This window comes from Candidatus Thermoplasmatota archaeon (assembly GCA_035540375.1).
Taxonomy (GTDB): domain Archaea; phylum Thermoplasmatota; class SW-10-69-26; order JACQPN01; family JAJPHT01; genus DATLGO01.
In genome coordinates this window covers 1-54,765 of record DATLGO010000008.1, presented here as the reverse complement: position 1 = coordinate 54,765, position 54,765 = coordinate 1, and the positions used below count along the sequence as shown (strand labels likewise).

Genomic DNA, 54,765 nt, shown 5'->3' with positions numbered 1-54,765 from the left:
GGGCTCGTGGAAGGCCTTCACTTCGGCGGGCGCGAGGAGCCAGGCGGCGCCGAGCCCCACCACGAGAAGGATTCCGACGACGATGCCGCCCGCGATGAGGAGGCCGCGCTTCACGAAGCCACCTCATTGGAACTACGCAGGCAGTCGTTGTACCGCTTCATCCACGCCATGCCCTCCGCACGGGGGCCGGGTTTGGGCCCGATTCCCGCCTTGCAAGCGTCCTTCACGGCCTTGAGTGCGGCCACGGTGACGAGCACCGAATCGCAAAACTCCGAACGAGTCACGCGGCAGATGTAATCGTCGAGCTTCTTGTTGGGGATTCGTCCATTGACGCCGCCGAGCGCGTTGACGACGTAGTCGGCGCCGCACAAGGGCACGACGAGGTAACCTTCGGTCTGGCTCGCCGCAAGCGTGCCGCTGCAGCCTGCGTACGTGATGTTGCGGCCGACCGTCGGCATGTAGACGCTGAGGCCGGACTTTGCCGGGGTCTTCAGGATCGCGTTGAACCCGGCCTGGGTCGCAAGATCCTGGCTCGTCAGGCTCGCGTGCCCGCCGGTGAGGATGAGCATCCCCGTATTGCTGGGGTCGAACGCGTTGGCGAGCGAGATTGCGGCCGCCTCGTTGATCGTGATGATGTGAGTGGCCGCGTTATCCCGGTATCGGCCGATGGTCTCCATCCTCGCGCCCCCGTCCCTGAGCGTTCCGAAGAATTCGAATCGATGGAGTGTTGGGGATGTGATGTCGGTGAAGCGGACGATCAGAGTCTCGCCGTCCTTGAAGGAATCACGGACCTGCTGAACCGCGAGAAGGTTGTCCACGAGTCGCTGGACCGTAACGAGATGGATGGATCCGGTGACCGTAGGCGCCGCGCCGGCCCCCGGTGTCACCGTCGGAGCGACGAGGGCGATGGTGGCGAGCAAAGGCGGCAAGGGCGAGGCGGCGTCTCATGACCACTCGAAGGGATAATCCGCTATTGAACCCTCCTCTCATTGCAACTCGGGTGGCAGACGCCATTCCGACGGGTGGCCCCGCGGTCCCTTTCGGCGGCGACGCCGGGGAGCGGTATCTCGGGCGGTGGCGGCGCGGTGATGCGCTCGGCCTCACGCGACGACGTCGTTGAACGTGTCGCGCGGGAGCGTGCTGAAGAGGAGCCCCGAGCCGGCCGCGGTTCCATTCCCCGGCGGGGCCGGTCATCCGGAAGGTGCCGCGCAGGACGAGGAACGCGTGCCGCGTCCGCTTGGGCGGGTCAACCGTGAAGGCGACGGGGGCCGCGTCGTTGGATTTGGCGCTGTCGTACCGGAGCTCGACAGGGCCCTCGGCGGTCGTGTGGCGACTGAACCTCGAGCGCCGATGCCGCGGAATGGATTGCCCCGACCGGGAGCGCGCGGCCCCGTTCGGCCTCCCCGATGCCTTTCGTCGAAGGTGGCTTAATCGATTGATTCCACGGGAGAAGCGTCGGCGCCAGGGTCGACCACGGCCGCGGAACACGCGGGAGCGGAGGGGGCCCTTTCCAAGAAGCATCCGTCGACGCGCGCGGGGGGCTGCGCGCGCGACGGCACGTTGATGCGGCCGTACAAGCCTCCCCCGCCCGTGGACGCGCTCGACATGCGTCTCTTGCGCGCGATGGGGACGACCCCCTTCGCCTACGGGGCGCGCTCGCTCGACGCCATCAAGCCCGCGCGGCTCGCCGAGCGTGTGGGAACGACGCGACAGACGGTCGAGGCGCGGCTCGCGCGCCTCTCGGAGCTGGGCGTCCTCCAGGGCTATCAGGTGTGGCCGAACCTTCGCCACCTCGGACTCACGTGGGAGATCCATCATTGGAAGGTTCCCGACCCCGCGCGGAAGGCTTCGGCGTACGGTTCGCTGCCGCTCGCCGACGGCATCGTGGCGGTGTTCTCCTTCCTCGGTCCGGACCTCTGCGTCGCGATCCAATCGAGGAATCCGGAGGACCGCGCCCGGACCCTCGCCCGCGTGACGGAGGCCGTCGGCGGCGGGCGTCCGGCCACGCTCTGGGCCCGCGAGATGCCACCGGTCCGGGAGCCCCTGACGACCCTCGATTGGCGCATCCTCGCGGCGCTGCGGCATGACGCGCGCCGACCTCTCGAGGGCGTCGCCCGCGAGGCGGGCGTGAGCGTGCGGACTGTGAAGCGTCGCGTGGCCCGCATGACGGCGGAGCGCGCCTTCGACGTCACGGCCAACGTCGCCCTCGAGCGATCACCCTATCCCATCCCCTTCGCCTTCCTGTTCCATTTCACGCCCGAGGGCGGGCGCGCGACCGCGGCCGCGCTCCTCGACCTCTTCGACGACCGGACGATCGCGGCCTGGGTCCCCTGGTCCGCCTCGCTCGGGCACTACGACATGAGCCTCTATGCCCGGACCCCCGGCGAAGTGGAGGAGATGCGTGACCGGGCCCTCAAGGTTCCCGGGGTCGCTGAGGTCGAGACCCTCCTTTACACCGGCGCGCGGGTGGAGAGCGACTGGCTCGACCGCGCGATGGCCGAGCGTCTCGGACGCTGACCTTGTCCAAGGGCGCAAACCCGGCTTGCGTCAAGGCCATGCCTCCGCGAGGGTCTCTGGGGATCATGACGGCCCACAATCCCACGATCGTCACGGTGCGTTTCCGGGTGACCTTCTCGCGGCGCGAACTTGAGGAATCCTTCATGCCGGATGCCCCTGCGATCGCGGAGCTTCCGGGCATGCGGTGGAAGATCTGGGCTTTCGAGGAGTCCATCCGCGAGTTCCAGAGCGTCTATCTCTTCGAGAATCCCGCGAGCGCCGACCGCTTCGCGCGTGGAGACATCATCGAGGGCCTCCGCAAGGATCCGAACCTGAGCGACGTGCAGGTCTCGACCCACGCGGTCCTCGAATCGCTGAGCCGGGTCACGCGGGCTCCCGTCGCGCGCTGACTTGAGTCACGGCACGGGGATCGCCTGCGCCGTCCGCTTCACGGTCTCCACGAAGGCATCCACGTCCTCGTCGGTCGTGCGGTGGTTCGTGAAGCTGCACCGGATGGCGTAGCGTCCCCGCACACGGGTCCCGGTGGGCACGGCGAAGCCCGACTCCTGGATGCGCAGGACGATCTCCTCGTTGAGCGCATCCAGGGCTTTCTCGCTGAGGCCGGCCGGGCGGACCCGGAAACAGACGATGTTGAGCGTCGCGGGCGCGAGGAGTTCGAGGCCGGGCGTCGCGTCCACGCGCGCCGCGAGGCGCCGCGCCTGCGCCACGTTGCGCGCGACGATGCGCCCCCACTTCTCCGTTCCGTGCGTGCGCAAGGCCACGTACGCCTTGAGGCCGCGGAAGCTCCGCGAAAGCTCGATGCCGAGGTCGCCGCACCACGGAACGTCGCCGTGTTGCGCCGCGGCGCCGCGCGGCTCGTGATGAAGGTAGGGAGGATGAACGGTGAACGACGCGAGGTGGCTCGCCGCGTCCTTCACGAAGATGACGCCGCAGTCGAACGGAAGCCATCCCCACTTGTGGAGATCGAAGGCGAGGTAGTCCGCGCGCGAGAGCCCCGCGAGGCGGGGCCTGAATTCGGGATCGAGCCACGCGAGCGCGCCGAAGGCGCCGTCCACGTGGAACCAGAGGGCCTCGTCGCGCGCGACGTCCGCGATCGCGTCCAGCGGGTCGATCGCGCCCGTGTTCGTCGTGCCCGCCGTACCGACGACGAGGAAAGGCGAGAGCCCCCGCGCGCGGTCCTCGCGGATCGCGGCCCGGAGCGCGCCCATATCCATGGCGAAGGTCTCGTCCGCGGGGATCCTGCGGACGTGGCGCGCGCCGATCCCCAGGATCTCGAGCGCGCGCTCGTTGGAGCTGTGCGCCTCCTCGGAGACGTACGCCGCAAGCGGAGCGTGTCCGGCGAGCCCCTCCGCGCGGACATCCCATCCAGCCTTCGCGTGGCGCGCGACCGCCATGCCGGTGAGGTTCGCGAGGGACCCGCCGCTCACGAAGAGGCCGCTCGCGTCCGCGGGCCAGCCGAGCATCTCGCGGAGCCACCGCAGCGCGACCTGCTCGACGCGGTGCGCGACGTGGTCCGCGCCGCCCATGTTGGGGTTCATCGTCGCGACGATCGCGTCGGCGAGCACGGCATCCGGGGTTCCGTTGCCCATGACCCATCCCCAGAACCGGGGGTGGGGGTTTCCGAGCGGGTAAGGCAGGATCAAGCGACGAACGTCGTCGAGGACCTCCTCGACGGGCGCGCCCGTCGCCGGAAGCGGCCGGGCGAGGTCCTTCGCCACGTCCGCGGGGACGGGACGCCAGACGGGCCGCTCGCGCACGTCGCGCTGGTAGGCGATGAGCTCGTCGAGCAGCGCGTGCGCCGCTCGGGAGAAGACCTCCCAATCCTCGGGGTCGAGCGTCTCCGTCGCGCGGTCCTTCCCGGGCATCGCGAGGCCATCGGTTCGGAACCCTAAGCCTTTGCCGGTCCGGGGGCGTCCTTCGCCTCGATTAACCGATAGGTTAATGGTGGCCCAGCGCATACTGAACCTTGTGGTTAAGCGTCCCGCGGATCTCGATGCGATCTTCGCCGCCCTCGCCCACCCCATCCGGCGCTCCATCATCGAGCGTCTCGCGGAAGGGGAGTGCGCGGTGGGGGACCTCGCCGAGCCGCACGACGTGAGCCTCCCCGCCATCTCCAAGCACCTCCGGGTGCTCGAGGAGGCGGGCCTGCTCGAGCAGACGCCCGACGGCCGCGTGCGCCGATGCGCGCTCCAGGCGGCGCCGCTCAGCGAGGCGTTCTCGTGGCTCGTCCGGTACCGACTCCTCTGGGAGGGCCGGTTCGACCGCCTCGCGGACGTCCTCGAGCGCAAGCGGAAGTGACCGACATGACGACGAAGAAGCAAGTCCTGAAGATGGAGCGCGTGTTCGACTGCACCCTCGACGAGATGTGGGCCGCGTGGACGGACCCGGAGCTGTTCAAGCGATGGATCACGCCGTTTCCCGGCATCGACGCGGAGATCCACGAGATGGACGTCCGCGTGGGCGGTCGGCTCCGATTCACGATGATCGACGCGACGGGCAAGCGCTACCCCGAGGAGGTCGGCGAGTACGAGGTCGTGCGGAAGCCCCACGAGATCGTCACGTTCTCGGCGAACGAGGGCCGCGGCGACGTGTTCGAGGGCGAGCCCCAGCGCATGAAGGGCCGCTTCGAAGCGGTCGGGCCCTCGAAGACGAAGGTCCACTTCGAGACCGATCTCCCCGGCGACTTCCCGATCGAGATGGCGAAGGGCGGCTTCGGGTCGTGCTTCAACAAGCTCGAAACGATGCTCCACACGAAGCGCGCGGGCAAGGCGTGATCCGCGACGCCTTCCCCGCTCGCAGGGGGAAGACGCCGGGGTCGGACCTCACGGCTCCTTGACCTCTTCGACCGGCTTCCCCGCGCCCGCCCACGCCTTGAAGCCGCCGTCGAGGTGCGCGACGTTCGTGTAGCCGAGGTCCTTGAGCGCGCGCACGCCGAGGGCTGAGCGACCACCCGCGGCGCAGTAGAGGACCGTGCGCTTGTTCGGCTGCAGCGCCGGGATGTGGTACGGCGCGGCGGGGTCGGCGTGGAACTCGAGCATGCCGCGCGTGGCGTGGATCGCGCCCGGGATCGCGCCGTTCTGCCTGCGCTCGGCGGGCTCGCGGAGGTCGACCACGACGGCGCCGCGCTCCATCTCCTTCGCGACCTGTTCGGGATCGAGGTTCTCGATCGCGGCCTTCGCGGCCTGGACCATCGCGGCGACCGTCTTCGTCGGGGTTGCGGGTTGCGTCAACGATTCATCCTGGGCCCGCGGGGGGCCCAGGACCGGAAGGACGCGGGAGGGCTTCTTTCTCGCTGGAAGCGACGATCCTTGACCTTGACGCCGGAAGCGGCCTGGATGTCAAAACGCGGGGGTCGTGTCCTTGATCATGGTCTCGATCAGGTCATCGACCCAGTCGGTCCGGGCCTCGATCTCGGACAGGACGAGCGCCTGCACGCGGTCCACGCCGGGCACGCGGTCGCAGCGCTGGCGCAGGTCCTCGACGTGGCGCACCGCGTTCGCGAAGACCATCGCGGACAGGTGGCCGTACTGCGGGGAGAGGGGAACCTGCGCGAAAAGGAAGTGGTCGTCCAGTTCGCGGCGTACGCGCGCGGCCGTCTCGCTGTCCGCCTCGGGCGTGAAGAAGACGAGGAGGGCGAACGGCACGAGACCGGGCTCCGCGCCGGGGTCGAGCTTCGGCTTCACGAAAAGGGACCCCTCCTCGACCATGCGGTCGTGGTGCCGTTTCGCCGTCCGATATCCGACGCCGAGCTCTTCGGAGACATCGACGAGCGAGCGCTTCGCGCGGCCGCGCAACGCGCGGATGATCCGCCAGTCGAGCGCGGTGAGCTTGCGCGCAACGGGCGGCATCATCCAGCCCATGAAGGGAACCGGTCGGGGGTCGCCCGCCGCTTCGGCGATGGCGCGCATCCGGCGATCGCGCTGCGCTGCCGATTGGTACGATAGGTCCACGCAAAACTCGGGTCCGAGGAAGTACGTCACCTCGAGGAGGCCCTCGACGTGGCCGACCGCGGCCCGGATGAGTTCACGGTGCGATTCGTCCGGCGGCCGCACGAGGTAGGCGGTCGCCTCGAGGCCGAAGTGCCGGAGGTTCGGGATGACGTCGTAGCCCGCGATGACGCCCGACGATTCCATCCGCGCGATGCGGTCGCGCACCGTCTCGGCGGTGACGCCGAGGATGCGCGCGAGGTGTGCCGGGCGCACGGCGTCGACCCCGATTTCGCGGGCGACGTAGGGCACGGGGCCCATCGCCCGGAGAATGCGGATGTCGAGGCCGTCCACGAGCCGCGAAGGGTGTCCGGGACAAAAGCCTTCACCCAGGCGGCAAGGCGCGCGGTTGAAACCTCGCCGGGGCGTCCCGGCACGCATGGGATCGAGCGGCGCGGGCGGCGGAGCCATCTACGGCCTGGGGTTCATCGGCGCGGTCGTGTATTACATCCAAACGGCGGAAAATCTCTGGGACGGGCTCGTGGGTTTCCTGAAAGCCATCGTCTGGCCCGGTATCCTCGTGTACGAGCTTCTCAAGATGGTCGGCGCTTGACCCGCGCGAGGCCGGCGGATCGCTGATCCCGCGCCGCGCGCCTTGCGCGCCCCGTGGCCCGCGGCGTCCATCGGCAGCACGCCCATCGTCGAGCACGCGAAGGGTCGCCCCGAAGGCGGCGCGCGGATCCTCTAGAAGGTCGAGGGCGCGAACCCGACGGGCAGCGTGAAGGACCGCTTGGCGCTTGCGTGCGTGGAGGGCGCCGTCGAGACGGTTGGATTGCGCCCGGCCACCCGGTCGTGGAACGCACGGGGGAAAGCACCGGCGCCTCGCCCGCATGGGTCTGCTTGGCGCAGGGCCACCCGCTCACCCATGTCACGAACGAGGCGGTCGCGCAGGAAGCTCGACCTCAAGGTGCGCCCGGCGCCGAGGTCGAGGTCATGAGGACGACCGACGGCAAGGTCCACCGCGGCTCGTGCTCCATGCGGGCGCGCGTGGAAGAGATCGTCGTCACGATCGCCGTGGACACGTCTCTCGAGTGCCTCGCGGGCGACCTCAACCGCTTCTGACGGAACGCAAGCTCCATCCCGCGGCACCGCGTGCGCCCCGCGTGGGCCTCTCCGCGCTCCGCAAGATCCTCGCTCCGCAGCCGTTCAACCCCGCGACGCTTGCGGGCCGCACGGTCGCCGTCGACGCTGACAACCTCGTCTGGAGCTTCGCGACCGCCCTCGCCGCGACCGGCAACTGGACGACCGGTCCCGACGGGCGGTCGAACGCGCACCTTCAAGGCCTCGTCGCGCGGCTGCGGCTCTACGCGCAATGGGGCGCGCGGAGCGTCTGGATCTTCGACGGCGCGCAGCCCGGCCTCAAGGAGGCGACGCTCGTCGCGCGCGCCGAGCGCATCGAGGCCGCGCGGGTCGCAGGCGATGCGCAGGCCGCAATCGAGGTCACGGCGGACGACCTCGCGGAGTGCCGCGCGTTGCTCGCCGCGCTCGGCATCCCGGCGATGGTCGCGCCCGGCGAATCGGACGCGCAGTGCGCACGCCTCGTTGCGGACGGGAAGGCCTGGGCTGCCGTCACGCAGGATTGGGACATCGCGCTTTTCGGCGCGCCGCGCGCGCTCCGCAACCTCTCGGGATCGAAGACGCGCGCGCCGGAGATCCTCGACCTCGCCGGTTCGCTTGCTGCCGCGGCCCTCACGAGGGAACAGCTCGTCGACGCGGCCATCCTCATCGGCACCGACTACAACGAGGGCCTCCAAGGCATCGGGCCCGTGAAGGCCGTGAAGCTCGTGAAGAAACATGGCTCGCTCGAGGCCGCGCTCCGCGCGCTCGGCGCGTCGATGCCCGAGGCTGCGGAGGTGCGAAGCATTTTCCTCGAACATCCCGTGGACGTCGGCTACGCGCCGCGCTTCTCGGCGCCGGATGCCGAGAAGGCGCGCGCGCTCCTGGCGGCCCGCGGCATCTCGGAGACGAAAGCCGCCGCCCTCGTCGAGGACCTGGCGCGGCTCCACCGGTGACGGCATTCACCCGCTCGGGCCGCGAGCCTCACGGACGGCCGCGACGAGCGGGTACACGCCCGAGGCCGCGAAGGTCACCGCGGGCGCGAGGATCGCCCCGTACTCGAGAGCCCACGCGACGCAAGCGACGAAGGCCCCGAGGCCGATCGCGAAACCGTAGGCGACCGCGGCGCGGCCGCGGAGCCGCCCCCAGAGCGCGGCGCACGCGATCCACGCTGCCGCAAGGACGAGGAGGATGATCGCGTGCGTCGTCATGATCGCGTGGCCCGTGGCCGGGAGGTGGGCCGTCGCGGCAAGGGTCCCGACGAGCGGGCCGACGCCGTAGAGGTGCATCCCCGCGAGCGCGAGGAGCGCGGATACCGTCCAGAGCGCGACGAGCCCCGTGACCGCGGTCCGCGGGTGTGCCCCGGGCACGTCGCGACGCCGCGCGCGCCCCGCGAGGAACGCGGCGAGGAGACCGAATCCGGCCGTGGATGCGAGCGCGCCGGGCTCCGCGTCGTCGTTCGTGACCGCGAAGCCGTCGTGGACCGCCGCGAGGCGGACCTGGGCCGTGACGGCGGATGCGCCGACGTTCTCGACGACGACCGTGCGCGGGGCCGAGAAGGTGCCCTTGCAGCAGGCGAGGAGGGCGTCGACGCGGAGGTCGTGGCCCGGCCCGGCCTCGGGTCCCTCGGCGCCTTCCACACGCACCGTGAGCGAGGCGCCCGCGGGCGCCTTGACGAGGCCGAGGACGCGATGATAGTGGTTCTCGAACGTCCATGCCGCCTTCTCGCCCGGCGCGAGCGTCACGGGCCCGTCCGCCAGCGCGAAATCGGGGTGGGCGCGCGCGGCGGGCGCGAGGACGACGGCGAGGGCGAGGGCCGCGAGGAGGCGCGTCGCGACCCGCGGCGGGTGCGATCGGCGTCCGAAAGCATCGCGGCCGTGTCCTCCCCATCCGCCCGGGCGAGGCATGGTCGCGGCACGTTGCCGGAACGCATGAATCCGACGGATCGGGCATTGTAATGACCGAAAGGTCAGGAGCGCCTCCGACGCTTCGTTCACATGAATGTCCTTGTCGCGGGCGCAACCGGCGCGATCGGTCGGCGACTCGTCCCGATCCTCCTGGAACGCGGCCACGACGTGAGCCTCCTTGCGCGCGACCCCGCGAAGGGCGAGGCGCTCCGGAAGGCCGGAGCGAGCGTCGTCGCGGCGGACGCGCTCGACCGCGACTCGGTGGTCCGGGCCTTCGAGGCCGCCCGACCGGAGGTCGTGGTGAACGAGCTCACGAGCCTCTCGGGCCTCGCCTCTGCGGACGGTCGCCGCGGCATCCGGGACGCCTACGCGGCGAACGACCGCATCCGCCGCGTCGGCTACGCGAACGTCCTCGAGGCGAGCCGGCGCGTCGGCGTCCGCCGCCTCGTTGCGCAAAGCAGCGCCTTCTGGTACGCGCCCGACGGGACCGACGCGCCGAAAAGCGAGGAGGCGCGCTGGTGGACGGACCTCCCGGATCCGGTCGGCGCGGCGGTGCGGACGATGGCCGAGGCCGAGCGCGCGCTCCTGGCCTCGGACCGCCTCGAGGGGGTCGCGCTCCGGTATGGCGTCCTGTTCGGGCCCGGTACGGCCGTCGCGCCCGACGGCGGCTTCGCCACCGCGCTCCGCCGCCGGATGCTCCCGATCGTCGGGTCTGGCGCCGCGTTGAGCCCGTTCGTGCACGTCGAAGACGCCGCGGAAGCGACGGCGCGATTCGTCGAGGCGGGCGCGCCCGGCGCCTACAACGTCGCCGGCGAGGCCGCGCGCGCGGACGCGTGGATGCCGGCGCTTGCGCGCGCGATCGGCGCGCCGCCGCCGCGGCGCATCCCCGAATGGGTCGCGGCCCTCGCCGTGGGCCGCGGTCTTGCCGCGTGGCTCGCGCGCGAGCAGGCCGCCGCAAGCGGCAAGGCCGAGGGCGCGGTCGGGTGGCGCGCGAAGCGGTCGTGGCGCGACGGCTTCGCATGACGTCATCTTGATGGGCCGCGCCCGTGATGCCCCATCATGCCCGTCGCGAAGCGGAAGGCGCCCGTGAAGCGCGCAACGAAGAAGCTGGCCGCGAAGCGCGCAGCGACCAAGGTCAAGCGGCCCACCGCGACGCCGAAGGCCGCGAAGCCCCCGTTCGGCCGCGCGGGCACCGCGGGGAAGGCGGAAGGCGACGCGCCGGTCGCCGCGTACATCGCCGCGCTCTCGCCGGAGCACCGCGCCATCGCGGAGGCCGTCGACGCGATCATCGCGCGGGAAATCCCCGGCGTGAAGCGGGCCGTGAAGTGGAGCATGCCGTTTTACGGCGTCGAAGGCCGCGGCTGGTTCGCGGCCTTCGCGTCGTTCACGAAGCACCGCGCGGTGCGCTTCTTCCAGGGCGCCGTGATGGAACCGGTTCCCCCGGAAGGCGGCGGCAAGCAAGGCCGCAGCGTGAACTACGCGACGCTCGCGGACCTCGACGAGGGTCAGCTCGCGGACTGGGTCCGGCAGGCGGCGAGGCTCCCCGGCTGGGGCTCGTGAACGCGCCTGCCGCGGGAAACGCCAGAACGATCTTGGTTCCCGCGCGCGAACGCGCGAGGCATGGCCGAACAACGCGAGACGCAGCGCGAGCCGCAGGAGATCCCGCACGCGGTGCAGCACATCGAGATCGCGACCAAGAATCCGGAGCTGCTCAAGGCCTTCCTCGCCGAGCAGTTCGACTGGACGTTCGAGACGACGCAGGGCGATTACCACATGTTCCGCACGCCGGGCGGGACGGGCGGCGGCGTCGTGAGGACGAGGGAGGAGCAGCCGGTCGGGGTGACGCCGTACATCAACGTGAAGGACATCGAAGGCGTGCAGGACGCCTGCCGGCGGGCGGGCGCGCGCATCGTGCTCCCGGTCACGGAGGTGCCGGACATGGGCCGGTTCTTCTGGTTCGAGGTCGAGGGCTCCCCGCCGCTTGCCTGCTGGGAGTCCTACTGACGCAAGAACGTTACACGCGTCACGCGGACGGAACGTAGCCCGGAAGCAGGAGGAGCGTGCCTTTCGAGGCGCGCTGACGGAGGTCCATCACGGGCTTGTAGCCGGGCGACGCGTGCCACGCGCGGGCCTGCGCGTCGCTCGGGAACTCCAGGATCACGGCGCGCGCGGGCGCGGGGCCGCCTTCGAGGAGCGCGGGGCCGGGGACGCGCGCGAGGAACCGCCCGCCGAACGGCGCGAGCGTGGGCTCCACCCGGGCGACGTAGGCCCGGTAGGCTTCCGGATCCGTGACGGCCTCGATGAGCGCGACGACGTAGGCGGGCACGCGGCCCCATCCGCCTCCGGGGCCATGGACCCTCCGGCGCGAAAAGATTGATGGCATCCCGGGTCTCCTCGTCCCCGTGCACGCCCGCCCGGGTCCCTGTTTCGTCGTCGCCGCCCTCGCCCTCGCCGGCTGCCTCGGCGCCCCCGACCTGCCGCTCGAAGCGGGCGCGGTCGACGCGGCGGGCGTCGCGCCCGTGTTCCCGACCCCCATCCGCGACGCGAAGGCCGTGACCGATCTCGCGGGTGGGCTCACGGTCGCGTGTGTGTCGTACTCGACGCGCGCCTGCTTCGACTATCCGATCAAGCTCGAGGGCCCCGGCGTCGTCGACGCGCGGCTCAGGTGGAGCGAGCCGGGCGCGCGCATGACCCTCCATCTTTTGGAGGGCGATCGGATCGTGACCGACGCGTTCATCGCGCGCGGAGCCCCGTCGACCAACCTGTCCCTCCGCTGGGGCCTCGACGCGCCGGGCGACTACACGCTGCGCGTCATGGCCTCCGTCGGCTATCGCCTCGAGGTGGACTTCGGGCCTCTCCCCCGTCCCGAAGGCCCCCCGAACGCGACGGCGCCCGCGGGCTTCGGGCCGCACGTCATCCTCGCGCTCACCGACACGGGCGTGAACCCCTACCACCGCGCCTTCTACCGCCCGCACCTCACGGCGCACCCGTGCACGTACATCCGCGACTTTTCGTGCGACATCCCCGCGCTCAACCTCACGGTCGGCGGCGACAACTGGAAGGAGGCCGTCGCGGCCGACGAGGCCGTCTGGAAGTCGATTGCGCGGGAGACCATCTACTGGATTCCGCAAACGGTGTTCGTCGCGGTCCGGTGTGACCGCGTGTACGAGTCGTCCTCCGCGTTCGGCTCGCTCTTCGGCGACGTGTGCCTCCTCGACGAGGGCGACGGCTGGTGGGCCGGCCACGGCACTGGCACGGTGAGCATCGCCGTCTGGGAAAATCCCGACGTCCTCGTCGCCTTCAACGAGGGCTACGACCCGACGGTCTTCGCGGCCTCGGGCATTCCCGTCGACGTCGTGAGCCACAGCTGGGGTTCGGGCACGCCCATGCCGTATCCGGCGGCGGCCCGGGAAACGCTCCCGTGCCGCGCGCAGCGCCACGCCCCCGTCTTCGTCAAGGCGGCCGGCAACGACGCGCGCGCCGTGCCGACCGATTGCCAGACGGGCGCCTCCCACGTCATCGCAGCCGGCGGCGGCTTCCCTTCGCCCCCGACGCATCACGTCCTCTCCGCGAACGTGGTGGACGTCGAGAGCTACATGATGCCTCCATGGGCCGCCCGCGATTCTGTCGCGAACGTCCACGCTCCGGGGTCCTGGGGAGGCACGAGCTTCGCGACGCCGACGATTGCCGGCGCACTGAGCAAGGTCATCCTCGAGGTCCGCCGCGCGAGCGGCTACGACGGCGGCCTGACCGCGGACGGCTACGTGGATCCCCGCCTGGGGATCAAGGCGGGCGACCTCCGCGACGCGATGAACCGCACCGCGACCTACACCCCGAAGGCCCGGCACGTCTGGATCGACCCCGCGAACCAGATCCCCGTCAACCCGGCCGCTCCGTGGCTCCAGTGGGGATGGGGCTTCTTCGACGGCGCCGTCGCCGAAGACGCGATCGCGCACCTGCTCAAGACGCGCGTCGCCCCTGAGAAGCCCGCGGCCGCGAAGCTCCACATGGAAACGATCCATGCGGCGCGCTCGACGCTCTACGGTTGACGGCCGTGTCAACGCGGCCCTCTCCCTTTTTATGGTGGGAGCGTCGCGGCGGCTGCACTAGGTGTGCAGACTTCCGCGACGCGCATTCCCGTGACCGTCTCGTTCGTGTGTCCCGCTTGCGCGGGCGCGAACGCCACGAATCTCATCGCCCTCAGCCGGGCCGGCGGGATCGCCTGCGCCGTGTGCCGCAAGTGGCTTCGTGCGATGGACGTCGCGCGCGCCATGCACGCGCCCCGCGCCGCGCGGACGGTCGAGGACGGTCCGCCGCGCGTCCACGCGTCGCCGGCACGGCGCACCACGAACGCGCTTCCGCGCGCGCGGTGACGGACGCGCGCCCGGGGGGGTCTCAGGCTCGCCGTCTCGCCGCGAGCGCCGCGACGCCGAGCGCGCCCGCGACCAGCGCGAGCGCGGCGCCGGGCGTGGCCTGGGTCGGCGTCCCGATCGTCCCGCCCGTGGGCGGCGTCGAGGGCGTGTCGCCCTTCGACGGCACCCCGCTCTCCGCGAGCGCGACCTCCACGGTGTGGCTGTTCACCCCGTCGGTCGCGGTGACGCGCAGGCGCGGCGCTTCAGCGCCGGCGAAGAAGGCGGGATCGATCGTGACGGCCGGCGTTGCGAGGTCGAAGGCGACGTCGTGCCACGTGGCGCCGCCGTCGGGACTCATGGCGACGCCGTAGCGCAGCGCGTCGCCGTCGGCGTCCGTCGCGGTCCACGCGACCGGGAGCGGGCCGCTTCCGACCGCCGCCCCGGGTGGGGGCGTCGTGACCACGAGGACGGGCGCATGGGCCGTGACGTTGCGTGTCGCGAGCGGGCCGGCAGGGCCTTCGAGGTCGATCCGCGCGAGGCCCGCGGGGCGCTCGACCGCCATCGAGAACGGGATCAGGTGACGCGGCTGTCCCACCGTGTCGGCGAACGGGTGGTCGAAGGCGTACGTCGCGATCGCGGCGCCCCCGGCGTCGCGCAGCACGACGCGGTACGTTCCCTCCACGCCGGGCTCCCGGTCCGGGATGCCTTCGAACGTGAATCCGGGCTCGAACGCGGCCGCCAGGAACGCGCCGTCCTTCGCGATCCAGCCGCGGATCCCGACGAGCGTCGGGTCGGTGAGCGCGGGAATCTGCTTGAGGAGGTGCCAGTAGGTGCACTGCTCGATCCAATGCGGCGCCGTCCCGCTCATGACGCCGCCCTGGACGGGTCTCGGGACGCGGGCGGGCTTCGTGCCAGCGCTCACCTGGAACCCGTGTCCGTAGGAAACCCTTTTGTTGTGGTAGTCGACCGTGCATGCCGGCGCCTCGTGGAGCCACGCGTAGGCGGGGGTCGTGTGCGCGAACTCGTGCGCGACGACCCGGTGGCCCGTGTCGTCCGCGACGAAGAAGACCTTCGTGCTCGCGGCAAAGCCGGCCGCGGTCCCGACGGGCGGGTAGAGCCAATCCATCTCGGCCTTCGTGACGACGATCGCGATGCGGTCCGGCGTCGCGCCGGTCGCCCCGGTGCCGAGCTGCCACGACCCGGCCGCGAAGTGCGTCTCGACGCCCGCACGGACGCGCTCGACGAAGCACCAATCGAACGCGCCGATCCCTTCGGGGTGCGCGCAGTCGGTCGCGGCGAGCGCGGTGACGGCGCGAAGGTCGCGCACGACGGGTCTCGTCACGACGTGGAACCCGCCCGGGGGGAGCGGGAAATAATCGGGGATGTTCGCGGCGCTCTCGTCGGCGATCCGTCGCGCGGCCGCAGCGATGCCTTGCGCGGAGGCCTCCGGGCGCATCGTGACGCCGACGAAGTAGACGAGGGGCTCGCGGACCTTCGTCGCCGCGCCCTCGACCACGATCTGCGTTCCGGGGATGCGCTCGCCGCCCTTGCGGGCGAGCTCCATCGTGATCGTGTAACCCCCGGCCGCCTTCGGGAGGAAGTGCGGGATCGCGAGACCCTTTGATGTGTCGAGCGCGGCCTTGAACGCGCGCGGCGCACCGCAGGCGCCCAGGATCGGAAGGTCGCCGACCGCGATCTCCCCGAGCACGTTGGCACCGGCCCCGTCCCGGAGCGTCCATCGAACGACCGCGGGCGCGGCGACGCTGCCCGTCACGGTTCCCTCGAACAGGATGCGATCCCGCGAGCCGCGCACGCCGAAGAGCTGCGTGAGCTTCCCGACCACCATGTCGAGTTCCGCGCGGAGTCGCCTGTCATCGAGCACCGTGAGCTGCTTCCCGGCGAGGTCGGGAAAGATCTCCGGATTCTCGTCCTGCCACACGGCCTGGACGGGCTCGAAGGCTCCCTTCGCGGTTCCGCCGCATTCGAGCGCCTCGCCGAAGATCGCGGGCGGGGGGACGTCGCGCGGGTCGTCCCCATTCTCGTTGCCGCCGATGAAGGGGCCCGGGCCCTCGCCGCGGGTCCACGCGGGAGGCCCCGGGTCGAAGGCGGCGGACCCGCCCGCGTAGGTTCGCGTGACCTCGGTCCGTCCGTCGGAGACGACGACCGAGATCGTCCCCGGATGGGCGGCGGCGTCGTGCGGGCAGCGCGTCTCGTGGTCGTGCCGCCAGCGCGCCGTGGAGCCGAACGGCTCGAAATCGTCGCAGGCGCCGGACTGCGCGAGCGTCCACCGGTAGGTGAGCGGCTGCAAGTCGGGGGAGATGGCCTCGATCTCGTAGTGGGTGAAGGGCGGTTGGAGCACGGCGCGGATCTCGTGGACTTGGAGATTGTCCGAGGCGGCCGCCAGCGGGAGGGCGGCCGGAGCGCAGAGAACCACGATGAGGAGGAGGAGGAGGCGCGGCATGGAGGTCGCGCGGACAAGCCCGCTACGCTCGCTTGAAGGTGTCGCGCATCCGAGACCCTCCACGCTCCGGCAGGCATCGGTCGATCCCGCCGCGAGGATCGACGCCGCCTTCATGCGAAGCGGATACGTACGAGATCGCGATGGCCGCGAAGTACGTCGACATCGCATTCATCCCGATCGCGAAAAAGAACGTCCTCGCCTACAAGAAAATGGCCAAGCGGGCCGCGCGCGTCTGGCGCGACCACGGCGCGCTCCGATACCGCGAATGCGTGGGCGAAGACCTGACCCCAGACATGGGCGGGATGCCGATGCGGGCCTATGCCGCGCTCGCGGGTCTCGGAAGGAGCGAGACCCTCGTCATCGCGCAGATCACCTTCCGATCGCGCGCGCACCGCGACCGCGTGAACGCCAAGGTCATGGCCGACCCGCGGATGGGCAAGATCATGGGCGGAAAGCCGATCTACGACATGGGCCGGTTCACGTACGGCGGATTCGAGGTCCTGATCGACGCGTGACTGGAGACGTGCCCGGCAAGCTCGGATGGCGCACCCAACGCGCCGCAGACGGGCTCGCGTGCAACTCCTCGATGAACGCGGGATATCGCGGCGCCTCATGAGCGTCGCGCATCACCGTATGGGCGTGAGCGTCCGACGGGCGCGAGCAGGACGACGCGCAAGGTTATGCACGTTGACCGCCTGGCCTGCCTGATAGCATGATCCGTGTCCTCGCATTCTACGGGCAGAGACCCGGCGGTCGATTCGACTTCGATTATTACGCGAAGAGCCACATCCCGCTCGTCCAGAAACGCCTCTCGGGCTTCGGCCTCGTGAGCGCCCACCTCGAGAGGGGCGTCGGCGGCGTCGAGCCGGGCGCGCCTCCGAAATACGCGGCCATCGCGAGCTACGTGTTCAAGAATGTCGATGGGTTCCAGAAGGGTTTCGCGACCCACGGCGCGGAACTCATGGCGGACGTGCCGAACTATACCGACCTCGAGGCGATCATCCAGATCAACGACATCCTCGCCTGATCGCACGCCGGACCGGGGAGGGCGGCCGCGACGACACCGAGGGGCTTCGCGCGCCATCGCCATCCACGCAGGCGCTGGCTGAAAGGTCGCGGAAGAATCGCCTCCTTCGCTTCCCCGGCAGGCATGGCGCGCAGGCCGCGGTCGAGGTTGACTTCGCGATCGAGAATCCCGCTGGGAGCGCCGGGCGTGGCTGGCGCTTCCACCGTGACGTCAAGCGGGGCGGGCGACCCATGCCCGCGTCTCGGGCATGAGCGCCGATGCGAGGCCTGCGAGCGCGACGATGACGCCAGCGTACTCGAGCGGCTCGTCGGCGGAGAATGTGCGGAGAAGTCCGAGCGCGAGGAGGGCGACGAGCGTCCAGAGCGCCCAGCGCGCGCGGCGCAGCAGGAAGACGGCCGCGACCACGAGAACGGCGTCGCGCACGAACGTGCCGACGACGGGGCCCGTCGGCGCGCCCGTCGTCGCGAGGATGGCCGTGTCGGCGACGTCGAGGAGCGCGACGAGGAGCGCGGCGCCGGCGGCCGCGAGGACGACGGGGGGTGGCGTGTCGCGCACGAACGCCGAGCCCGCTCATCGCCCATGAACGTTTCCGGAGGCGGGCTCGCCCGTCGCAAGCGATAACCGCGGAGAGCGCGTTCTCGCTCCATGACCGCACAACCCCTTCCTCCGGACCGCACGCCTTCGGGCTGGGGGCGCGTCGCCGAGGCCTACGACGCGCGCGTCACCCCGGTCTTCGTCCAGTTCGCGAAGGATGCGCTGCGTCTCACCGGTCTTGCGGCCGGCGAGCGCGTTCTCGACGTGGCGGCAGGCACCGGCGCGCTCTCGATCGAGGCCGCCCGCCGCGGCGCGCGCGTCCTCGCCACGGATTTCGCGCCCGAGATGATCGCGCAGCTCGAGGCGCGCGCGAGGCGCGAGAAGGTCGACGTCGAGACGCGCGTGATGGATGGCCAGGCCCTCGCGGTCGACCCCGCGAGCTTCGACGCCGCCTATTCGGTCTTCGGGCTCATCTTCTTCCCCGACCGCGCCGCCGGATTCCGGGGAATGAGGCGCGCGCTCAAACCCGGCGGCCGATGTGCGGTCGTCGCATGGTCGACCCCGGACCGGCTCGACTGGTTCGCGGCCTTCGGAGCCGCCATGAAGCGTACCTTCCCGGACCACCCCCCGCCGCCCTCGCCGCCCGCGGTCTTCAGCTTGTCCGATCCCGGTCGCCTGAGGCGGGAGATGGAGGACGCGGGGTTCGTCGACGTCCGGGTGGAGACCGTCCGCCACCCGTGGATCGTGCCGTCGCTTTCCGAGGAGTGGCCGACGCTCACCACGACGAATCCGGTCGTCCCCGCATTCTTGACCGGTCTCTCGCCGGGCGAGGTGGAGCGGCTGCGCGTCGCGGTCCTCGAGGCGAGCGCCCGCTTCGCGCGCCCCGACGGGGCCATCGAGATGTGGGGCGAGGCGCACGTCGCGACGGGCCGCGCTTAGCGCTCCTCACGGATTCCAACGCGCCGCGAGCCTCGCCGTCGCCCGGGGCATCGGCTCCGAGCCGCGGAACAAGTGGATCGCGTCGTGTTCGTCGAAGCGGAACGCGAAGAAGGCGCGCCGATCGACGAGGACGTCCGCGAAATCCTTGACGTCCGAAGGCTTGTCGAAGCGGTCGCGCGAGACGACGGCCGCCTCGGGGAGGTCGCGGAGCGCCCTCAGGACGATGCGGTCGGCCTGGAAGCCCTTCGCGACCGAGTGGGGATACTGCGTATACCGCTTCTGGTACTCGTAGGGCTCGTCCATGAGGTGGAATAGGTTCCCGTCGCTCACCATGATGGGGACGTACCCGAGCTTGCGCAGCGCGTTCTCGCACGCGACGAGCCGCCAGAGCTTCGCCTTCGGCTCGTTCACCTTCGCCGTCGGTGGCGGGTCCCATCGGGCCACGTTCGAGGCGTCGACGAAGCACGCGAAGTGCGGCCACGCGAGCTTCTTGAACGAGGCGTCCTTGAGGCCGGCGCGCGCATAGGCGAGCCGGTCCTCGAAGGTCGGCGAGGGGAGGCCCGGCACGGCGCCCGTCGCGAGGAACGCGCGGTGCTCGTCGACGCGTCCGCCGCTCACGCGGGGCCCAGCGCGCGGGGCCGGAAAAAAGTGTCGGGCGGCGTTCGCGCCGCCCGGGCCCGTTCAGCGCCGGGAAGGCGGCGCGACCGCCTTCATGCCGTGGAAGTTCGCCATCATGACTTCGACGTCCTTCTCGTACGCCGCGTGCGGACGCGTCCATTCGACGACGTCCATGTCCTCGAGCGTCTCGAACGTGTGGCCCGGCGGAACGTGGTACACCTGGCCGGCCCGGATCTCGCTCACGCTCCCGTCCTTGTTGTGGACGCGGCCCGCGCCCTTGAGGCAGTAGCCCCAGTGTTCGGCCTGGCAGCCCCCGTCCGCGAGGCCGTCGAAGACGGGCCTCCAGTCGCCCTTCGGCCAGCGCTCGAAGGCGAGAAGCAGGTCGCCCATCTGGTCGGCCCGCACCTCGACGCCGCGTTCGTTCAGCGCGATCGCGATCTCGTTCCGGAATTTCGTGGTCGTCATGGTCTCACGTCGCCTTGTCGGCAAGGGACACAGGCCCGCGAAGGACATGGTCTCGCGGTCTGCGGGGGCGACCGCAGACCGGCGGAAGCTACATGCCTCGCGCGAAACGATGCGGGAAGGTGCCCGGGGACGACCTCCTCCAGCTGCTCTCGAACCCGACCAACCGGGCGATCCTCGCGCACCTCGCGGTCGAGCCGCTCTACACGCGGCGTCTTGCGGAGCTCGTGGGCCTCTCCGAGGAGGAGACGTCCCGTCGCCTGCGGTCGTTCGAGCGACTCGGCGTCCTCGCGGCGGAATGGGCGAACGTGGGCCGCACGGTGCGGCTCTATCGCCTTGTCCGCAAGAGCCTGGTGGTCAACCTCACCGGAGATGGGCTGAGCATCGAAGGCATCGATGGGGATCCAATGCCCGCCTTCCTGTCCGAATCGCCGCCGGCCGTCGCCTCCATCGTCGGGCGCGAGGTCGAGCTCGAGGCGCTTTCGGGCCTCGCCATGGATCGTCGCGCCGTCTGCCTCCACGGGCTGGGCGGCATCGGGAAGACGACCCTGCTTGCCGCCTTCGCCGCGCGGTGGCCCGGGCCGGTCGCGTGGCGGACGGCGGCGCCGGGCGAATCGGCGCCGCTGCTCCTTGCCCGGCTCGCCTCCGCGCTGCGACGGAAGGCGCCCGTCGAAGGTCTCGACGACGAGGACGACACGACGCTCGTCCACGCTGTGGCGCACGCCGCCTCCGCGCAGGGGGCCCTCCTCGTGCTCGACCGCGCCGAAGTGGCGACGGACGGCGCCGTCGACGCCTTCGCGGACGTCGCGCGCCGCCTGCGCGGGGGCGCCGCCATCGTGGCCGCCCGCGCCTTTCCGCGCGCCCTTCCCCGCGACTTCGCATCCTTCGAGCTCGGGGGGCTCACCCGGGAGGACGCGCGGCGGCTTCTCGGCGCGACCGGCGCGGAGGCGGAGCGGGCCGATCGGCTCCACGCCCGGTCGGCGGGTCATCCGCTCTCGCTCCTGCTCAGCCGGGATCGGCTCGCGTCGGATTCGGACGACCCGTTCTTCCTGGGGGACGACGTGCGGGCCTTCCTGACCGACGATGTCCTCGCGGCCCTGCCCGCAACCGATCGGGACGCCGTCCTCGCGCTCGCCGTCCTCGAGGTCCCGTTCTCCGAGAAGGAGGCCGAAGACGTCGCGGAAGTCGCGCGCGGGCACGACCTCCTCCTGCGCCTCGCCGCGCGCGGACTGGCCACGCGCACGCCCGATGGATGGATGGTGCACGACCTCGTGCGCAGCGTCCTCTCGCCGCTCGCCCCCCGTTCGGCTCGGTCGCGCGCCGCGAAGATGCTCATGGACGACCGCGATCCCGCGCGGGGCCTGGAGGCCTTGCGGCTCGCGCTTGCCGGGGAGGATCCGAAGGCCGCAGGCGCGGTCGTCGTGCGGGAGGCCGTGGAGCGGACGTACCGCTTCGTGGAGCACGGCTTCGGGGACGCGTATGCCCGGCTCCTTCTCGAGGCCTCTGAGACCGTTGCATCCAAGGAGATCCGCGCGGCGGCGCTCATCGAGCGGGCGAACCTCGCTCGGCGGGACGGAGGCGACAGCGCCGCCCTCCTTGCGCGGGCCGAACCCTTCGCGCCCTCCCGGGGCCCCCTCGCGGCGCGTTTCCTGATCGAGAGCGCCGAAGAGGCCCGTCGCGCGGGGGATCCCCCGCGCGCGCTCGCCCTCTACGATCGCGCGGCCGCCGAGTCGACATCCCCCAATCTCACGGCCGACGCGCTGCTTGCGCGCGCGCTGCTTCTGGAGGAGACGGATGGCGGTCGCGCGCGAGAGGCCCACGAGCGCGCGCTCGAGGCCGCGGAGCAGACCGACGATCCGAGGCTCATCTCGTTCGCCTACAGCGGCGCGGCGCGCGCCGAAACGCAACGGGGCGGGGACGGCCGGGCCTGGGCCGAGGAGGCGCTGAGGCTCGCGCGCGTCGCGCGCAACCTGCGCGGAGAGGTCCTCGCGCGCACGGCGCTCACCGAGAGGGCCGTGATCCGCGGCGGTCCCGGGGAGGCCGCGTTAGGGCTTCTCCACGCGCGCGAGACGCTCGCGGTCGCGCGCCGCCTCGGCGACACGTGGCTTCTGGCCTGCGCGCTCTGCGACGTCGCGATCCTCGCCACGAGGTCGGGACATCACGACGAAGCCCTGGCCGCGGGCAAGGAGGGGATCGAGGCGGCCCGGCTTGTCGCAAGCCCGTATCTCGAGCTTGGAGCCGCCTCGGGGTTCGCGGATGCGTGCGTCGCGACGGGCCGCGCGCCCGAGGGCCGCGACGCGATCGCGGCCGCGACCGCGACGTTCGAGTCGGCGGTCGTCGAGACGCCGCCGTATCTCGCCTTCGCATGGACCTCGCTCGCCGCGGCGGAGGAGGCGTGCGGGCACGCGGGGGCCGCGGCCGCCGCGAAGCGTCGGGCGCGCGAGGTCGCGGGCGCGCGGTCGGGGTGAAGGGGCTTCACTCGATCCGCGCGTCGACGCGCGTCTCGAGGCGGGAGACGACGCCCGCGGGCCCCCAGAACGTTCCCGTCACGGGCGCGGCCTCGGCCACGGAGCCTGCCGCGACGGCGACGTGGCGGTCCTCGACGGGGCGTCCATCCGTGGGATCGAACCCCCGCCAACCGTGCCCGGGAATCCAGGCTTCGGCCCACGCGTGCAGCTCCTGGCCCTGGCGCGTGGCCTCGATCACGCGATATCCGCTCACGAATCTCGCGGGAACGCCCAAGAGGCGACAGGCGGCCACGAAGAGGACGGCGAAATCGCGGCAGGCGCCCTCCCGAGCGTCGAGCGTCGCGCGCGGCGTCCACGGCGATCCTTCGTGGCGGACCCGGTGCTGGTGCGTGGTGTGGATGCGCCTCGCGAGGTCGCCGAGGAAGGGGAGCGTCTCCCAGGAGGCCCCCTGGGCGACGTCGAGGGCGAACCGCACGACCTCGGGGTCCTCGTCGCGCGGCAGGCGCCAGGCGCGGGCGCCTTCTGGAAGGAGCGCGGGGTCCCGCCACGGCAGACGCGGCGCGGAATCGATGGGGGGAAGGGGCATCGTCTCGACGAGGGATTCCGTTTCGAGGACGAATCGCTCGAGCCCGGCCTCGGTCGCGAGGGTCGTCGCCCAGAAGCCCGAGGCATCGAGGGCCTCCGCGACCTTGGCGTCGGCGGGATCGACCGCGAGGGCCCAGGAAAGGAGGCGTTGGCGGGCGTCGGTCGCGGGCTTGAGCCGCACGACCTGGGGATCGAGGCGCACCGGCGCCGAGTAGCTGTAGGCCGTGCGGTGGGCGATCCGGATCCTCATTGCGGGGCCTCCCGGCGCGTCGCGGCCGGGATCGCCCGCGGCGCGAAGAAGCTCTCGTGGATGCCGTCGCCCACGTAGCGGATCTCGCTCAGGACGCGCTGGAGGAATTCGTGGAGCCCGACCGCGAACACGTCCTCGATCTCCAGATAGTCGAATTCGCTCCTCAGGCGGCCGAGCCGCTTCTCCGCCGCGTTGCGGAAGGCGTGGCCCGGGGTTCCCGTGATGCGATGGAGCGATTCCTCGGCGGTCGCAAGCGAGCTTCGGATGGAGCGGGGGAAGTCGCGCGACAGGATGAGGAAGTCTGCGACGTCGCGCGGCGTGATCCGGCGGCGCCGCTCCTTGCGGTACATCTCGAGGGCGCTTGCGGATTTGAGGACCGCCTGCCACTGCAGGTCGTCGAAGGGGCTCCCGACGTCCTCGAGGCTCGGGAGGAGAACGTAGTACTTCACGTCGAGGATGCGCGCCGTCTTGTCCGCGCGCTCGAGCAGCCTGCCGAGGCGGCCGAAATGCCACGCCTCGCCGTGCGACATCGTCGCGTCCATGATGCCGCCGAAGAGGTGGCTGTCCATCTTCACCCGCGCGAAGAAGTCTCGAGGGTCGTCGAGCACGTTCCCCTTCGCGACCGCCTCCTCGACCGCGAGGTAGCTCACGTTCACCTGGGTCCACATCTCGCTCGAGATGATCTCCCGGACGCTTCGCGCGTTCTCTCGCGCCATGCGGAGGCAGGAGAGGATCGAGTTCGGGTTCGACGCGTCGAACGTGAGGAAGCGGATGACGTTCGCCTTCGACGGCTCCTTGTAGCGCGCCGCGAACGCCGCCTCGTCGCCCGCGGTCGCGACGAGCGGCATCCATTGCTGGTGCGCGGCGTCCATCTCGAGCATCAGGTTGAGGTTCACGTCGATGAAGCGCGCGACGTTCTCCGCGCGCTCGATGTAGCGGTTGAGCCAGTGCACCTGGCTCGCGACGCGGGAGAGCATCAGGCGCCCTCCGGGCCGAGGACCCACGTGTCCTTGCTCCCGCCTCCCTGGCTGGAGTTCACGACGAGCGAGCCCTTCCTGAGCGCGACGCGCGTGAGGCCGCCGGGGACGACCTTGATCTCGCGGCCGTGGAGCACGTACGGGCGGAGATCGACGTGGCGCCCCTCGAACGTGCCCCCCACCCGAGTGGGAACGCGCGAGAGCGCGAGCGTCGGCTGGGCGATGTAGTTGCGCGGATTCTCCTCGATGCGCTTGGCGAACGCTTCGCGCTCGTCCGGCGTCGCGTGCGGCCCGACGAGCATTCCGTAGCCGCCCGATTCGTTCGCGGCCTTCACGACAAGCTTGTCGAGGTTCGCGAGGACCTCGGCGCGCTCCTTGTCGTCCCAGCACACGAGCGTCGGAACGTTCGGGAGGACAGGCGTTTCGCCGAGGTAGAATCGGATCATCTTCGGGACGTAGGGGTAGACGGCCTTGTCGTCCGCGACGCCCGTGCCGGGGGCGTTCGCGAGCGCGACGTTCCCCTTCTCGAACACGTCGATGAGGCCCGCGACGCCGAGGAGGCTGTCCTCGCGGAAGGCCTTCGGGTCGAGGAAGTCGTCGTCGATGCGCCGATAGATGACGTCCACGCGCCGGAGGCCGCGCGTCGTCCGCATCTTGACCTCGTCCCCGTCCACCACGAGGTCGCTGCCTTCCACGAGCTCGATGCCCATCTTCTGCGCGAGATACGAATGCTCGAAGTAGGCGCTGTTGTACATGCCGGGGGTGAGCACGACCACGGTCGGATCGCGACGATCGGAGAGCTGCGTCAGCGTTTCGAGGAGCAGGTTCGGATAGTTCGCGACCGGTTGCACGTTCGCGCGCTCGAAGAGCTCCGGCAGGACCTTCTTCATGATCTCCCGGTTCTCGAGCACGTACGAGACGCCCGAGGGCGTGCGGATGTTGTCCTCGAGCACGTAGAGCGCGCCGTCGCCGTGGCGCACGAGGTCGATGCCGCTCACGTGGCACCACACGTCGCGGGGCGGCCGCACGCCGACGAGTCGGGGCCTGAACCCGCGGCTCGATCGCACGAGGTCCTCGGGCACGATGCCCGCCTTGAGGATGCGCCCTTCGCCGTACACGTCCGCGACGAAGGCGTTGAGCGCCCGGATGCGCTGCTCGAGGCCGCGCGCGACGTGGGTCCATTCCTGCCAGCGCACGATGCGCGGCACGATGTCGAAGGGGAAGATCTTCTCTCGCCCGGCCTTGTCGCCGTACACCGTGAACGTGATGCCCTGGTTGAGGAACGCGATGTCGGCCGCGCGTTGCCGCCGGGCGAGCTCGGCCTCCGAGAAACCCGAGAAGGCCTCGACGAGGAAGGCGTTCCCGGGCCGCGGCGTGCCGTCGGGGGCGAACGTCTCGTCGTAGAATCCTTCCGTGTCGTAGGCGCCGAGCCTCAGAGCGACCTCTCCGTATCCCCGCCGATGGGACTCGGGTCATATGTATCCATGGACCCGGGGCCGAGGGCGGGCGACAGCGATTTGCCGCCCGCCCGCGCTCGCGGACGCATGTCCATCGTCCGGGAACTCGACTGCATCACGCTCCACGTGACCGACCTCGAGGCCTCGCGCCGGTTCTACCGCGACGTCATGGGGTTTCGCGAGCTCGTCTTCGCGCAAGGCCTCCTCGTCTTCGCGCTTCCGGGGGGCGCGCGCCTCTCGATGCACGTGCAGGAGCCCGGCGAACCGGGCCGCCCCGCCGGCACGGTGAGCGGGCTCATGTTCGGGGTCGACGACTGCGCGAAGGCCGTCGAGGCGCTGCGCGGCCGCGGCGCCGACGTGCTCGAAGGCCCCTGGAAGGCGCCTTGGGGGCCCACCTACGCGACGGTCGCGGACCCGAGCGGCAACGAGTTCCTGCTCATCGAGCGGGACCGGCCGCTCCCGGCGCCGTGAACGCCGGAGCGGTCCGCGCTCTCGCCGCGCGCGCCGCGGGCCGCGGAGGACGTCACGCGCCGAGCGCGCGGCGGAGCTCCTCGGGGAGGGCCGCGAGCTCGATCTCGACGAGGCGGCGCGCGTGAAGCTCGCCGTAGGCCGCGCCGTCGGGATGGGGGAAGGCCTCGAGCGCGCCCACGACGGCGTTCGCGAGCGCGCCGCCCGCGGGCGCGCGGCCCGCGCGCTCCTCGCCGGCGAGGCGCGCGGCCTCCCGCATCACGAAGCCCCGGAACCGGCGCGTCCACGCGTAGCCGTCGCCCGCGCGCTCGAGCGCGCCCCAGGCGACGAGTTCGTCCTCGAGCCCCGATGCGGGAAGAGGCTCCATGGGAAGGCAAGGGTTCCGGGAGGGTTTGAACGCTTCCGCTTCGCGGCCTCCGACGCCGGGCGGGGCGTCGATCCCGCTCAGGTGAGCCGCGAGAAGCGCCGCACCGCGAGGAACCCGAAGACGGCCGTGATCCCCGCGCACCAGAGGAGCGTCAACCAACCCGCGTCGCCCATGGGGGTACCGAAGGAGGCCGCCCGCACGGCGTCGGCCGCGAGGGTGATGGGGCTCTGCTCGGCGAAGGCCCTGAGCCACGCGGGCATCGTGTCGATCGGGACGAAGATGCTCGACGCGAAGACGAGCGGAAACGCCCACGTGAAGCCCGCGATCTCGGCGGTCTGCGTGTCGCGCACGAGAAGCCCGATCGTCGCGGCGATCCACGAGAACGCGAGCCCGACCGCGACCGTGATCGCGAGACCGAGGACCGCGTCTCCGACCGTGCCGTGGAAGCGGTAGCCGATGAGGTAGCCGACGCCCGCCATGATGAACACGGAGAGCGTGTTGCGCAGGGTGTCGCTCAGCGTCCTCGCGGCGAGGACGGTCCCGCGCGCGATCGGGAGGGAGCGGAAGCGGTCCATGACGCCCTTCTGGACGTCCTCGACGATGCTGATGCCGCTCATGAGCGAGCCGAAGACGACCGTCTGCACGATGATGCCGGGGATGAGGAAGTCCACGTACGATCCGCCGGGCGTCGAGATGGCGCCCCCGAAGACGTACGCGAAAAGCACCGTGAACATGATCGGCTGGATGATCGCGAAGACGATGAGCTGCGGGATGCGCACGTAATGCATGAGGTTCCGCCACGTGAGCAGCATCGTGTCGGAGACGGCCCATCGGGCGCGCTGGCCGAGGCCGGGGGACCCGACGTTCACGCGGACCCCTCCTCGGCCTCGGCCGCGCGGCCCGTGATCGCGAGGAAGACGTCGTCGAGGCTCGGGCGCCTCAGCGCGATGTCCGTCGTCTCGATCTTCGCCTCGTCGAGCGCGCGCACGGCGGCCGCAAGCGTCCGCGTGCCCTCCGTCGCGGGAAGGTGCGCCCTCAGGCGCGCCGCGTCGACCGTGGCGCCGAGCGGGGCGAGCGCGACTTGCGCGGCCTCGGCCTGCGCCGGGTCCGAGAGGTGCACCTCGACCACGTCGCCGCCGACCTTCCGCTTGAGCTCGCTCGCGGTGCCTTCCGCGATGATGACGCCGCGGTCCACGACGGCGATGCGGTCCGCAAGCCGGTCCGCCTCCTCGAGGTACTGCGTCGTGAGGAGGATCGTCTTTCCTTCGCGGCGCAGCCCGTCGATGATGGACCAGAGCGCGAGGCGCGAGCGCGGGTCGAGGCCCGTCGTCGGCTCGTCGAGGAAGAGCACGGTCGGGTCGCCGACGAGGCTCGCCGCGAGGTCGAGCCGGCGGCGCATGCCTCCCGAGTACGTCCGCGCGGGGCGGTCGGCCGCCTCGAGGAGATCGAATCGCGCGAGGAGGTCGTCGGCGCGGCGGCGCGCCTCGGCCTTCGGGAGGTGGTGGAGGCGCGCCGCGAGGACGACGTTCTCGCGGCCCGTGAGCGACTCGTCGACGGCCGCGTACTGTCCCGCGAGGCCGATGACGCGGCGGAGCGCGGACGCTTCGCGCGCGACGTCCAGGCCCGCGACCGTGGCGACGCCGCCGTCGGCGCGGAGGAGCGTCGCAAGGATGCGGACGAGCGTCGTCTTGCCGGCGCCGTTCGGGCCGAGGAGCCCCAGGATGGTGCCCTCGCGGACCTCGAGGTCGACGCCCTTCAGGGCCTCGGTCCTGCCGTACGCCTTGCGGATGTCGCGGGCGACGATGACGGGTTCTGCCACACGTCGGCGAGCGACGCTCGCCCTATTTCAAGCCGTCGCGCGGCGCGCGTCGGATTCGCTACCCCTCGCGCCGCGAGCGCTTGTATTCCTTCGCCCCGCGGATCATCCTCGAGCCCGCGCGTCCGAGGCGGCGCTCGGTCTCCTCCCGGCGCTCGCTCGCAGGGCGACGTCCATGTTGGCGGCGAGCGTCTGGGCCGCGTGCGTCGCGCCGCTCGCCTTGCGCGCGATGACGCCTCGCCGCGGGAGGATCGCGACGATCGTCGGGGGAACGGCGCCGCGCGCGGGCGCGGGCGCGACCCAGTCGCCGACCACCACGTCCGCCGCGCCGCGCGCGATGCGCAAAGACCGTTACCGGCCCGTCTCGACGATGATGGCGTGTGAGGCGGTCGCGCCGCAAGACGTGCGCCGCGCGGAGACGGGAGTCGCCGAGGGCGGCGAGGGCGGTCCGACGGTCGGGGCCGGTCCCCAGGCTTCGCAATCCAAAAGGATCGCCGCCGGATCGCGCACGCCACGCTCAAGCCCGTCGCCCACCGGAAAGGCTATGCCGCCACCACGACCGAACGATACGCATGATCGTCGATTCCGTCATGACCCGGAAGGTCGTGACGATCGCCCCGCGCGCCTCCGCCCGCGAGGCCTCGCGCCTCATGCGCGCGAAGGCGATCGGCTGCCTCGTCGTGGTCGACGGCGGGGCGCCGCTCGGCGTCGTGACCGAGCGCGACCTCGCGTTCCGCGTGCTTGCGGAAGGTCGCGACCCCGACGGGACCCGCGTCGCGGACGTGATGAGCGCGCCGGTCGCGACGGTCGATCCCGCCGCCTCGATCGAGGAGGCCGCGATGCGCATGAAGCAGCTCGGCGTGAAGCGTCTCGTCGTCTGCCTCGACGGGGAGGTGAGGGGACTCGTGTCCGCGACCGACATCGCGTACGCGGAGCCCGAGATCGCGCGGAGCTTCGTCGATGGCTGGATCAAGGCGCAGTGGCGCGACTGACGGCCGCGTCGCGCGCGCTCGTTCGATCAAGCGCAGCCGCTGACGCGTCGCTTGTCGCGGCTCAGCGGTCGTGACCCGCGCGCTGCGCCTTCGCGGTCGCGCTGTCGCCCGCGCGCGCCGAGGGGGCCGCGGGCGTAAGCGACGTCGGGGCCTCGTAATCGAGGTTCCACCACACGAGGAGCGTCGCCCAGTTGCGCGAGTTGGGGTCGGTGATGTAGGCCGGCATGACGCCCGCGACGGTCATGCCGCTCCTCAGCTGCGGGGTGAGCGTGCGGTCGGTGCGCTCGCCGCGCAGCACGCTCCGCACGTACGCGCTCGCCGACATCTCGCCCGCGTGCTTCACGTATTCGGGGATACGCCCGCCCGTCACGAAGGCCCGGAGGTTGCGGCGCCGGATCAGGTCCTTGCGCAGCTCGTAGAGGTGCCTGCCGATGCCGCGACGCCGCGCATCCGGATGGACCATGACCTCCGTGCCGTAGAGGGCGTCGCCCGAGGGATCGTGCGTCGTCAGGTAGCCGCCCCCCGTGATCTCGCGCCACTTGTGGGGGGTCAGGGCCGCGGCGAGCGGGACGAGCAGCGTGGTCGCGCTGCCCACGAGCCGGCCGTCGATCTCGGCGACGAACTGGCCTTCGGGGAATTTGTCGACGTGAGCCTCGAGCATCGCCGGGATCCAGTGCCGCTCGGGCGGAATGCCGGGAAAGCTCGCGGCCTCGAGACGGATGAGCTCGGGCACGTCCTCCTTGCGCATCGCCCGGTAGCGGACGGGCGACTTCGTCACCGGCTCGCCCTCCGCTTCTCGTGCCGGTCGAGGTCGAACCACTCGATCGCGTTGCCCGAGAGCAATCGCCGCTCCTCGTCCTCGTCGAGGTCGAGCGAGCGCACGAAGCGGATGTACGGCGACATCGCGACGAGCGGCCAATCGGTCCCGAACAGCAGATCCTCGGGGTCGCCCGCGTAGAGGATGAGGTCGCGCACCTGGTCGGCAAGCCAGCGCTCGAAGCGCGCCTCGAAGTTGCCGAGGATAAGGCCGGAGATGTCGGCGCGGACGTTGTCGTTCTTGTAGATGAGCTCCGCCGTGTCCCTGAACCACGGGTTTCCGAGGTGGCAGATCACGATCTTGAGGTCCGGGTGGTCGACCGCGACGTCGTCGAGGTGGAGCGGGTGGCTGTACTTCAGCTTCCCGATCTTCGTGAACGTGTCGCCCGTGTGGAACATGACCGGCACGCGGTATTTCGCGGCGAGGTCGTAGATCGGCTCGCACAGGCGGTCCGTCGGATAATAGTGCTCGTAGCCGGGGTAGAGCTTGAGCCCGATGGTGAGCCCCTGCCTCAATCGCTCCTCCGTCGCGCGCAGGTCGAAGGGCGCGCCCCCCGAGAGCGAGATCCCCTCGACCACGAAAAGCTCAGGGTGGGGCTTGACAAGGTCGAGGACGCGATCGATGCGGGGGCGCTGCTCGTTCGCGAGGTAGGACGTGAGGATGAAGGCCTTCGCCACGCCGTTCGACTTCATGTCGGCGAGGAGCTTCTGCAGGCTTTCCTCGGTCGGCACCCGGTCGTTCGTGTAGTCGTTGAGGTGGACGTGGCAGTCGACGATCAACGGCCCTCCGAAGGGTCCGCTCCTTAAAGGGCCTATCGTCGCGGCCATTGTCGGACGGCCATGCGTCGCGCAAGAAGCTTCATGTTGCGGCCATGGCTCATCGCCCCCGGATCCCCTCCATGACCAAGCGTCTTCTCGTCCTCCCGCTCGCGCTCGCGGTCGTCCTCGCCGGCTGCATCGGGGCCGGGTCCGAGCCCGTGGCGCCGGGCACGACGGGCCCGTCGAAGCCGACCCTCCCGACGCCTCCGGTCGCGAACGGGACGGAAAACCTCACCGTCCTCGAATCCAAGGAGTCCTTCACGCTCACGCTCGCGCATACGCGCCTCGCGAGCGTGTCCCTCACGACAGGATCGAAGAACTGCCTCGATATCTCGTTCGACCAGAACGCGACCTTCGTCGGCGGTAGCGCCGTCTTCACGTGGACCTCGGCAGACCAGTTCTCGCAGAAGCTCGAGGCCCGGTTCTACGACTCGACGAACGCGTCGAAGCCCACCGCGAAGGTGGTCGGGCCCTCACCGATCACCCTGGAGATCCCCGCGGCGGACTTCACGAACCGCTCGAGCCCCCGCGTCCTCATCCAGGCTCCCGTTGGCGAGAACGCGGTCATCCGCGACCTCCGCGTGAACCTGGATCTCGTGCTCCTCTACGCCTCGACCGAGGATCCCATCTACGCGACGATCGTCTGCAGCCAGAACGCGTGATCACGCGCGCTCGTCCTCGGGGCCCGCCTCGGGCTCCTTGAGGATCGCGGACGCGAGGCTCGCGGCGAAGACGCCGACGAAGGCGACGCCGAGCACCTGCAGGATCCCCGCGAGGATGCGCCCTCCGGATGTCCGCGGCTGGAAATCCACGTAGCTCGTCGTCGTGAAGAGGTTGAGGCTCCACCAGAGCGCGTCCTCGAGGCGGGCGAGACGCGGGTTGACCTGCCCCTCGACCACGTTCGCGCCGAGGCCCCCCGCGACGACGATGAGCAGCCCCGCGACGAACAGCCCCACGACCTGCGCGCGACGCGCGACGCGCGCGACGTAGCGACGGAGGCCGCGGATGCGCGCGACGGTCCCCGCGACGCGCAGGAGACGGGCGACGCGGAGAAGGCGGACGAGCCGCAGGGCCCGCAGCACGCTCACGCCTTCGAGGCCCGCCACGATCCCGCCCGTGACCGGGATGAGGCTCGGAAGCTCCCACCAGTGCGACCGCGTGTAGGCCGCCGGGCGGCCGCTCGCGCGCGCCTTCGCCGCGAAGTCGATGACGAAGTACACGACGATCCCGAGGTCGACGGCGTCGAGCAGCGTGAAGGCGGGGTCGGCGCGGGGACGGAGGAAGTCGTGGACCCCGATCGCGACGCTCACGAGCGCGAGCGCGGAGAGGCCGATGTCGCGGCGGATCTGCCGCACGTTGCGTTCCGCCTCGTCCGCCACGCCCCGGGGTGGTCCGAGGCCCGGAAAAGGGTGTTGCCTGGGGGGCGGTTCGAGCAACAACCTTCTTGAGCCCCCCTCGCGGTCGAAGGGGCATGCGAGGAGCCCTCCTTCTCGTCGCCACGCTCTCCTTCGCCGCGCTTTCCGGCTGCATCTCGGCCCCCGGAGCGGACGCGGATCCCGCCTCGTCGGACGTCCCGGCACGATCCGGTCCCGCGTGGGGCGTCCCGATCCCCGAAGCGATCGCGGGTCTGAAGCCGGTCGCGCGCGCCCTCGAGGTGCCGATCGGCGCGGGCCTCTGGGTCGACGGCGACCACGCGTACGTCTCGAGCCTGCGTGAGGGCCTCACGGTCGTGAACGTGAGCGACCCCGCGAAGCCGCGCGTCGTCGCGACGCTCAAGGACGTGGGCGGCGGAACGAGTCTCTACGCGCGCGACGCGGACGTCGCGCACGTGGGCGACCGCACCATCCTCGTGCTCGCGGGCCAGGGCCAGGGCCTCCACGTCGTCGACGTGACCGCGCCCGAGACGCCCCGGTACATCGCGACCATCGACGTGAAGCCGAACCATAACCTTGCCGTCCACCCGACGCTGCCGCTCGTCTACAACAGCGCCTCGACGGGGAAGGGCGGACAAGTGGACGTCGTGGACCTGTCGAACCCCGACGACCCGAAGGTGCTCGGGGCCTTCGGCACGCACGGCTGCCACGACATCACGTTCCACACGAGCCCCGAGAAGGAGCGCCTCTACTGCGCGGGCGTCGACGTCACCGAGATCTGGGACCTCGCGGATCCGCTCAAGCCCACGCTTATCGTGACGATCGAGAACGACGCCGCGAAGTCGTACGGCCTCGGCCTCCACCACTCGGCGTACGCGACCCGCAACGGCACGCTCCTCATCATCGGCGACGAGACGTGGGGCGGATCCGGGCCCGGCTGCGGCGCGAACACGCCCGCGGGCTCGACGTTCCTCGGGTCGCTCTGGTTCTACGACGTCACGGACGAGAAGAAGCCCGTCCTGCTCTCGAACATCGCGCCCTCGGCGCCCGTCGGCGAGTACGCGACGGGCATCGTCGGGGGCGTCGACCCCTCGAAGCCCCCGTCGCCCTTCGGGGTCATCGGTGCGCTCTCGTGCACGAGCCATTTCGGGAGCTTCGTGCCGGGCCACGACATGCTGGTGTGGGGCTTCTACCGCGCGGGCGTCGTGCTCATCGACTATTCCGACGCGAAGCGGCCCGTCATCGTCGACCAGTGGTCGACGGGCGCGAACGTGTGGGACGTCAAGATCCTGAACGGCTACATGTTCACGGGCGACCTCGCCCGCGGCCTCGACGTGCTCGAGTTCAGGGCGAAGGTCTGATCACCCGCAGGCCGCGAGGCCCTGGGCGGTCGCGAAGGCGCCGCCCTCCTTCGCCGCGAGGACCGCGTCCTGGAACGCGCGCTGCGTGATGTAGGTGCCCGTCACGAGGCCGGCGCCCACCGAGATGGCGAGGACGCCGAAGAGGACCCAGGTGACGGGCATCGCGCCCTTCGCGCGGAGCGTCATGGCCCCGCCGAGGAGCACGAGGACGTAGGCGAAGTCCAGGATGAACCAGTCCCAGGGGAAGCCTGCGCCGCACACCGGTCAGGTCTCCCGTGCGTCTGATATAGAAATATTGTGGTGGGACCCCGCGGTCCCAAACCTGGATGGCTTCGATATCAAGCCAATCGTTCGAGAACGCCCGTCGCGAGGAGGTCGCGGAGCAGGACGCGGGCCCGCCAGGGATCGCGGCTCGTCTCGACCGCGAAACGCGCGTGGACGGGGCGTTCGGCGACGAGGACGAGGTCGGCCTCGAGGACGTCGAGCTCGGCCGAGACCACCTCGTCGCCGGCGCGCGCCAGGAGCACGACGCCGCGCTCGCGCCGCACGGGCGCGCGCGCGCGGCGCGCGAGCGCCTCCACCTGCTCCGCGAGGTTCGTCGCGACCGCGAGCACGGCGTGACCGCGGCCGAGGGTCACGAGGTCCTCCGGATCGACGTCGCTTGCGCCCGCCGCGGGACGCTCGGGCGCGGGCCCCTCCTCGAGGCGTCGCACGGCGGCCTCGTAGCGCGCAAGGTCGAGCACCGCCGCCGCGTCCGGATCCGCGGGAACCGCGGCCGAGCGCTCGGCGATCCAGTCCGCGAAGGAACGCCCGGAGGCGGACGCGAGCCACGCGTCGAGGGTCATCGGACCCGCGAAACGGAGCGTGAGGGGATGGGCCCGCTCGACGGCCGCGCGGAGGTCCCCCTGGGCGGGGCTCGCATCGGTCGATCGGAGCCGCCCGGAGGCGGCGCGGGGCGCGTCGGTTCCCATGCGGATCGGGCCGGTCCCGGTCCCTTTCGGACCCGCGGGGTCTTGAAGCGTTCGGAACCGGCGGTCCTTCAGAGCATGTAACGGACGTCCGAGGCATGGGTCGGGTACGCGTAGAGTCCCTCCCGGAGGTCCGCGGCCGTGAGGCCGTGACGGATCGCGAGCGCGAAGAGGTTCACGACCTCCTCCGCGCCGTGACCCAGGAGGTGCGCGCCGAGGATGCGGCCGCTCCGTTCCTCCACGAGCACCTTGAAGCCGGACGCGCGCTCGGCGATGCGGCGCGAAGAGGCCCAGGAGCCGCTTTCGCCCTTCTTGACCTCGAAACGCAGGCTGCGCTCGCGCGCCTCCGACTCGAGAAGGCCGACGCGCGCGATGGGCGGGTTCGCGAACGCGACGCTCGGAAGACCCCGGTAGTCGGGCACCACGACGTTGCCCTCGAGGAGGTTGCGCGCCGCGGCCTCGCCCTCGATCGTCGCGACCGGCGTGAGGGGCGCGCCGTCGGCCGCGGCGGCGTCGCCCGCCGCGTACACCGCGGGATTGGACACGCTCTGAAGATGACGCGTCACGGCGACGCCCCGCGACGCGCGCTCGACGCTCCCGCGCCCGAGATCGAGGTCGTCGAGGTCCGGCACCCGGCCGGCCCCGTGCACCACCATGTCCGCCTCGATCGCACCGCCGCGATCGCCGCCGACGCGGACCCTGAGGGCGTCGCCGGCCCGCTCGACCGCGACCACGGGCGAACGCACCCTCAGGTCCACGCCGGCTTGCCGCGTCGCGTCCGAGAGCGCGTCCACGAGGTCCGGGTCGAAGCCCTCGAGCGGTCGCTCCCCCCGGTGCAGGATGGTCGCGCGGGCGCCCGCGACCGCGGCGACGTGCGCGAACTCGAACGAGACGTAGCCGCCCCCGATGAAGACGATGCGCCCGGGGAGGCGATCGAGGGCCAGGAAATCCTCGCTCGTCGAGACGAGCGCCTCCCCGGGGATCCCGAGGGGCCTCGGCATTGCGCCCGCCGCGACCACGACGTGGGACGCGTCGAGCCGCTCGTCGTCCACCGCGAGCGCGCGCGGACCCACGAAGCGGGCGACGCCGCGGTAGGCCGCGATGCCCTGCTCCTCGAAGGACCGTGCGCGGGCCTCGGGGACGGGGTCCGTGAACGCGCGCTTCGAGGCGGCGAGGGCCGGCCAGTCGACGACGACGCCGCCGGGGTCCACGCCGCGGCCCTCGAGGCGCCGCGCGGCGTCGACCGCGGAGGTGGCCGCGACGAGGACCTTCTTCGGGTCGCACCCGCGCAGCGCGCACGTGCCTCCGAAGGGACGCTTGTCGACGACGGCGACGGACCGTCCGGCCTCGCGGCACGCGGAAGCGACGGTGAGGCCCGCCGCGCCCGACCCCACGACCACCACGTCGAAGGACGGCATGCCGAGGACGACGGACGCCGACCTGCATCAATCCCTCGTCGACGCAAGGCGCGAAGGTGAAGGGGGGACGCGCCCATGCGGCTTCACGGAGACTTCCATGTCGACGAACGACGCCGTCCACGACGTCCGCTCGGCGGGCGAGCGCATGTCATCCAGCCCGCGCGACGAGGGCGAGCTCCGCCGCCTCGCGCGGCTCGCGACCGCCGACCTGCTCATGGTCCTCCTCGCGATCGCGTCCCTCGTCCTGCTCGCGGTCGACGAGTTCAACGTGATCGGACCGCAGTGGCACGACGAGGTGGTCATCCTCGACCTCGTCATCGTGCTCATCTTCGTCGCGGAGTACATCTGGCGGCTCACCCAGGCGCGACCGCCCACGCGATTCCTGTTCAAGAACTGGTTCGAGCTTCTCGGGATGGTACCCCTCATCCTGCTCGAGGCCCTCGAATCGCTTCCGCAGTTCGCGTTCCTCCGGGCGTTCCGGCTCATCCGCGTGATCCGGCTCGGCGCCGCCCTCGCGCGCTTCGTGCGCGCGTACAACGCCATCGTGGGCGATCGCGCCGCGGAGATGCTTTTCAAGAAGTACCGCGCGGCGCTCATCGAGGAGGTGAGCGACCGCGTGGTCCTCTCCGTGATCGCCCAGGTGGAGGCGAACCTCGTGAAGGCGAAGTACGCGGAGGCGATCGGCCTCGCGCTCGAGGCGCGCCGCGCCGAGCTCGGGAAGGCCGTCCTCGACGCGCTCGAGCGCAACGGGTCCCTCAGGCACCTCGTCGCCCTCCCGCCCGCAAGCGCCGCGGTGACGCGGTTCAGCGAAACCACCGCGCAGGCCATCGCGGACTTCCTCAAGAGCCCCGAATTCAACCTCGTCGTCTCCGAGGCGCTCGCGGGCGTCCTCGCGAACGTGAAGTCCCAATTCCAGGATCGCCAATGGCGGACGATGGCGACGCGGCCGGCGACGCAAGCTTGAGGAGGGCGGCCGGCGCTTGCGCCGCGTGGCGAAGCTCCCGACGCGGCGCAAATCGACCGTCCTCGTGATCCGCCGGGGACCGCCCGACGAGCTGCTCTTCCGCGCGAGCCCGAGCCGCGCGAGGAGCGGCTGGGAGCCCCTGTCCGCCGAGGTCGCGCCCGGCGAAACCTTCGAGACGACGGCGCGGCGCCTCGCGCGCGACGCGACCGACCTCGCGCGCGACGCGCCGGTCGACCTCGACCTCGAAGCCCGGTACGCCGTGCGGTCGGGCCCGGCGGCGGGCGCCTGGATCGAGCGCCTCTACGCCTTCGAGGCCGCGCCGGGCGCGCCGGCGCGCGAGGGCGAATGGCTCGTCCACTACGAGGCGAAGGCCCGCGCCTCGACGCCCCGCGTCCGCGACGCCGTGACGCGCCTCCGCGAGCAGGCCCGTCTCCGGCCCTGATGGGCGACATCGTGATGCACGCGCGAGGCGATCGCGCGCGGACCACCATGATGCGCGACGCATCCTTCCGGGCGGACGGGGTCGGGCGACCGCGCGGGCGCGACGCCCGGGCCGCGAACGTCATGGCCGCGCGGGCCGTCGCCGACGCCGTGCGCTCCACGCTCGGCCCGAAGGGCCTCGACAAGATGCTCGTCGACGGCGCGGGCGAGGTGAGCGTCACGAACGATGGCGCGACCATCCTCCGCGGGATGGACGTCTCGGATCCCGCCGCGCGGATGGTGGTCGAGGCCGCGGCGACGCTCGAGCGCGAACTGGGCGACGGCACGACGACGGCCGTCGTCCTCGCGGGCGAGCTCCTCCGACACGCCGAGACGCTCGCGGACGACCTCCACGCGACAGCGCTCGCCGAGGGTTTCCGCGACGCGGCCGCCGTCGCGACGCGCGCGCTCGAAGGCCTCGCGCGGGAGGCCCCCGGGGGCCGCGAGGAGGCGCTGCGGCGCGTCGCCGCCACCGCGATGGCCTCGAAGGCCGCCGCGCCGGAGGCGACGCGGCTCGCCGACCTCGCCGTCCGGGCGGTCCTCGCCGTTGCCGACGGCCGCCGCGCGGACCTCTCGCACGTCCGCCTCGCGAAGCTCGCGGGTCGAGCGCTCGCCGCGACCGACCTCGTCGAGGGCGTCGTCCTCGACAAGGCCCGGGCCAGCGAGGCGATGCCGCGGTTCGTCGCGGAGGCCCGCGTCGCGCTCGTCGAGGGCGCGCTTACGGCCGCGAAGCCCGCGCGCGCGGCGACCCTCCGCCTCGCGGACCCGCGCGCCCACGAGGCCTTCGTCGCGGAGGAGGAGACGCGCGTCGCGCGCGCGGTCTCCTCGCTCGCGTCGAGCGGGGCCACCGCGATCTTCGTCGAGAAAAGGGTGGACGATCGGGCGATCGACCTCCTCGCGCGCTCGGGCATCCTCCTCGTCGCGGGCGTGGGCGGCGAGACGCTTTCCGCCCTCGCGCGCGCGACGGGCGCGAGGCCGGTCGCGAATCCGCGGGAGGTTGGCGAGGCCGATCTCGGCCGCGCGTCGCTCGTCGAGGAGGCGCGGGAGGGCGGCGCGCCCGAGGTGCTCGTCACGGGGGGCGGGGGCGCCCGATCGGTGACCCTCCGCGTCCGCGGCGCGTCGGAGGAATCCGTCGAGGAGGTGGCGCGAACGCTCGAGGACGCGCTCGGCGTCGCGCGGACGGCGCTCGCGGACGACCCGATCGTCCCCGGGGCGGGAGCGGCTGAAGCGGAGGCCGCGCGCGCCGTGCGCGACGAGGCCGGCAGGCTCGACGCGCGTCGCGCGCTCGTCTACGAGGCGTTCGCCGCCGCGCTCGAGGAGATCCCCCGCGCGCTCGCGGAGAATGCGGGGCGGGATCCGCTCGAGGCCGTGACCGCCGTGCGAGCCGCGCACGCGGCGGGTCGGCGGGACCACGGCGTCGAGGTCGCGACGGGCGGGACGTTCGACGCGTGGTCCGCGGGCGTGGTGGAGCCCTTGAGGGTCAAGGTCCAGTCCGTCGCGACGGCCGCGGAGGTCGCGACCCTGATCCTCAGGATCGACGACGTCATCGCGACCGCGCGGCGGGAGGACCTCACGGGAAGAAGCCCGTGACCGTGCCGACGCTCAGCATCGTCGAGATGAACGACGTGAGCAGGATGGCGCCCGCGACGAGCATGCCCGCGCGGACGATGTCAGGCGCGATCTCGCCGAAGAACGCGCCTCCCACGAGCACGACCGCGAGGCCGAGGATCGCGAGGCCCGCGAAGAAGCGGAGCGCCCTCAGCCCGCCGGCGGTGTCGACGAACACGCTGAGGAGCAGCGTGATCGCGAGCGCGCCCGCGGCGAGGATCACGGCCCAGTAGAGGCCGCGCGTCCCGAAGGCCTGGCGCGTCATCTGCTCTCCGCGCATCCCGGGGGCGTAGCCGCCTTGCCTGGGGGGTTCGTAGACGGGGTTCTGGAACATGCTTTCGCGGGGCTCCATGGGCCGGTCGCCCGGCGGGGGTCCCGGCCGGTACTCGGGGTAGTCGGGCATGGGCATGGCTTCGTCGCCCGCAAGGTCCGTCACTTGTGGTCCTGCCTTCGATGGACCGGGCGAAGGACGAGCGCGAATCCCGCGACGATGAGAACGAACGCGAGGATCGTCCGCGCCTCGATGGGCGTGCCGAGCACGAGGAACCCCGAAAGGGTCGCGAACACGGGCACGATGTGGCTCACGAGGTTCACGCGGATGGGACCGACGCGGCGGTGGAGCGTGAAATAGAGCGCGAGGCCGAAGGCGGTCGAGACGACCGCGAGATAGAAGAGCGCGAAAAGGCCGTTCGCGTCGAAGACCGCGCGCCCGCCGCCTTCCGTCGCGAGGCTCGCGGCGTGGAGGACGACCGCCCCGAGGAGGCACTGCCAGGCCGTGAGGACGATCGGATGCAGATCGACCCGCTGGCGCCGCACGAGCACGCTCCCGAGAGCCCAGCTCGCGACGGCCGCGAGCACCGCGAGCTGGCCGAGGCCGACGGCGTCGAAGGTTGCCCCAGGCTTGAGGAGGGCGAGGACGCCGATGCCCGCGAAGCCCAGCGCAAGCCCGACGAACCCGCTCGGGCCCACGCGCTCGTCCTCGAGGAGCCACCGGCTGAAGGCCGTCGTGAGGAGCGGATTGAGTCCGACGATGACGGCGGCGACGGCCTCGAGCGTGTATTGCTGGCCCCAGAAGAGGAAGCCGTGATAGGCCGCGACGTTCAGCAGGGAGGCGAAGGCGACCGCCATCCACGCGCGGCGGCCCCGCGGGACGAGCGCGCCGGGCCGCCACGCCGCGGCCACGGCGAGGAGGAGCGCGCCCGCGAGGTCGAACCGGATCGCCGCGAGAAGGAGGGGGCTGAAGCTCGCGAACCCCATCGTGATGACCATGAACGAGACGCCCCACACGGCTCCGAGGAGCACGAGGAGCGCGAGGTTCGTCGCGCCGTCGGCGCCCAGCCACCGTCGCGGTTGCACGCGCGGCGAGGCGCGGCGGGGCTCATGAGCATGCGCCCGGCGGAAGCTACAATGGCGGCGCGGACGTTCGCCCAGCCATGACGCGCCGCCGGGCCCGATTCGATCCCGACGTTCCGTTCCCGGTCGCGGTGTGGAACGCCGTGCGGGCGATCCCTCCCGGGCGCGTCCTGAGCTACGGGGACGTGGGCCTTCTCGCGGGCCGCGCCCGCGCCGCGCGCGCCGTCGCGGCGGCCCTCCGGTTCACGGGCTCGACGGACGTGCCGTGGCACCGGGTCGTGGGGGCCGGCGGCGAGGTGCGCATCCGCGACCCGTCGCTGCGCGCGGAGCAGATCCGTCGCCTGCGGCGGGAGGGGGTCCCGGTGGACGCGCGCGGGCGCTTCCGCTACGCCGAATACGCGTGGCGACCGTGAGGTCGAGAAGAGCGGAAAGGAAGAGAGCGCCCGGCCCGGGGGCCGGGCGGAAGGGGTTCAGCCGACGAGGCCCTTGAAGGCGCCCGCGGGGCGGAACTTGACCTTCGTCGAGGCGGGCTTGGGCTTGGTGATGTACTCCTCGCCCGTGAAGGGGTTCTTCGCCTTCTTGCCGCCGCGCTGGGCGGGCTTGGTCTTCTTCGAGAAGGAGCCCATGCCCGTGATGGCGACGCGGTCGTTCTTCTTGAGGCCGGTCGCGACGCCCTCGAACGTGAGCTTGATGATCTTGCGGGCGTCCTTCGTGGAGACGCCGCCCTTCTTCGACACGTACTCGGCGAGGTCGGACATCGTGTACGTCTTTGCCTTGGCCATGTTTTTGCACTCCCATGATGCGGGGGTTCGAGGCGCGGATGGACGCGCAGGCATTTGAACCTGCGCTTCGAAACCCACGAAAACAGGCCGTTTTCGGGCGATTTCGAGAGGTTCCACCCGAAACGTGCGATGCGTCGGCAGGGAATTGTCCGCGATGAAACGACGCGCGGGCTTATGCGGATCGACCGCGCATGGCGAAGCGTGGACGAAGAAAAGCCGACGGAGCACGCGGTTTCCGCGTGGGCGCTCAGCCACGCGCGCGAGCTTTCGGGCGCGGGCGATCCCGTCTCGACGGGCAAGGCGCGCGTCGAGCTCCTCACGGACCCGTGGAGCGTGTGGTGCTGGGGCTTCGAGCCCGTTCGCCGCGCGCTCGAGGCCCGGTATCCGACGATCGAGTTCGAGCACCGGCTCGGCGGGATGTTCGAGCGCCTGCCGGACCCCGAAGAGATGGAGTTCGAAGTCGCCCGCTTCTTCGCCGTCGTCCAGCGGACCACGGGGATGCCGATCCGCCTCGATGTCGCGACCCGCCGCCGACCGAAAAGCACGTTCCCGGCCTGCATCCACGCGCACGCCGTTCGACTCGTCGACCCGTCGAAGGAGCGGCTCTACCTGCGGCGCCTGCGCGAAGCCGTGTATCTGGACGGCCTGGACGCGAGCGACCCCGACGTCGCGGCCACGGTCGCGGAGGGCGTGGGCGTCACCCTTGCCGAGTTCCGCGAGGCGCTGGGCTCGGGCGAGGCCGAGCGCGAGTTCGCGCAGGCCCTCGCCGCCGCGCACGCGGAGGGCCTCCACGCGTACCCGACGTACACCATCCGCACCGCCTCCAAGGCCGCGCGCGTCGAGGGCTTCCAGACGCTCCCCGCCCTCCTCGCCATCATCGAGACGGTGACGGGCCGGCTCCACCCCGCGCGCGCCACGCCGCCCGCGGCGCTCGACGTCGTCCCGCCCGGGGAGCGCGTCGCGACGCGCGAGGTGGCCGAGGCCGTGGGCCGCAGCCTCGAGCAGACCTTCGAGGAGCTCGTCGGGCACGAGCGCGCGGGCGCGCTCGTTCGCGAGCGCCACCCGGGCGGCGACGTGTGGTCGAAGCCGCGATGACGCAACCGAAGGGTGACCGTCTCCGACGGCTCGGCCTCGCGCTCCTCGCGTTCGCCCCCGGCGTCTTCGCAATCCTCGCCCTCGCGGAGGCGGCGGGCCTCGAGTCGCTCCGCGCGGGGCGTCTCGCCGCGGGGGCCGCGGGCGTCGTCTCCGTCGTCGCCTACGCGGCCCTCGCCGGCGCCCGGCAACGCCTCCCCGCGCCCCTCGTCGTGCTCGCCGGCTTCGCCGTCGCGCTCGCGGGCCACTACGGCGTCGCGCCCGCCGCGCGCGACGCCGGCGCGGCGCTCGTCTACGCGGGCCTCGCGGTCGCCGGCTCCGGGGCCGCCACGACGCGTCGCGTCCCAATCCTCGCCGCCGGCGCCCTCGCCGCCTCGGGGGCCCTCGCGCGCGGCCCGTTCCCCGCGGGGGGTCGCCTGGTCCTCGCGCTCGGGGCCCTCGCCCTCGCCGTCCTCCTTGTCCACGCAGCGCGACGTGGACCCGTCCTTGATCGGGCTCGGGGTGGCCGATAGCCTTTAGGAGCGGGTCATGCTTCGCGGGACGAGGACCTGCATGGTGACTTCCCACCGCGACGTGGCCATCCTCACGACGATGGGCGAGCTCGAGCGCTGGCGCAAGCGCCGGGCGAGCCTCGCGGACGAGCTCACGAAGGCGAGCCGCCAGGTCGCCTATTACGAGGCTCTCGTCAAGGACATGAAGCGCGAGGTCCAGCCTTCGCGGCTTGCGGACTTCCTCCGCAAGCTGCGCCCCTGATCACTTTCCTTCCACGAGCTTCAGGATGGCCTCGGCGGGCGCGCCGCCCGTCGCCTCGAGGGCCTTGCGGGCCGCCGCCTTGTCCACGCCCGCCTGCGACGCGACGAGGTCCACGTCCTCCTCGGTGAACGCCGGCTTCGCGGGGGCTGCGGGCGCGGCCGAGCCGCGCGGACGCTCCTCGGGCTCGCCGACGACCTGCCACGTCTCGGTGCCCTGGCTCCGCATGATCGTGACCTCGGCCGAGTCGAACACGTACTCCTTGTCCGCGGTCCGGATGACGACTTCCTGGACGTCCTCGAGGTCCTCGACCTCGATGCCCATCTGCTTCATCATCCGAGCGAGCTGCTTCGCGTTCATCCCGCGGCCGCCGGGGAACATGCTCGTCGATGCCCGGTCCGCTACTTAACGGACGCGGGATGGAAAAACGAGAAACGCGCGCTCACCCATCCGTCCCGCATGGTTCTCTCGGCCCGCGACGTGGCCGTCCTCGACGCGAACGCGGAAGCCCTGGGCGTCCCGGTGGCGGCCCTCATGGAGAACGCGGGTCGGGCCGTCGCCGACCGGGTCGCGGAGCGCGTCGCGAAGGGACCCTTGACCGTCGTCGCGGGACCGGGCAACAACGGCGGCGACGGCCTCGTCGCGGCCCGACTGCTCGCGGCTCGGGGATACCGCGTCCGCGTCGTCACCCCCGTCGCGAACGGGGCCTTCCGGACGCCGCTTGCGCGCGCCGCGTGGGACGCGCTCCCCGAGGCGGTCGAGCGCGTCGTCGTCGCGGACGCGACCGGCGCGCGCGCCGCGCTCGCGGGCGCGGGCGTCGTCGTCGACGCGCTTCTCGGCGTGGGTCTCGAGGGCGCGTTGCGCGAGCCCGCGCGCAGCCTCGTCGAGGCCGTGAACGCGGCGGGCGCGCGCGTCTTCGCCGTCGACGTGCCGAGCGGGCTCGGGACGCCGCTTGCGGTCCGGGCGGACGAGACCATCACCTTCCACGACGTGAAGGAGGGCCTCACGAGCGCGACCGCGGGCCGCATCGTCGTCGCGGACATCGGGATCCCGCGCGAGGCCGCCCTCTACACGGGCCCCGGCGAGGCGAAGCTCTACCCCCGCCCGCGCGCCGACCAGCACAAGGGCCAGGGCGGCATCGTGCTCGTCCTCGGCGGTGGCCCCTATACGGGCGCGCCGGCCGTCGCCGGCCTCGCGGCCCTGCGCGCCGGGGCGGACCTCGCCATCATCCTCACGCCGAAGCGCGCGTGGCCCATCGTCGCGGGCTATTCGCCGAACCTCGTCGTGCGGCCCCTGAACGGCGACGATCTCGATTTCGAGGACCCCGCGAACCGCGTCGCGCTCAACATGTGGCTCAAGAAGGCCTCGAGCCTCGTCGTCGGCCCCGGCCTCGGCCTCTTCAGCGTCGCGCAGCGCGCGGTGCACCACGCGATGAAGCGGGCGCAGGAGGAGAGCGTGCGCGTCGTCGTGGACGCGGACGCGATCAGCGCGCTCGCGGACCGCCGCGACCTCCTGTGGCCCGGCGCCCTCGTGACGCCGCACGGGCGGGAGTTCCGCATCCTCACGGGCGAGGACGCCCCCGCCGACCTCGACAAGCGCGCCGAGCGCGTGCGCCTCGCGGCCGCCGATCTCAACGCCTCCCTCCTCCTCAAGGCCCCCGTCGATGTCGTGTCGGACGGCGTTCGCGTGAAGCTCAACCGAACGGGGCATCCCGCGATGAGCAAGGGCGGCACGGGGGACGCGCTCGCGGGCATCGCGGGGGCGCTCCTTGCGAAGGGTCTCACGCCGTTCGACGCGGGCCGCCTCGCGGCCTGGATCTCCGGCAAGGCGGGCGAGCGCGCGGTCGCGGAGAAGAGCTACGGCGTCCTTGCGACCGACGTCGTCGAGGCGATCCCCGGGGTCCTGCGCGACGCGCTCGGCGGCGCCCCCGTCGCGCGCTGATCACGGGACGAAGTCCTCGACCGTGCGGATGCGCGCGACGGGCCCGCGCGGTCGCCATCCGTAGCCGCGCGCGAGGAACCGCGCGGTGATCTCGCCGCTGATGCCCCAGAGCGTGGTCGCGGGCGCGAGCCTCCAGTAGTGCACCACGCGGTCGTGGTCGAGGTCCGCCTCGTCCGCGACGGGGATGCGGCCCCTCCGCGGGAGCGCCCGGGCCTCGTACGCGCCGACCCCGTAGACGCGCGGGCCCGGCGAGCGCGGAGGCGCGACGGGGACGCGCCTTTCGGGTTTCACGGCCACCGAGGGCGGCGCGTCGAGGAGGCCGTGCACGGGCACGAGGAGGACCTCCGCGACCTCCGCGGGGCTTCGCGGGTCGCGCGGGAGCCGCTCGCGCGCGAGGCGACCCACGTAGGCGGTGACGTGGACGCCCCGGTACGTCAGGTAGTCGGTGAGGTGGCCCGCCACCTCGACGTCCGACGGCGCGACGCCCACCTCCTCCTCCGTTTCGCGGAGCGCCGCCTCGAGCGCGCTTTCCCCGCGCTCCGCGCGCCCGCCCGGGAAGCTCAGCTCCCCCGGGTGGCTCGCGAGGGCCTCGCTGCGCCGCGTGAGGAGCACGTGCGCCCGCCCGTCGACGTCGACGAGCGGCACGAGGACGCCGCTTGCGCGCGGCGCGTCCTCGGGACGAGGCGGGGCGGGTCCGCCGAAGGCGCGCTTGAGGAGCGTCCAGGCCTCGTCCGGTCGCACGCCGCCGTGAAGGCGTCCCGCGCACTTGAAGCGCGCGCTCAGCGGATCCTTGACCCGGCCTGGTCCGCGGGCTCCGGACGCCGCGCGCCCACGGGCGCGAGGCGCGCGGCCGCGACCTTGAGCTCCGTGATGCCGCATTCCGGATCGACCGCGTTGCTCGTGAGCTCGTTCGCGGCGGCCTCGCGGTAGTGGAAGGGCATCCACAGCACGCCCTCGCGGATGCCCGTCACGCGCGCCGTGGTGGTCAAGGCGCCGCGCCGCGTGGCGACGACGACGCGGTCGCCGTCCGCGATCCCGAGGCGGCGCGCGTCGGGCGCCGAAACCTCCACGAACGCCGCGGGCTCCCCGCGCTCCATGCGCGTGCGCCGGCTCATCGTTCCGGCGTTGTACTGGAGGAACGTGCGCCCCGTCGTGAGGACGAGCGGCCACGCCTCGTCCGGGGTCTCCGCGGCCGGGAAGAACCCGACCGCGGCGAGGCGGCCGCGGCCGCGCGGGAAGGCGTCCACGTGGAGGGTCGGCGTTCCGGGGTGGGTCTCGTCGGGGACCGGCCACGGGAGACCTTCCTCGCGGTCGAGCCGCGCCCACGTGAGGCCCGCGTACGAGGGCACGAGACGACGCATCTCGTCGAACGCCTCTTCGGGCCCCGCGACGCCGAGCGGCCGGCCCATCCTCGCCGCAAGCTCGAGGAGGATCAGCCAGTCCGGCTTCGAGGCGCCGATGGGCGGGATCGCGCGGCGCACGCGCTGCACGCGGCGCTCCGAGTTCACGAACGTTCCGTCCTTCTCGGCCCAGCTCGCGCTCGGCAGCACGACGTCGGCGAGCTTCGTCGTCTCGCTCGGGAACACCTCCTGCACGACGAGGAGATCGAGGCTTTCGAGCCCGCGACGCACGCGCGCGAGGTCGCCCTCGGTGAGGGCCGGGTCGGATCCGATGACGTACGCGCCCTTGAGGGCGCCCTCCGCGGCAAGCTCCCAGTAGCGCGAGCACCAGAGGAAACCCTCGGGCCCGGGCCGGGGGAGGACCGCGCCCCAGGCGCGCTCGAACCGCGCGACCGCCTCGGGGTCGCTCCACGGCTGGTAGCCCGGGAGGGATTCGGGACGGCACATGTCGGTCGCGCCCTGCACGTCGTTCTGGCCGCGAAGCGCGTTCACGCCGGTCCCGGGCTTTCCGAAGTTGCCGGTGAGGAGCGCGAGGTTCGCAAGTGCCCGAACGTTGTCGACCCCGGTGCGGTGCTCCGTGACGCCGAGACCGTACACGATCGACGCGGGTTTCGTCGTCGCGTAGAGCCGCGCCGCGACGCGGAGGTCGCGCGGCGCGACGCCGCAGAGCGCGCCGGCGCGCTCGGGCGTCCACGGCTCCACGGCGTCGCGGAGCGGCTCGAGCCCCTCGACCCGGTCCTCGATGAACGCGTCGTCCTGCCACCCGCTCGCGAGGATCTCGCGCGCGAGCGCATGGAAGAGCGCGACCTCGGTGCCGGGGATGATCGGGAGGTGCACGTCGGCGCGCTTCGCGGCGATCGTGTCGCGCGGGTCCACGACGACGAGCGCGGCGCCCGCGTCGAGCGCCTTCTCCATGTACTCCGTCCAGATGATCGGGTGCGAGCGGGGCGCGTTGCTCCCGACGAGGAGGAACGCGCGGGCGAGCGCGAGGTCGGCGATCGGGTTCGACATCGCGCCCGAGCCGATGCTATCGATGAGGCCGGTGACGGTCGCGGAGTGGCACACGCGGAAGCAGTTGTCGACCTGGTTCGTGCCGAGGACGACGCGCGCGAACTTCTGCGCGAGGTAGTTCTCCTCCACGGTCGCGCGCGCGCTCGACACGACGCCGATCGCGTCGGGGCCGTGCTCGCGCAGGATGCGCGCGAAGCCCTCCGCGACGACGTCGTACGCCTCGTCCCACGAGGCGGGCGAAAGCGCGCCGTCCCTGCGGACGAGCGGGGTCGCGAGGCGGTCGGGATGGTGCACGAACTCGTGCGCGGTCGCGCCTTTGGGGCAGAGCGCGCCGCGGCTCACGGGGTTCAGGGCGTCGCCGCGCAGCCCGGCGACACGCTCGCCCTCCGTCCGGAGGACGAGGCCGCACCCGACGCCGCAGTAGGGACAGATCGTCCGGACGTCCACGGGAGGGCTTCGACGCGGGAGGGAGAATAGTTGGCGGCGAGCGCCTGGCGCGCCCTCCATGCGTCCTTCACGGGTCGACGGGGGCGGGGAAGGCTTAAGCCGTGCCAGTCCGGCTCGGGACGTGGAGGCATCTTCCTGTCCATCCACCGCCCGGTCACCCTGCTCCTCGTCGCGGCGCTCCTCGCGGCGACGCCGGCGCTCGCGCGTCACGCAGAGACGGCGCGCGAGCGCGAGGAGTCCAACCCGGCGCCGGGCCAGCTCACGTGCGTGGCTCCGGCCACGCCCGGCTGCGAGGCCTGGTATCCCACGAACCCGGCGAAGGTCCTCGAGCCCGCGGGCGGCGTCCTCATCCTCGACGCGATGGTGTGGACCGGCGCGGTCGTCCACAACATGCTTCTCTACGACGGCGCGCCGCAACCCCATTTCTCGGGCGCGGACCGCGAGACCGGCGGCGCCATGGCGCCCCTCGTCGTTCCGGGTCAACTCAGCTTCCGCGCGTGGTACGGCTACTGGCTCGACGCGGACCAGGACGGGGTCATCGACCTCAACATCCGGTCCGGTCCCCCGACCGAATCGCCCCAAACCGGCTCCGACTTCGAAGCCTACAGGCCGGGCAACGAGTTCGCGACCGCCGACGAAGGCGCAACGCGCCTGGACCATCTTGTCGCGTTCGTGACCCCGGGGGCGCGACCCGCCATCACGGATACGGGCCGCCCCGCCGAAAGCCAACCGGACCTCGTCTACGCCCTGCCGGGCAGCAATCCGGACCGGATGTTCCGCTCCTTCACCTCGATCGTCGCGGTCGACGGGTCCCTCCTCGAAGCCTGGACGATCGAATCGGTCGGCCAGGTTGCCCTGATTCCCGACGAGAACCTCAACCGACCGTACCGGGTGTCCGAGCACTCGCGCCTCGACATCGACCGGTACGCGGCCGTGGCGCCGGGTCCGGTCGAGTCAATCTACAAGGCGACGGTCGCGCCCCTCGTGCGCGAGTTCGCAAGCCCGAGCCTCGGCTCCTGCCCCGGTCGCTGCAACTTCCCGCCTGCGCCCGTGGACGCCGCGGGGCCCGCGATCGGCGCCGCCTACGGTCGCTACGAGCGCGAGGTCGACCCCGCGCTCGCGGACGATCCGCGCCGCGCGAGCACGAACGCTGGACGCCTCGGCGAATTCCAGGCGGCGTACCACGCCTGGATCGACGTCCTCCCCTCCATGACGCTCGGCGCGGCCTCGATGACTCCGCTCCGCAAGAACTACCCGCTTCCGGGGAAATCGGCGGACGGAGGCCTCGCCGTCCTCCCCGGCACCCTCGTCTCCTTCGAGCTCTGGACCGGCGTCTGGAAGGACCTGAACGGCGACGGGTACATCGGGGTCGCGAGCGCCGACCCCTACGAGGGCGGCAACCGTCCCCAGCCGGAACGCTACGACGATCCCGCGGGCGAATTCGTTCCGTGGAACGCTCGCAACGCTGCGGGGGGAACGGCCCAGTTCATCACCGTCACCCCCGACGGAACCTGGGGCCAGGCGGGGGTGTACGTGTTCGCCACCGCGGGCGTCCCCGCCCAGGGGCCCTGCGTCATCCGGCTCCCGACGAACAATTGCGTCCTCACGGAATATCTCGGGGAGCAGCACATCCTCCGGGGCACCGAGACGCACCGCCGCCAGATGACCGTCGTGGCCGGCACCGAGGACGGTCACTGGACGGCCGGGGAGTACCTCTGGTTCCCCGAGGGGACGATGCCGACCGGCTTCACGGTCTGTACGGATAAGACGGAGATCCAGTACGAGGCCGCGGGCGTCCTCGTCCCGGAGTCCGTCCGCGACTGCGACCACGTGGGCCGGCTCGAATGACGTTCAACCGAGCGTGAACGACATCGTCGCGCCGCGGCCCGGTCCCGGGCTCGAGGCGGCGACGCGGCCGCCGTGCCGCTCCACGATGCGCGCCACGATCGCGAGGCCCACGCCCGTGCCCTCGAATTCGGAGCGCGTGTGCAGGCGCGCGAACGGCTTGAACAGCTCCGCCGCGCGACGCGGATCGAAGCCCGCGCCGTTGTCGGCGACCTCGTACACGCGCGTGCCCGCCTCGTCGCGGGCGCCGACCGCGATGGTCGCGTCGTCCCGGCCCGCCGTGTATTTCCAGGCGTTGCCGATGAGATTGTCGAAGACCTGCCTGAGAAGCTGAGGGTCGCCGCGCGCGCGAAGGCCGGGCTCGATCTTCCATCGAACGCGGCGATCGGGCTCGCGGCCGCTCAGGTCTCGCGCGATCTCCTCCGCCATGGTCGAGAAATCGAGGTCCTCGACGACGAGCGGAGCGCGCTTGACCTGGGCGAGGTCAAGGAGATCGCTCACGAGCCGCGACCCCCTCGTCGCCTCCGAACGCAAGCGCGCGAGGATCTCGCGGCCCTCTTCGCCAAGCTCTTTCGCGTGGTCCTCGACCAGGAGGCCGCTGAAGTACTCGATGCCGCGAAGCGGCGCCCGGAGGTCGTGGGCGACGGTGTAGCTGAAGGCCTCGAGGTCCTGGTGGGCGAGCGCGAGCTCGCGGGAGCGCTCGCGGGCCCGGGCCTCGAGGTCGGCCTTCGCTCTCTTGAGCGCGTCTTCACCCGTGGGCGCGAGCCTGCGAAGGATGATCGCGAAGCCCCGCCGCCCCTCGCCGTCCGGGAGCGCCGTCGTCGTCATCTCCGCGGGCTTGCCTTCCGCTCCCCCCGGCCGAACGACCACGGTCGCGACGTGCCGCCCGTCTCGGGAGGCTGCCGCGATTCCGTCGCGGACCGCGGCCCGGGCCTCGGGCGGAAAGAACTCGACGAAGGGCTTGGATTCCGCGTCGGAGGCGGGGACGGCGAAGATCGACTCGGCGCCGCTGTTCCAGCGTTCGATGCGTCCATCCTGGCCCACGAGGATGATCGCGTGTTCGCGGACGCCGTCGAACAGGATGCGCATGCGCGCATCGTTCTCGGCGCGCTCGCGGTCCGAGCGCTCGCGGTCGATCGCGAAGCCGATGACGTTCGCGACGGAGACGAGGAAGTCCACGTCCTCCGTCGAAAAGGCGCGCGGTCGCGTCGTGTGGACGCCGAGGACGCCGTAGACGGAAGCCGGGGTGCGGATCACGACGCTCATGCCGCTCACGACGTCGTGCTCGCGCAAAAGGGGCGGGCCGCTGAAGCGCGCCTCGGTCGGCAGGTCGTACACGACGACGGGTCCGCCCACGGCGAGCGTGAAGCCGGCCTGCGAATCGAGGCCGGTCCCGACCGTGGCGATTCCCACGAGGCCGTCGCGCCAGCCGTGGCCCGCGCGGAGCATGAGGGACTCGCCCCGGGGTTCGAGCTCGAGCACCTTCGCGAGATCGACGCCGAGAACGGACGCGAGCTCGGCCATCGCGCGGTGGAGGACGGGCGAGAGGTCGTCGGCGGCGAGGACCTCCTCGCCGAGACGCGCGAGGAACCGTTGACGCAGCGCGCGCGACGCGAGCGCGGCCTTGGCGCCGTGCTCGAAGGTCACGTCCTTCGCGGTGCCGTGGACGCCCGCGATCTCGCCCCCGATGCGCATCGGGGTGCCGGTGACGACCACGTTCGCGCGGCGCCCGTCCTTCCGGACGATCGCGAACTCGATCGTTTCGGACGAGCCTGTGAGAACGCGGGCGAACGCGCCGAGGACGCGATCGAGATCCTCCTCGGCGACAAGCGGGAGGAACGGCTTTCCGAGCATCTCCTCGGCCGGGTATCCGGAGATGCGCTCGGCGGCGGGATTGATCGCAACGAAGCGCGCGTCCGGACCGATCGAGAAGATCGCATCCGGGTGGTTCGCGAAGAAGGAGCGGTACCGTTCCTCGCTTTCGCGCAGCGCGAACTCTGCGCGCTGACGTTCGCGCGTGTCCGTGACGACGAGCACGGCCCCTTCAAGGATTCCATCGCGAACGATGGGGGCACTCGAGTATTCGATCGGCAGGCGCTCGCCCCCTTTGCGGGTGAAGACGTCCGATCGCGCCTTGACCGGGCGCCGCGCAAAAACGTCGCGCATGATGGGACAGGCGTCGAAGTCCACAGGCCTGCCGTGGACGTCCCAGGCGTGGACGACGTCGTGGAGCCGGCGTCCGGCGAGCTCCCCGGTCGACCACCCGAACATGGCCTCCGCGGCCGGATTCATGTAGGTGAGGCAGCCGGTCTCGTCGAGCACGATGAGACCTTCGTTCATGGTCGTGAGCGCGGCGCCGTGGACGCGCATCCGGTTCATCGCCTCGGTCCCAAGGACATTCGCGAGATAAGGGTCGTGCTCGCGCGAGGCGGCCGCGAGCGCCTGGACGACCTCGTCGTCGGAAAGCGAGGAGAGCACGCGCACGGGTTCGGGCGCGCTCGCGATGCGGTCGTAGATGCGGGAGAACCGGACGTCGCCCATCCGGCATTCCTTCCGGTCTCCTTCATGCATAAAGAAGAACGATTTTCGAGGGGGCGAGGACCCGGCCAGCCCCGTTTTCCGCTGGCGTTACGGCGCCGCCGGACCCTCGCTCCTCACCGCGGATACGATCTCCGCGTAGGCGATGCGCGCTTCCGTGACGATCGCGAAGGCCTCGCCGCTCCATCCGAGATCGACGTCGACCGATAGGCCGAACGCGCGCGCGTCAGCTCCGATCGCCCCTTCGTCGCGGAGGTGACGCACGGCATCCGGCGCAAGGACGAGCCGCGTCGGCTTTGCGCCTTCCGAGCGAAGGGTCTCGATCGTCTCCTCGATCGTGGCGCCGAGGCTCGACCGCGACCGGCGTCCGTCGTGCGCCCCGAGGCTCTGGCGCGTCATGCCCGAAGCGCGCTCCGAGATCGTTTTTTGCCCCACGACGGTCCTGAGATCGTCGGCATGCCGCCGGTCGAGGTCGACGAGCTCGACGAGCGCATCCCTCAGCTCGGACGTCGGCGCGGCCATCGCGACGTGGAGGCCCGCCTCCGTCACGGCCTTCTTGAAACGGATGAGGTCCGACACGAGTCGCGTCTGCGTCTCGCGCGCAAGCTCGTCGAGACGGCGGTCGGCGCCAGGAAGACGGTCCCACGCGGCCAAGGCCTCGGCGACCGCGGCGCCCTCCATCACGCTGTCGCGCGAGATCCTCGCAAGCCTGCCGCCGACGTCCTCGTCCGCCATGCATTCGGCGAAAGCGCGGAAGCCGGCCCCCGTGAAAACCGCTTTGTAGACAAGAAGGTTCTCGAGCGTCCTTCGGGCCGGGAGGGAGAGATTTCCCATCATGTCCGGGTGAAGGTCGCGCCCTTCCCATTCCATGAGGGTGTCCTCGTTCGCGATCCGTATCAGGATTTCGGGTGAAGGGCCGGTCGATGCGCCCCGGCCGCGACGACGCCGCGCCACCCGCATCCGCGGCAGAGGGCGCGCGCCACGCGCTCGCGCTCCCGATTGGCCGATTCGACCCGCGCGAAACCGCCGCAGTCGGGGCAGGTGTCGAAGAGACTCCGAGGGGTCATCGGAAGACCCGGCCGCGGGAGACGGGACAAAGCTCACGGGGCAAACGTCGAAAGGAGCGCGGGACCGACGGGCTCAAAGCGCTTATCAGCCGGCGACCGCATCGCGCGGCGTGCTCCGGAGGCCGGCGGCGTGGCTCCTTGCCCATCCCTGGACCGTCGCCGCCTTCCTCTCGACCCTCCTCGCCCTCGCCGTCGCCCTGGGGATGGCCCTCGCCCCGAGGGCGACCTACGACGGGTTCCTGTGGCCGCACCTCGTCGGAAGCGCCGTCGCGGACGTGCGGCAATGGCCCGCCGCGTGCCTCGCGCCCGACGGCGCCATCACGCGCGGCGCGCTCGTCGCGGGGGAACCCGCCTGCGTGGGCGTCGAGGGCGTCGCCGCGGCGGCGGGCTACACGCCCGTCGCGGAGCTCCTCGTCGCGGCGACCGGCCTCGTCTCCCTCGCGATCGTCTACGTCGGGTTCGTGCGCCGCTTCGACGTGGCGCTCGACGGCCCGTTCATCGTCGCGTACGCGCCCACGTTCCTCTTCGGCATCACGATGCGCGTCGTCGAGGACGCGGGCGGCTTCTGCCGCCCCGGCACGCTCGCGCCCGGCGGTTGCGAATCGGGCCTCTTCGCGTTCCTCTGGATCGCGCCCTTCGCGTACTACCAGCTCGCGTGGCTCTTCTTCGGGCCCATCGGCGTCGGGCTCTTCCTCGCGCGCCGCCGCGCGCGCGGCGCCCGCTGGCAGACGCGCGCCTTCGCGGTCGCGCTCGCGGCGGAGGTCGCGCTCCTCGCGCTCGTCTTCCTCCTCGCCCAGCCGGACGTCGTCGCGCCGCTCGTGACGGTCGGCGTCGCGGGCCTTTTGGTCGGCGCCGCGGCCGGTCTTGCGGCCTATGCGCGCCTCGCACGACGCGCCGCCTCGGACGGCGGCGTGCGTCCCGCGCTCTTCGCGCTCACGATGCCGCCCCTTGCGGCCGCGCTCGCGCTGGTGGCGACCGACGCGCTCGGGGCCGGCTGGACGCCGCCCGGCCTCGCCGCCGCGAACCCCGTCCCGGCCGCGACCGTGCTCGTCCTCGCGGTGCTTGCGACGGCCGGCGTCGGCCTCGCCGTGCGGCGGTGGGGCGGGCCGCTCCTCGCGCGCGTCGCGGACCCCGTGAACCTCGCGATCGTCTTCGGCCAGGCGTGGGACGGCGTCGCGACGTGGATCAGCGTCTCGGACCCGTTCGGCCAGATGTCCGGCCAGCTGTACCTGGAGAAGCACCCCGTGAGCGAGGCCATCCTGCTTGCGGGCGGCGACGGCATCCTGTTCCCGATCGCGAAGGTCGCCGTCGCGGTCGCCCTCGTCCTCGTCGTCGAGCGCGAGCTCGCGCGGTCCGCCACGACCCCGAACGCCGCGAACGCGGTCGGCTTCCTCCGCATCCTCCTCCTCGCGCTCGGCCTCGTGCCGGGCCTGCGCAACACGCTCCGGCTCGCGCTCGGGGTGTGACGGTCGTCGGGGCGGACCCCCCTGCCC

The 54,765-nt window shown here is 71.9% G+C and carries 62 protein-coding genes (1 of these 62 only partly in view); 30 read left to right on the top strand and 32 right to left on the bottom strand.

Going from position 1 to position 54,765, the window contains the following annotated elements; translation table 11 throughout:
* Both VM889_00970 and VM889_00965 read right to left on the bottom strand, forming a co-directional pair.
* A protein-coding gene (locus VM889_00970) for a hypothetical protein (protein HVL47111.1) crosses the window boundary here: on the bottom strand, positions 1 to 114 show its 5' end (the start). It extends 339 nt beyond the left edge of the window; only the first 114 of its 453 coding nucleotides appear in the window; the start codon lies at positions 112 to 114; the stop codon falls past the left edge of the window.
* Positions 111 to 920, bottom strand: coding sequence for a hypothetical protein (locus VM889_00965; protein HVL47110.1), 810 nt, complete (start codon positions 918 to 920; stop codon positions 111 to 113). Before VM889_00965 ends, VM889_00970 begins: the two co-directional genes overlap by 4 nt.
* Before the next feature lie 670 nt (positions 921 to 1,590).
* Here VM889_00965 and VM889_00960 point away from each other — a divergent pair.
* Together VM889_00960 and VM889_00955 are read left to right on the top strand one after the other, a co-directional pair.
* Positions 1,591 to 2,517 (top strand): AsnC family transcriptional regulator, encoded by a 927-nt coding sequence (locus VM889_00960; protein ID HVL47109.1) that lies wholly within the window; start codon positions 1,591 to 1,593, stop codon positions 2,515 to 2,517.
* A gap of 65 nt (positions 2,518 to 2,582) precedes the next feature.
* Positions 2,583 to 2,906 (top strand): YdhR family protein, encoded by a 324-nt coding sequence (locus tag VM889_00955; protein HVL47108.1) that lies wholly within the window; start codon positions 2,583 to 2,585, stop codon positions 2,904 to 2,906.
* Positions 2,907 to 2,912: 6 nt separating this feature from the next.
* Here VM889_00955 and VM889_00950 read toward each other — a convergent pair whose 3' ends face one another.
* Positions 2,913 to 4,382 (bottom strand): aminotransferase class V-fold PLP-dependent enzyme, encoded by a 1,470-nt coding sequence (locus tag VM889_00950; GenBank protein ID HVL47107.1) that lies wholly within the window; start codon positions 4,380 to 4,382, stop codon positions 2,913 to 2,915.
* A gap of 76 nt (positions 4,383 to 4,458) precedes the next feature.
* Between VM889_00950 and VM889_00945 the strand changes: the two genes are divergently transcribed.
* Entirely contained in the window at positions 4,459 to 4,815 is a 357-nt protein-coding gene (locus tag VM889_00945) for a metalloregulator ArsR/SmtB family transcription factor (protein ID HVL47106.1), read from the top strand.
* A gap of 5 nt (positions 4,816 to 4,820) precedes the next feature.
* Positions 4,821 to 5,291 carry an SRPBCC domain-containing protein gene (locus tag VM889_00940; protein HVL47105.1) on the top strand — a complete coding sequence of 157 codons (471 nt, stop codon included), beginning with the start codon at positions 4,821 to 4,823 and terminating at the stop codon, positions 5,289 to 5,291.
* A gap of 48 nt (positions 5,292 to 5,339) precedes the next feature.
* Here the strand turns inward: VM889_00940 and VM889_00935 are convergent, their stop codons facing one another.
* Positions 5,340 to 5,708, bottom strand: a complete 369-nt coding sequence (locus tag VM889_00935; protein ID HVL47104.1) for a rhodanese-like domain-containing protein — start codon at positions 5,706 to 5,708, stop codon at positions 5,340 to 5,342.
* A gap of 147 nt (positions 5,709 to 5,855) precedes the next feature.
* Positions 5,856 to 6,797 carry an Lrp/AsnC family transcriptional regulator gene (locus VM889_00930; GenBank protein ID HVL47103.1) on the bottom strand — a complete coding sequence of 314 codons (942 nt, stop codon included), beginning with the start codon at positions 6,795 to 6,797 and terminating at the stop codon, positions 5,856 to 5,858.
* Positions 6,798 to 6,882: 85 nt separating this feature from the next.
* Between VM889_00930 and VM889_00925 the strand changes: the two genes are divergently transcribed.
* From VM889_00925 to VM889_00915, 3 genes are all read left to right on the top strand, one after another.
* Positions 6,883 to 7,056 (top strand): hypothetical protein, encoded by a 174-nt coding sequence (locus tag VM889_00925; GenBank protein HVL47102.1) that lies wholly within the window; start codon positions 6,883 to 6,885, stop codon positions 7,054 to 7,056.
* Positions 7,057 to 7,436: 380 nt separating this feature from the next.
* Positions 7,437 to 7,565: a hypothetical protein gene (locus VM889_00920; protein HVL47101.1), complete on the top strand. Its 129-nt coding sequence runs from the start codon at positions 7,437 to 7,439 to the stop codon at positions 7,563 to 7,565.
* Between the two features lie 41 nt (positions 7,566 to 7,606).
* Positions 7,607 to 8,515 carry a hypothetical protein gene (locus tag VM889_00915; GenBank protein ID HVL47100.1) on the top strand — a complete coding sequence of 303 codons (909 nt, stop codon included), beginning with the start codon at positions 7,607 to 7,609 and terminating at the stop codon, positions 8,513 to 8,515.
* 6 nt (positions 8,516 to 8,521) lie between these two features.
* Here VM889_00915 and VM889_00910 read toward each other — a convergent pair whose 3' ends face one another.
* Positions 8,522 to 9,466 (bottom strand): hypothetical protein, encoded by a 945-nt coding sequence (locus VM889_00910; protein HVL47099.1) that lies wholly within the window; start codon positions 9,464 to 9,466, stop codon positions 8,522 to 8,524.
* 90 nt (positions 9,467 to 9,556) lie between these two features.
* Between VM889_00910 and VM889_00905 the strand changes: the two genes are divergently transcribed.
* Genes VM889_00905 through VM889_00895 form a run of 3 tightly spaced genes read left to right on the top strand, consistent with a single transcriptional unit; the run spans position 9,557 to position 11,470 of the window.
* Positions 9,557 to 10,489, top strand: a complete 933-nt coding sequence (locus tag VM889_00905) for an NAD(P)-dependent oxidoreductase (protein ID HVL47098.1) — start codon at positions 9,557 to 9,559, stop codon at positions 10,487 to 10,489.
* Between the two features lie 36 nt (positions 10,490 to 10,525).
* Positions 10,526 to 11,026, top strand: coding sequence for a DUF1801 domain-containing protein (locus VM889_00900; GenBank protein HVL47097.1), 501 nt, complete (start codon positions 10,526 to 10,528; stop codon positions 11,024 to 11,026).
* 60 nt (positions 11,027 to 11,086) lie between these two features.
* Positions 11,087 to 11,470 (top strand): hypothetical protein, encoded by a 384-nt coding sequence (locus tag VM889_00895; protein HVL47096.1) that lies wholly within the window; start codon positions 11,087 to 11,089, stop codon positions 11,468 to 11,470.
* Between the two features lie 19 nt (positions 11,471 to 11,489).
* On the opposite strand, the gene VM889_00890 is transcribed toward VM889_00895, so the two are convergent.
* Positions 11,490 to 11,792, bottom strand: coding sequence for a DUF1330 domain-containing protein (locus VM889_00890; GenBank protein ID HVL47095.1), 303 nt, complete (start codon positions 11,790 to 11,792; stop codon positions 11,490 to 11,492).
* A 76-nt stretch (positions 11,793 to 11,868) separates the two neighbouring features.
* Between VM889_00890 and VM889_00885 the strand changes: the two genes are divergently transcribed.
* On the top strand, positions 11,869 to 13,515 hold the full coding sequence (locus VM889_00885) for a S8/S53 family peptidase (GenBank protein ID HVL47094.1): 1,647 nt from the start codon (positions 11,869 to 11,871) through the stop codon (positions 13,513 to 13,515).
* A 63-nt stretch (positions 13,516 to 13,578) separates the two neighbouring features.
* Positions 13,579 to 13,839: a hypothetical protein gene (locus tag VM889_00880; GenBank protein ID HVL47093.1), complete on the top strand. Its 261-nt coding sequence runs from the start codon at positions 13,579 to 13,581 to the stop codon at positions 13,837 to 13,839.
* A 22-nt stretch (positions 13,840 to 13,861) separates the two neighbouring features.
* Here the strand turns inward: VM889_00880 and VM889_00875 are convergent, their stop codons facing one another.
* Positions 13,862 to 16,279 (bottom strand): hypothetical protein, encoded by a 2,418-nt coding sequence (locus VM889_00875; GenBank protein ID HVL47092.1) that lies wholly within the window; start codon positions 16,277 to 16,279, stop codon positions 13,862 to 13,864.
* Between the two features lie 140 nt (positions 16,280 to 16,419).
* On the opposite strand from VM889_00875, the gene VM889_00870 reads away from it, so the two are divergent.
* Together VM889_00870 and VM889_00865 are read left to right on the top strand one after the other, a co-directional pair.
* Entirely contained in the window at positions 16,420 to 16,794 is a 375-nt protein-coding gene (locus tag VM889_00870; protein ID HVL47091.1) for a DUF1428 domain-containing protein, read from the top strand.
* A gap of 197 nt (positions 16,795 to 16,991) precedes the next feature.
* Positions 16,992 to 17,306 (top strand): EthD family reductase, encoded by a 315-nt coding sequence (locus tag VM889_00865; GenBank protein HVL47090.1) that lies wholly within the window; start codon positions 16,992 to 16,994, stop codon positions 17,304 to 17,306.
* Between the two features lie 210 nt (positions 17,307 to 17,516).
* Here the strand turns inward: VM889_00865 and VM889_00860 are convergent, their stop codons facing one another.
* Positions 17,517 to 17,861 (bottom strand): hypothetical protein, encoded by a 345-nt coding sequence (locus VM889_00860; GenBank protein HVL47089.1) that lies wholly within the window; start codon positions 17,859 to 17,861, stop codon positions 17,517 to 17,519.
* Between the two features lie 90 nt (positions 17,862 to 17,951).
* On the opposite strand from VM889_00860, the gene VM889_00855 reads away from it, so the two are divergent.
* On the top strand, positions 17,952 to 18,779 hold the full coding sequence (locus VM889_00855; GenBank protein HVL47088.1) for a methyltransferase domain-containing protein: 828 nt from the start codon (positions 17,952 to 17,954) through the stop codon (positions 18,777 to 18,779).
* A 6-nt stretch (positions 18,780 to 18,785) separates the two neighbouring features.
* On the opposite strand, the gene VM889_00850 is transcribed toward VM889_00855, so the two are convergent.
* Together VM889_00850 and VM889_00845 are read right to left on the bottom strand one after the other, a co-directional pair.
* Complete coding sequence (locus VM889_00850; protein HVL47087.1) at positions 18,786 to 19,397, bottom strand: hypothetical protein; 612 nt, start codon at positions 19,395 to 19,397, stop codon at positions 18,786 to 18,788.
* A gap of 63 nt (positions 19,398 to 19,460) precedes the next feature.
* Positions 19,461 to 19,862, bottom strand: a complete 402-nt coding sequence (locus VM889_00845) for a hypothetical protein (protein ID HVL47086.1) — start codon at positions 19,860 to 19,862, stop codon at positions 19,461 to 19,463.
* 119 nt (positions 19,863 to 19,981) lie between these two features.
* Here VM889_00845 and VM889_00840 point away from each other — a divergent pair, with 119 nt between their 5' ends.
* Entirely contained in the window at positions 19,982 to 22,327 is a 2,346-nt protein-coding gene (locus VM889_00840) for a winged helix-turn-helix domain-containing protein (protein HVL47085.1), read from the top strand.
* A 7-nt stretch (positions 22,328 to 22,334) separates the two neighbouring features.
* On the opposite strand, the gene VM889_00835 is transcribed toward VM889_00840, so the two are convergent.
* Genes VM889_00835 through VM889_00825 form a run of 3 tightly spaced genes read right to left on the bottom strand, consistent with a single transcriptional unit; the run spans position 22,335 to position 25,575 of the window.
* Positions 22,335 to 23,162, bottom strand: a complete 828-nt coding sequence (locus VM889_00835) for a transglutaminase family protein (protein HVL47084.1) — start codon at positions 23,160 to 23,162, stop codon at positions 22,335 to 22,337.
* Positions 23,159 to 24,139: an alpha-E domain-containing protein gene (locus VM889_00830; protein HVL47083.1), complete on the bottom strand. Its 981-nt coding sequence runs from the start codon at positions 24,137 to 24,139 to the stop codon at positions 23,159 to 23,161. Before VM889_00830 ends, VM889_00835 begins: the two co-directional genes overlap by 4 nt.
* Entirely contained in the window at positions 24,139 to 25,575 is a 1,437-nt protein-coding gene (locus VM889_00825; GenBank protein ID HVL47082.1) for a circularly permuted type 2 ATP-grasp protein, read from the bottom strand. The genes VM889_00830 and VM889_00825 overlap by 1 nt, the downstream gene beginning before the upstream one ends.
* Positions 25,576 to 25,683: 108 nt before the next feature.
* Here VM889_00825 and VM889_00820 point away from each other — a divergent pair, with 108 nt between their 5' ends.
* A complete protein-coding gene (locus tag VM889_00820) occupies positions 25,684 to 26,067 on the top strand; it encodes a VOC family protein (GenBank protein ID HVL47081.1) in 384 nt (127 codons plus the stop codon).
* A 52-nt stretch (positions 26,068 to 26,119) separates the two neighbouring features.
* Here the strand turns inward: VM889_00820 and VM889_00815 are convergent, their stop codons facing one another.
* The 4 genes from VM889_00815 to VM889_00800 all read right to left on the bottom strand — a co-directional run bounded on the left by VM889_00815 (position 26,120) and on the right by VM889_00800 (position 28,592).
* Entirely contained in the window at positions 26,120 to 26,431 is a 312-nt protein-coding gene (locus VM889_00815) for a hypothetical protein (protein ID HVL47080.1), read from the bottom strand.
* 77 nt (positions 26,432 to 26,508) lie between these two features.
* Positions 26,509 to 27,300 carry an ABC transporter permease gene (locus VM889_00810; GenBank protein ID HVL47079.1) on the bottom strand — a complete coding sequence of 264 codons (792 nt, stop codon included), beginning with the start codon at positions 27,298 to 27,300 and terminating at the stop codon, positions 26,509 to 26,511.
* Positions 27,297 to 28,250: an ATP-binding cassette domain-containing protein gene (locus tag VM889_00805; GenBank protein HVL47078.1), complete on the bottom strand. Its 954-nt coding sequence runs from the start codon at positions 28,248 to 28,250 to the stop codon at positions 27,297 to 27,299. Before VM889_00805 ends, VM889_00810 begins: the two co-directional genes overlap by 4 nt.
* Before the next feature lie 102 nt (positions 28,251 to 28,352).
* Positions 28,353 to 28,592 carry a hypothetical protein gene (locus VM889_00800; protein ID HVL47077.1) on the bottom strand — a complete coding sequence of 80 codons (240 nt, stop codon included), beginning with the start codon at positions 28,590 to 28,592 and terminating at the stop codon, positions 28,353 to 28,355.
* Between the two features lie 227 nt (positions 28,593 to 28,819).
* Between VM889_00800 and VM889_00795 the strand changes: the two genes are divergently transcribed.
* Complete coding sequence (locus VM889_00795; protein HVL47076.1) at positions 28,820 to 29,239, top strand: CBS domain-containing protein; 420 nt, start codon at positions 28,820 to 28,822, stop codon at positions 29,237 to 29,239.
* Positions 29,240 to 29,300: 61 nt separating this feature from the next.
* Here VM889_00795 and VM889_00790 read toward each other — a convergent pair whose 3' ends face one another.
* Positions 29,301 to 30,017, bottom strand: a complete 717-nt coding sequence (locus VM889_00790; GenBank protein ID HVL47075.1) for a GNAT family N-acetyltransferase — start codon at positions 30,015 to 30,017, stop codon at positions 29,301 to 29,303.
* Entirely contained in the window at positions 30,014 to 30,835 is an 822-nt protein-coding gene (locus tag VM889_00785; protein HVL47074.1) for an amidohydrolase family protein, read from the bottom strand. The genes VM889_00790 and VM889_00785 overlap by 4 nt, the downstream gene beginning before the upstream one ends.
* 119 nt (positions 30,836 to 30,954) lie before the next feature.
* Between VM889_00785 and VM889_00780 the strand changes: the two genes are divergently transcribed.
* On the top strand, positions 30,955 to 31,536 hold the full coding sequence (locus VM889_00780; protein HVL47073.1) for a hypothetical protein: 582 nt from the start codon (positions 30,955 to 30,957) through the stop codon (positions 31,534 to 31,536).
* On the opposite strand, the gene VM889_00775 is transcribed toward VM889_00780, so the two are convergent.
* Positions 31,537 to 32,253, bottom strand: coding sequence for a potassium channel family protein (locus VM889_00775; protein HVL47072.1), 717 nt, complete (start codon positions 32,251 to 32,253; stop codon positions 31,537 to 31,539).
* A gap of 92 nt (positions 32,254 to 32,345) precedes the next feature.
* Here VM889_00775 and VM889_00770 point away from each other — a divergent pair, with 92 nt between their 5' ends.
* Entirely contained in the window at positions 32,346 to 33,608 is a 1,263-nt protein-coding gene (locus VM889_00770; protein ID HVL47071.1) for a hypothetical protein, read from the top strand.
* On the opposite strand, the gene VM889_00765 is transcribed toward VM889_00770, so the two are convergent.
* The 3 genes from VM889_00765 to VM889_00755 all read right to left on the bottom strand — a co-directional run bounded on the left by VM889_00765 (position 33,609) and on the right by VM889_00755 (position 35,994).
* Positions 33,609 to 33,869, bottom strand: a complete 261-nt coding sequence (locus VM889_00765) for a hypothetical protein (GenBank protein ID HVL47070.1) — start codon at positions 33,867 to 33,869, stop codon at positions 33,609 to 33,611.
* A 77-nt stretch (positions 33,870 to 33,946) separates the two neighbouring features.
* On the bottom strand, positions 33,947 to 34,579 hold the full coding sequence (locus VM889_00760) for a hypothetical protein (protein ID HVL47069.1): 633 nt from the start codon (positions 34,577 to 34,579) through the stop codon (positions 33,947 to 33,949).
* A 68-nt stretch (positions 34,580 to 34,647) separates the two neighbouring features.
* A complete protein-coding gene (locus VM889_00755) occupies positions 34,648 to 35,994 on the bottom strand; it encodes an NAD(P)/FAD-dependent oxidoreductase (protein ID HVL47068.1) in 1,347 nt (448 codons plus the stop codon).
* A gap of 97 nt (positions 35,995 to 36,091) precedes the next feature.
* Here VM889_00755 and VM889_00750 point away from each other — a divergent pair, with 97 nt between their 5' ends.
* Genes VM889_00750 through thsA form a run of 3 tightly spaced genes read left to right on the top strand, consistent with a single transcriptional unit; the run spans position 36,092 to position 39,028 of the window.
* Complete coding sequence (locus tag VM889_00750; protein HVL47067.1) at positions 36,092 to 36,958, top strand: ion transporter; 867 nt, start codon at positions 36,092 to 36,094, stop codon at positions 36,956 to 36,958.
* 25 nt (positions 36,959 to 36,983) lie between these two features.
* Positions 36,984 to 37,400 carry a hypothetical protein gene (locus tag VM889_00745; GenBank protein ID HVL47066.1) on the top strand — a complete coding sequence of 139 codons (417 nt, stop codon included), beginning with the start codon at positions 36,984 to 36,986 and terminating at the stop codon, positions 37,398 to 37,400.
* Positions 37,400 to 39,028, top strand: a complete 1,629-nt coding sequence (thsA, locus tag VM889_00740; GenBank protein ID HVL47065.1) for a thermosome subunit alpha — start codon at positions 37,400 to 37,402, stop codon at positions 39,026 to 39,028. Before VM889_00745 ends, thsA begins: the two co-directional genes overlap by 1 nt.
* On the opposite strand, the gene VM889_00735 is transcribed toward thsA, so the two are convergent.
* Positions 39,009 to 39,482, bottom strand: coding sequence for a hypothetical protein (locus VM889_00735; protein ID HVL47064.1), 474 nt, complete (start codon positions 39,480 to 39,482; stop codon positions 39,009 to 39,011). The genes thsA and VM889_00735 overlap by 20 nt on opposite strands.
* Positions 39,479 to 40,402 carry an EamA family transporter gene (locus tag VM889_00730; GenBank protein HVL47063.1) on the bottom strand — a complete coding sequence of 308 codons (924 nt, stop codon included), beginning with the start codon at positions 40,400 to 40,402 and terminating at the stop codon, positions 39,479 to 39,481. The genes VM889_00735 and VM889_00730 overlap by 4 nt, the downstream gene beginning before the upstream one ends.
* A 77-nt stretch (positions 40,403 to 40,479) precedes the next feature.
* On the opposite strand from VM889_00730, the gene VM889_00725 reads away from it, so the two are divergent.
* Positions 40,480 to 40,812, top strand: coding sequence for an MGMT family protein (locus VM889_00725; GenBank protein HVL47062.1), 333 nt, complete (start codon positions 40,480 to 40,482; stop codon positions 40,810 to 40,812).
* Positions 40,813 to 40,869: 57 nt separating this feature from the next.
* Here the strand turns inward: VM889_00725 and VM889_00720 are convergent, their stop codons facing one another.
* Positions 40,870 to 41,181: an HU family DNA-binding protein gene (locus tag VM889_00720; GenBank protein HVL47061.1), complete on the bottom strand. Its 312-nt coding sequence runs from the start codon at positions 41,179 to 41,181 to the stop codon at positions 40,870 to 40,872.
* Positions 41,182 to 41,382: 201 nt separating this feature from the next.
* Here VM889_00720 and VM889_00715 point away from each other — a divergent pair, with 201 nt between their 5' ends.
* The 3 genes from VM889_00715 to VM889_00705 are packed head-to-tail and all read left to right on the top strand — an operon-like array spanning position 41,383 to position 43,026.
* Positions 41,383 to 42,276: a DsbA family protein gene (locus VM889_00715; GenBank protein ID HVL47060.1), complete on the top strand. Its 894-nt coding sequence runs from the start codon at positions 41,383 to 41,385 to the stop codon at positions 42,274 to 42,276.
* The gene (locus VM889_00710; GenBank protein HVL47059.1) at positions 42,273 to 42,785 is read left to right on the top strand and encodes a hypothetical protein; all 513 of its coding nucleotides are present in this window, start codon (positions 42,273 to 42,275) and stop codon (positions 42,783 to 42,785) included. Before VM889_00715 ends, VM889_00710 begins: the two co-directional genes overlap by 4 nt.
* A 40-nt stretch (positions 42,786 to 42,825) precedes the next feature.
* Positions 42,826 to 43,026, top strand: coding sequence for a hypothetical protein (locus tag VM889_00705; protein HVL47058.1), 201 nt, complete (start codon positions 42,826 to 42,828; stop codon positions 43,024 to 43,026).
* Here VM889_00705 and VM889_00700 read toward each other — a convergent pair whose 3' ends face one another.
* A complete protein-coding gene (locus VM889_00700) occupies positions 43,027 to 43,404 on the bottom strand; it encodes a nascent polypeptide-associated complex protein (GenBank protein HVL47057.1) in 378 nt (125 codons plus the stop codon).
* A 78-nt stretch (positions 43,405 to 43,482) separates the two neighbouring features.
* On the opposite strand from VM889_00700, the gene VM889_00695 reads away from it, so the two are divergent.
* The gene (locus VM889_00695) at positions 43,483 to 44,964 is read left to right on the top strand and encodes an NAD(P)H-hydrate dehydratase (GenBank protein HVL47056.1); all 1,482 of its coding nucleotides are present in this window, start codon (positions 43,483 to 43,485) and stop codon (positions 44,962 to 44,964) included.
* Here the strand turns inward: VM889_00695 and VM889_00690 are convergent, their stop codons facing one another.
* Both VM889_00690 and fdhF read right to left on the bottom strand, forming a co-directional pair.
* The gene (locus VM889_00690; protein HVL47055.1) at positions 44,965 to 45,705 is read right to left on the bottom strand and encodes a CoA pyrophosphatase; all 741 of its coding nucleotides are present in this window, start codon (positions 45,703 to 45,705) and stop codon (positions 44,965 to 44,967) included.
* Positions 45,706 to 45,743: 38 nt separating this feature from the next.
* A complete protein-coding gene (fdhF, locus tag VM889_00685) occupies positions 45,744 to 47,822 on the bottom strand; it encodes a formate dehydrogenase subunit alpha (protein HVL47054.1) in 2,079 nt (692 codons plus the stop codon).
* A gap of 30 nt (positions 47,823 to 47,852) precedes the next feature.
* On the opposite strand from fdhF, the gene VM889_00680 reads away from it, so the two are divergent.
* Positions 47,853 to 49,670: a hypothetical protein gene (locus tag VM889_00680; protein HVL47053.1), complete on the top strand. Its 1,818-nt coding sequence runs from the start codon at positions 47,853 to 47,855 to the stop codon at positions 49,668 to 49,670.
* 3 nt (positions 49,671 to 49,673) lie between these two features.
* Here the strand turns inward: VM889_00680 and VM889_00675 are convergent, their stop codons facing one another.
* A complete protein-coding gene (locus VM889_00675; protein HVL47052.1) occupies positions 49,674 to 52,208 on the bottom strand; it encodes a PAS domain S-box protein in 2,535 nt (844 codons plus the stop codon).
* Positions 52,209 to 52,295: 87 nt separating this feature from the next.
* Positions 52,296 to 53,075, bottom strand: a complete 780-nt coding sequence (locus VM889_00670) for a hypothetical protein (GenBank protein HVL47051.1) — start codon at positions 53,073 to 53,075, stop codon at positions 52,296 to 52,298.
* A 307-nt stretch (positions 53,076 to 53,382) separates the two neighbouring features.
* Here VM889_00670 and VM889_00665 point away from each other — a divergent pair, with 307 nt between their 5' ends.
* Positions 53,383 to 54,738: a DUF63 family protein gene (locus tag VM889_00665; protein ID HVL47050.1), complete on the top strand. Its 1,356-nt coding sequence runs from the start codon at positions 53,383 to 53,385 to the stop codon at positions 54,736 to 54,738.
* Positions 54,739 to 54,765 lie beyond the last annotated feature (27 nt).

Bases quoted from the DNA above. Each gene is read 5' to 3' on its own strand.
- VM889_00955 (HVL47108.1), top strand. From the start codon at position 2,583: ATGACGGCCCACAATCCCACGATCGTCACGGTGCGTTTCCGGGTGACC.
- VM889_00950 (HVL47107.1), bottom strand. From the start codon at position 4,382: ATGCCCGGGAAGGACCGCGCGACGGAGACGCTCGACCCCGAGGATTGG.
- VM889_00945 (HVL47106.1), top strand. From the start codon at position 4,459: ATGGTGGCCCAGCGCATACTGAACCTTGTGGTTAAGCGTCCCGCGGAT.
- VM889_00940 (HVL47105.1), top strand. From the start codon at position 4,821: ATGACGACGAAGAAGCAAGTCCTGAAGATGGAGCGCGTGTTCGACTGC.
- VM889_00935 (HVL47104.1), bottom strand. From the start codon at position 5,708: ATGGTCCAGGCCGCGAAGGCCGCGATCGAGAACCTCGATCCCGAACAG.
- VM889_00925 (HVL47102.1), top strand. From the start codon at position 6,883: ATGGGATCGAGCGGCGCGGGCGGCGGAGCCATCTACGGCCTGGGGTTC.
- VM889_00920 (HVL47101.1), top strand. From the start codon at position 7,437: ATGAGGACGACCGACGGCAAGGTCCACCGCGGCTCGTGCTCCATGCGG.
- VM889_00910 (HVL47099.1), bottom strand. From the start codon at position 9,466: ATGCCTCGCCCGGGCGGATGGGGAGGACACGGCCGCGATGCTTTCGGA.
- VM889_00905 (HVL47098.1), top strand. From the start codon at position 9,557: ATGAATGTCCTTGTCGCGGGCGCAACCGGCGCGATCGGTCGGCGACTC.
- VM889_00900 (HVL47097.1), top strand. From the start codon at position 10,526: ATGCCCGTCGCGAAGCGGAAGGCGCCCGTGAAGCGCGCAACGAAGAAG.
- VM889_00895 (HVL47096.1), top strand. From the start codon at position 11,087: ATGGCCGAACAACGCGAGACGCAGCGCGAGCCGCAGGAGATCCCGCAC.
- VM889_00875 (HVL47092.1), bottom strand. From the start codon at position 16,279: ATGCCGCGCCTCCTCCTCCTCCTCATCGTGGTTCTCTGCGCTCCGGCC.
- VM889_00870 (HVL47091.1), top strand. From the start codon at position 16,420: ATGGCCGCGAAGTACGTCGACATCGCATTCATCCCGATCGCGAAAAAG.
- VM889_00865 (HVL47090.1), top strand. From the start codon at position 16,992: ATGATCCGTGTCCTCGCATTCTACGGGCAGAGACCCGGCGGTCGATTC.
- VM889_00855 (HVL47088.1), top strand. From the start codon at position 17,952: ATGACCGCACAACCCCTTCCTCCGGACCGCACGCCTTCGGGCTGGGGG.
- VM889_00845 (HVL47086.1), bottom strand. From the start codon at position 19,862: ATGACGACCACGAAATTCCGGAACGAGATCGCGATCGCGCTGAACGAA.
- VM889_00835 (HVL47084.1), bottom strand. From the start codon at position 23,162: ATGAGGATCCGGATCGCCCACCGCACGGCCTACAGCTACTCGGCGCCG.
- VM889_00830 (HVL47083.1), bottom strand. From the start codon at position 24,139: ATGCTCTCCCGCGTCGCGAGCCAGGTGCACTGGCTCAACCGCTACATC.
- VM889_00820 (HVL47081.1), top strand. From the start codon at position 25,684: ATGTCCATCGTCCGGGAACTCGACTGCATCACGCTCCACGTGACCGAC.
- VM889_00815 (HVL47080.1), bottom strand. From the start codon at position 26,431: ATGGAGCCTCTTCCCGCATCGGGGCTCGAGGACGAACTCGTCGCCTGG.
- VM889_00795 (HVL47076.1), top strand. From the start codon at position 28,820: ATGATCGTCGATTCCGTCATGACCCGGAAGGTCGTGACGATCGCCCCG.
- VM889_00780 (HVL47073.1), top strand. From the start codon at position 30,955: ATGACCAAGCGTCTTCTCGTCCTCCCGCTCGCGCTCGCGGTCGTCCTC.
- VM889_00770 (HVL47071.1), top strand. From the start codon at position 32,346: ATGCGAGGAGCCCTCCTTCTCGTCGCCACGCTCTCCTTCGCCGCGCTT.
- VM889_00760 (HVL47069.1), bottom strand. From the start codon at position 34,579: ATGGGAACCGACGCGCCCCGCGCCGCCTCCGGGCGGCTCCGATCGACC.
- VM889_00755 (HVL47068.1), bottom strand. From the start codon at position 35,994: ATGCCGTCCTTCGACGTGGTGGTCGTGGGGTCGGGCGCGGCGGGCCTC.
- VM889_00750 (HVL47067.1), top strand. From the start codon at position 36,092: ATGTCGACGAACGACGCCGTCCACGACGTCCGCTCGGCGGGCGAGCGC.
- thsA (HVL47065.1), top strand. From the start codon at position 37,400: ATGGGCGACATCGTGATGCACGCGCGAGGCGATCGCGCGCGGACCACC.
- VM889_00725 (HVL47062.1), top strand. From the start codon at position 40,480: ATGACGCGCCGCCGGGCCCGATTCGATCCCGACGTTCCGTTCCCGGTC.
- VM889_00720 (HVL47061.1), bottom strand. From the start codon at position 41,181: ATGGCCAAGGCAAAGACGTACACGATGTCCGACCTCGCCGAGTACGTG.
- VM889_00710 (HVL47059.1), top strand. From the start codon at position 42,273: ATGACGCAACCGAAGGGTGACCGTCTCCGACGGCTCGGCCTCGCGCTC.
- VM889_00705 (HVL47058.1), top strand. From the start codon at position 42,826: ATGGTGACTTCCCACCGCGACGTGGCCATCCTCACGACGATGGGCGAG.
- VM889_00700 (HVL47057.1), bottom strand. From the start codon at position 43,404: ATGTTCCCCGGCGGCCGCGGGATGAACGCGAAGCAGCTCGCTCGGATG.
- VM889_00695 (HVL47056.1), top strand. From the start codon at position 43,483: ATGGTTCTCTCGGCCCGCGACGTGGCCGTCCTCGACGCGAACGCGGAA.
- VM889_00675 (HVL47052.1), bottom strand. From the start codon at position 52,208: ATGGGCGACGTCCGGTTCTCCCGCATCTACGACCGCATCGCGAGCGCG.
- VM889_00670 (HVL47051.1), bottom strand. From the start codon at position 53,075: ATGGAATGGGAAGGGCGCGACCTTCACCCGGACATGATGGGAAATCTC.